Consider the following 57,671-nt stretch of genomic DNA (forward strand, 5'->3'; position numbering starts at 1 on the left):
ATGGTTTACTATAACAACTATCGTTATCAATGGAATTTAAAAAAGATGACTCCTATTCAATTTAGGAATCATCTTTTAGCTGCTTAGTCTCTTTTTTTATAGTGTCCTTGACAAAGGTGCCAGTTTAATCCGCTGCTTCTTTTTTGTTTTAATGAAATACCCAGGTTGCGGGAAGCCCAAACCTTCTTTTTTTATTTTTTGGGCTGGTCTAGTTGACCGGTGGGGGATATTTTTGTTGATGCGGGCAATTAGCGCGCCCCTATCTTACCGACTAACTACTTTTTCCTCTCCTACGGGCACTGCCCCCCCCCAAGCCAAGCAAAATAAAATGCCCCCCTCCCTACAAAACTGTTAAAATATAAATAGAGAAGTTATCACGATAAGGGGTCTTGCGCAATGTTTGAATTATTGCTCACGATGGTTGAACGGTTGGGGATTATTGTTACGATTGCGTTCGTGTTGACACGTTTTCCCTTTTTCCGAGACATGATTTATCAAGAACAGCTAGATCGAAAACAGCAATTTACAGCCATCTTATTTTTTGGCTTCTTTGGCATTATTGGAACGTATTCTGGATTAACATTAAGTACGGAGAGCCTACACTTTAGCTCGTGGACAGCGGGTTTGAATCAAGACGAAGCGATCGCGAACTCCCGTGTCGTAGGCGTGGTGATTGCCGGGTTGCTCGGAGGATATAAAGTAGGAATTGGAGCAGGAATCATTGCTGGTCTACACCGATTTACGCTCGGAGGTTTCACCGGCATCTCTTGTGGACTAGCAGCTATCATTGCTGGAATTCTCGCGGGTCTATTTCACCGTAAAAATAAACATGTTCGATTACAATCGGCATTTTTTATCGGTGCCCTAGCAGAATCCGTTCAAATGCTTATTATCTTACTGATTTCTCGTCCATTTGAAAAAGCCTGGACACTAGTGGAACTTATCGGAGTTCCTATGATTCTTGCAAACGGAATTGGAAGCGCACTCTTTTTACTAATTATCAAAAGTGTGATTAACGAAGAGGAGCGAACGGGTGCCATTCAAGCACAAAAAACGCTTCGCATTGCTGAAAAGACACTTAGCCATTTACGCAATGGACTGTCCCAGGATTCGGCAAAAGCAGTTTGTCATATTCTCCATAACGAAATTCGTACAAGTGCCGTCTCTATGACGAATACGAAGGAAATTCTTGCACATGTGGGGCTTGGTTATGGTCACCATCAAGTTGGGAGTCCTATACAAACACAAATTACTCAGTCTGCTATCCAAAAAGGAGAAACCATTGTTGCTGATAAAAATGCCATCCAATGCCGTGAAAAGAGTTGCCCCCTTGGTGCTGTAGTAGTTGCTCCATTACGACAACGAGGAGAAACGATCGGAACGTTAAAATTTTACTTTCGTTCTGAAAAAGAAATCACCCCTGTAATTATGGAGCTTGTGTCAGGATTAAGCTCATTATTAAGTAACCAGCTTGAAATCGCTGATGTTGACCGTGCTTATCAGCTGGCAAAAGAAGCCGAAATCAAAGCACTGCAGGCACAAATCAGTCCGCATTTCTTATTCAATACATTGAACACGATTTTGTCGCTCATTCGTCTGGATCCTATGAAGGCACGAAAGCTACTCGTTTCACTGTCTCATTTTTTACGCCAAAACTTGTCCGTTACCACTCAAAGCTTAACTACGCTTGAGCAGGAACTGAAGCATGTGAAAGCTTACTTAGCCATTGAGGAGGCAAGATTCGCCAATAAATTATCGGTCATTTATGATATAGACGAAAGCACCCTGTTGCAAAATATCCCTCCGCTTACGCTTCAACCCATTGTTGAAAATGCGATTAAGCATGGATTTAAAGATAAAGAAGAGAATTGTTTCATCCATATATCTACTAAAAAAGAACCAACACATATACTTGTCACCATTGAAGATAATGGCGCAGGAATTCCTCCTGAGAGAATTCAGGAATTATTAGCACAACCCATTTCATCTGAAATAGGAAGCGGAGTCGCGCTATACAATGTAAACCGTCGCCTATCTTTTGTATTTGGTGAAAAAACTACCCTTCAAATCAACAGCATATTACACCAAGGTACGAGCATACAGTTTTCAATACCAATCATGGAGGTGAACGAAGATGGAGCCATTCATTAAAGTAATGGTAGTCGACGATGAACCATATAGTCGAGAAGAATTAAAGCATCTGCTACAGTCCTTTTCAACGATTCAAGTGGTTGGAGAAGCAGAATCTGGCGAGTCGGCCCTTATGAAGATATTACAGCTTCAACCGGATGTCCTCTTTTTAGACGTGGAAATGCCTCGAATGAACGGAATGGAATTAGCAAAAGCACTTAAAGAATTTAAAAAACCTCCTTATATTGTGTTTGCTACCGCGTATCCTGAATTTGCTGCGGAGGCCTTTCGGTATGATGCCTTGGATTATTTGTTGAAGCCTTTTGATGAAGATCAGCTACATGAAACCATTCGAAGATTAGAAAAAAAGCTTGCTCCGATAAAAGAGCAAAGCAAAACCTCAGGAAAGCTTGCGATTGAAGCAGACGGGGAGATTTTATTTATTGATCCAAAGGAAGTTTACTATATTGTGAGAGATGAAAAGAGTACAAAGCTAGTTACGGAGGATCATGAACTCATTACGAAGCTCCCTCTTAAAGAGTTTGAATCAAGGCTCGTTCCCTTTGGCTTTTTCCGTATTCATAAAAGCTTTCTTGTGAATTTAACCTATGTCAAACGTCTGACTCCTTGGTTTAACGGTGCTTATCAGCTAGAGCTTGAAGGAAAAAAGGAGCTTCTCTCCGTGAGTAGAAACTACGTGAAAGCTCTAAGATCAAGACTCGAAATCTAATTAGCTACTAATTTTGCATGTTAATTCAGATTAACGACATGATAACGTTGGAAAACTGCTTTTTAATCCAAAATTCCCCTTCCAAGCTCTCTTGTCTTTTATAATCGTTTATGAAAACGCATTCATAAATATTTAAGGGGGAATTAGTTTGTATACCTTTTTAGCAGGAATTGCCCTACTCATCGTTGGTTACTTTACTTACGGAAAGTTTGTCGAAAAAATCTTTGGGGTGAAGGCGGATCGTGCGACACCTGCATATGTGAATAACGATGGAATAGACTATGTGCCGATGAGCACACCAAAGAACTCCCTTATTCAGCTATTAAATATTGCTGGTACTGGACCTGTCTTCGGTCCGATATTAGGAGCTCTTTACGGGCCGGTTGCCTTCATTTGGATTGTCATTGGCTGTATTTTTGCGGGGGCTGTTCATGACTACTTAACTGGTATGATTTCTATCCGAAACAAAGGAGCTCATCTACCTGAGCTGGCGAGCCGGTTCCTAGGAAAAGTGATGAAGCATGTTGTGAATGGCTTTGCTGTTCTTCTTCTTTTACTTGTTGGAACCGTGTTTGTTACCACTCCAGCTAGCTTACTGCATGTGGTGATGGACGGAAAAATTGCCTTATCTCTTATCATCTTTGCTATTTTTGCTTATTATGTTTTAGCTACTTTGCTTCCAGTAGATAAATTAATTGGTCGCTTATATCCATATTTCGGAGCCCTTTTACTAATAAGTGCGCTAGGCGTTGGAATCATGTTGGTGGTTACAGGAGCACCAATTCCAGAACTATCATTAACAAACTTTCACCCAGATAATCTACCAGTTTTACCATTGTTATTCTTTACGATCTCTTGTGGAGCTCTTTCTGGGTTCCATGCGACACAAACACCAATCATCTCTCGTACCACTCAAAACGAGAAACAAGGCCGTAAAATTTTCTATGGCATGATGATCACAGAAGGTGTCATCGCTATGATTTGGGCGGCGGCGGCCATGAGCGTATTTGATGGTGGTTATGCAGGATTAAAAGAAGTTCTAGCTGCTGGGGGACCTGGAGCCGTTGTCAGCCAAGCGTCTACCGCTCTACTTGGTGCAATCGGTGGAACATTAGCGATCCTTGGTGTAGTCGTTCTTCCCATCACATCGGGTGATACAGCTTTCCGAAGTGCACGTATGATTATCGCTGAATATATCAATGTGGCTCAAAAGAAACTGAGCAACCGTTTGTGGATCGCTGTTCCATTATTTGCTGTATCCGCAGTTTTGACTCAAATGGACTTTAACTTATTATGGAGATACTTCAGCTGGGCTAACCAGTCCACTGCTGTAATTGCACTATTCGTTGCAGCCATGTACCTTTACATTGCGAAAAAGAATTACTATATTGCACTCGTACCAGGAACATTTATGCTCGTAATGGTGATTACCTATATTTTAAATGCCCAAATTGGATTTGGCCTTTCTATGAATACTTCATGGATTGGTGGATTTATCGGAACAGCGGTCTTAGTCGTCATGTTCTTCCGAGCAGCGAAAAAGGCACGTGCAAACAATCTACCGCTTGAAGAAGATATTTCAAATTGGAATCGAGTGGCATAAGCTATACCCAAATTCGTACTCAAAAACAAACCCAAAGGGGCACTCCCTTTGGGTTATTTTTATTTGAAATTTTCATAAATGGAGAACATAGGTAGCATCGCGGCCATTACGATTAAGCCTACAATACTTCCTAACACTGCAATCATAAGAGGCTCTAAGATTGCACTCAAACGAGTGGACATCTCCTCCACATCGTCCTCATAAAACTCGGCAATTTTCTCAAACATCGTATCGAGTTGTCCGGTTTCTTCCCCGATTCGCACCATATGCGTAGTAATCTTAGGAAATACCCAGCTGTTCGCCAAAGGAGTGGATAAGCTTTCTCCACGTCTTAACGAATTCTTTGAATCCTCGAGCACCTTCGCAACAACTGAATTTCCCGCCACTTCTGCGCTCATCGTTAATGTTTGTAGAACGGGAACTGAGCTGGCAAACAATGAGGCCATCGTTCTTGATACACGTGCTAGAATGGTTTTTTGCAACAATGTCCCAAAGATTGGCGTTCTTAATGCGATTAAATCAAGCATATACCGCCCCTTTGGATTCCGCTTCGTTGCAATAAATCCTATTACTAGTAAGACAACAACGGATAGTGCGATATACCATTGGTGAATCAAGAAATCAGACGCTGCCATTACGATTTTCGTTGGAACAGGAATTTCTCCACCTACTGATAGTAAGTTGTTTAATAGACTCGGAAGAACCTTGGTTAAAAGAATGACGACAACGATAACCGCCACAATGGAAACAGCAATCGGGTACACCATCGCTGACTTTACCTTTTCCTTCACCTTCCGATCTTTTTCATAAAAGATCGCTAATCGGTTCATTACATTTTCTAAGTCCCCACTCGTTTCCCCGGCAAGAACCATATTTACAAAAATACGATCAAAGATTTTCGGAAACTGTGAACATGATTTTGACAGAGATGTCCCGGAACGAACATCTTGATAAATCGTCTTTAACGCTTGTTGAAATGGCTTTGATGACACTTGCTCAGAAAGGAGATTGATTGCATCAACAATTGGCGTCCCTGCATTCAGCAAGGTAGCTAACTGACGGCAAAAAATAACGAAGTCCTGATTTTTAACAGGCGCTCCAATAATAATATTAAGATCCTTATTTAAAAACGACTCTTTTATTTCCTTTAGCTCAGCAATATATAAGCCTCTACGTTCAAGCTCCTCTGCTGCCGCTACTTGATTGGCTGCCATGAGCTTTCCTTTTTGCTCTTTGCCAGTAAGGGAGTCAATTCCCTTGTATTTAAATTGCATGTTCTCCCCGCCTTTTGGTCAAGGTTTATTGATGCTCATCCCAGCCCGGGACGAATTCATCCGCTGTTTGTTTGGTTATCAAGCCACTTTGAACGAGTTCTCTTACCGACATATTCATCGTTTGCATGCCGAGAGCTTTATTCGTTTCTAAGATGGATTGAATTTGGTGGATTTTATTGGAGCGAATCAAGTTAGAGACCGCATGATTGTTTACCAGAATTTCCATTGCTGCTCGTCTACCGTTATCCTGCGCCATCGGTAGTAAACGTTGGGAGATGACTCCGATAAGGTTTCCTGCAAGCTGCGTGCGAATTTGCTGTTGCTGGGTGCCAGGGAACACATCGATAATACGGTCTACCGTTTGAGCGGCTCCAGATGTATGAAGAGTCGCCAGCACAAGATGGCCTGTTTCCGCAGCTGTAATGGCCGTTTGAATCGTATCTAAATCACGCATCTCACCAACCAGGATCACGTCAGGATCTTGACGAAGCGCCGCGCGTAACCCAACGGCAAATGAGTTCGAATCCTGACCAATTTCACGCTGGTTAATAATACTGTTTTTATGACGATGCAAATACTCAATCGGATCCTCTAGCGTTAAAATATGTTTGCTCATATTTTCATTAATAAAATCAACAATTGCTGCAAGAGTAGTAGACTTCCCGCTTCCAGTAGGACCTGTTACAATCAGCAAACCTTGTGTTTTCTGTGCAAAGCTTCGAATGATCGGTGGAAGATAAAGGTCATTTATATTTGGTATTGTACTGTTTATTACACGGCAAACTGTAACAACCGAACCACGTTGACGGAACACATTCACACGAAAGCGACATACACCAGGAAGGCCATATGAAAAGTCAATTTCTCCATTTTTCTCAAAAATCTCCAGCTGTGCCTCATTCATCAATTCACGTGCCATTTCCTCGGTATCATTCGGCTTAAGAATGGCTGTTCCAACCTTCTTTAGCTTCCCATTGATACGTACAATGGGCGTCACACCTGTAGTAATGTGTAAATCCGATGCCCCATTTTGAAACGCAAATAATAATAGTTTTTGAATCATCGTGCTCTTCCCCCGTTATTCTACCGTTACGCGATAAACCTCTTCTAATGTCGTTAATCCCTGTGCTGCTTTTTGCAATCCATCCTCAAACATCGATACAAAACCTTTTGTGTTTACGTACTTCCGATAAGCAGAGTCCTGCATCTTTTGTGTAATCATATTTCGTAGCTCATCATCAATGAGGAGCGTCTCATGAATGGCCATCCGTCCGCGATACCCAGAATTATTACATGCGGAACAGCCTGTCCCTTTTCTCAGATAAGTTGTATCCATTCCTCTAGCTTGAAATTGTTCCTTTTCTTCTATTGTTGGCTCATACGGACTCGCACAGTTCTTACATACTTTTCGTACTAAACGTTGCGCAACCACACCCGTCACAGCCGAAGACACTAGGAAGGGCTCAATACCCATATCCATTAGACGACTAACGGCAGAAACCGAGTCATTTGTGTGAAGCGTACTTAACACCAGATGACCTGTAAGTGCCGATCGTAAAGCAATTTCCGCTGTTTCTGTATCACGAATCTCACCAAGCATGATAATATCCGGGTCCTGTCTGAGGATGGAGCGAAGACCAGCCGCAAAAGTCATCCCAATATTCGCCTTAACCTGAACCTGATTAATCCCACGAATCTGATATTCAACTGGATCCTCAACTGTGATGATGTTCACTTCATCGGTATTCAGCTTTTGCAACGCGGTGTAAAGGGTGGTGGATTTTCCTGACCCTGTAGGACCAGTAACGAGAATGATTCCGTAAGCATTGCTTATCATTTTTCTGAAATTCGCTTCATTTCTCTCTGAAAATCCTAGCTTTTCAATTCCGAGCACCACGTTTCCTGTATCCAACAAACGCATAACAACCTTTTCCCCGAAAACGGTTGGAAGGATGGATACACGAAGGTCAATATTTCTCATATCAATGTCCATTTTAAAACGGCCATCTTGTGGAAGACGCTTTTCAGCGATGTTCAGCTTGGACATAATCTTAATTCTTGAAACAAGAACATTATTCATATTCTTCGGAAGAGTACGCTCTGTTCGCAGGACTCCGTCCACACGAAGGCGAATAAGCGTTTCGTGTTCATGCGGGTCAATATGAATATCACTTGCCCCAACTTGAAGCGCCTGGCTTAAAAGTTGATTCACCATTTTTGCGACTGGAGAATCATCTGACTGCTGAGCTTCTAAAAAGCCTTCGTCATCCTCATTTAACGGCATGTCTTCAAGCATTTTATCAATGGATTTCTGCATGCCATAGTATCGGTTTAATGCAACCTGAATTTCATGCCTTTTTGCTATCGCTGGCTCAATCCGAAAGCCCGTACTCAAACGAAGATCGTCAATCGCAAAATAATCGAGGGGATCAACCATCGCCACAAGCAATTTATCATTTGTCTTTTTGAGCGGAAGCAGCTGGTACTTTCTCGCTAATTCTTCATCTATAATATTAATGAGCTTTCGATCAATCTCAAGCTCATATAAATTCACTTTTTTAATGCCGAGCTGGAATTCCAGCACTTGAATAATCGTATCTTCATCCACGATATTCATCGCAACTAATTGATCACCGAGACGCAAACCAGAACTTTTTTGCTGAAGCAGGGCATCCATTAATTGCTCTTCTGTAATTACATTCGTTTCAATAAGCAAATCGCCTATACGCTTTCGCTTAACTGCCATTCTGTTGCTCTCCTTTTTATTGGTTTATCATTATATCAGCGAACTCACTTCTTAGCGATTGTTCTGCATATTCCCATTTAAATTCAATGTATAATCAATTAGTAACCCATCGATTTTCCAGAGCTTTTTCACATCAGGCTCACTTTCGTAACTTGCTAAGATCTCTTCAATATCTTTTAATATCGTTACCGTCTTATCTAGCTGACTTTTTCGATTATCTTCAATGGATTCCATATGCTCAGATACTTCTTGATCGTACGCCTCTAACGCACTATAAACCTGATCCTTTAACTCACTCGTTACTTCTAAAGTATTTTCAGCAATTCCCTTCGTTGTAGCAGACGCAATGCTAGCTAATGCTTGCTGAGCAACAGGCAACAGCCAGTCATTTTCTTCAGTGGTTAAATTAATTTTTAATGGCATGATATACGTTTCAAATCCCAACGAATTAATCGCTTTTGCTTTTTCAGCAGCTGATGCCATGTCATGACTAATCGATGAAAAAATCAAGCTGATTGAGCTGTCCGACACGCGTGGGTCGATTCCCTTCGAAAGGATGTTATCCACTTGTATATATAAGTATTTATCGGCTGTATAAGCCCCTGTCTGAACTAGATAGAAACCCTTCCCCTCGCCTTCCACAGGAGGAGTGTCCATTGTTACTTTGATTGAGGAGCTATCCACCACGATATCCGTATCATAGCGGATTACCTTTTCCTCTGATTTTGGCTCTTCCACCGATTCTTCTGTCTTTTCCTCTGATTTGGCAGCCGCTACCTTCGCAACTGTAGCCTTTTCAATAACCGCTTGGAAAGCTTCACAATAAAACACTCGAGCAGTAACAGTCGCGTCCATACTACCTTTTTCAGAATTCAACGAGTACGTGACATTCTGAATATGGAAAACTCTCGCCATCTTTTCAAGCTTATCGACGAACACATCAATGTTTTCTTCACTGCCGTTCAAGGAGATTTGCACATCGATGTAAGAAACCGTAAATTCCTTCACTTCACTTACTTTTTCTTCAAGAAGCTTGTAGATCGATTCAGGGAATACTTTATTCCATTGATCCTGTTCTACCGTTCCTTCTGTAGAAGTTACTGCTTCACTTTCAGCCTCTTCTTCCGATTCTGTTTCGAAAGAGATAGAAGAAACGGAAGTTCCGGTTTCTCCTTCTGTTTTTTCAATATCTTTAATGACCTGCTCTATATTCGGACGTCCAGGAATTCCTTCGATTAGCTCCTGTTTTTCTGCTTCCGTCAGCGTCTGTGGTTCTAACGATTCTAACACCTTTTCATAGCTGGTAGCATCAGCTTCTATTCTTTGTAGATTCGCTTCTTTTTCCGCCTTTTCTGCAGCAAGCGGTCGTACGAAAGCGAAGTAGAAGATTCCACTAAATACGACCAGTATAGCCGTAGCAATGATTAAAATCTTTTCTTTTAGCAAACTCTCTAATTTCATTGCTGATCACCTTCTAACGTCACAACGGTTGCTTCAAAATACGCTTCGTACAAATTTTTCTCTGTATTTAAACTGATACTTGTCACCTTTGCTTCTGACACATAGTCAGCCTCTAACAACTGCTGAAGATAGGTCGCAGCAGAATCTTTAGATGAAAAGAGTATCGTCATAGACAGCACGCCCGTATTTTCAAAATTATAGTTCGAGACAGAACCACCTTCGGGAAGAAGCTTGTACAAATCTTCTTTTATGGTGATTGGATTTCTATAAATTCCATTTAAAAATCCATGAATTTTATTATATTTATCTACGAAATTATATTCTGTCACACCTGTTCTGCGGCTCGTAATCTCCGCTAACATCGTATCTCTCGTCAGGGTATTCGTTGCAATTTTCTCGTCGAGCTCATGAATTGAGCTTTTTCCCATAATAAATACAATGATGAGTAATGTGGAGATAACAAAAAATAAGCCTGCTGCACCAAGTAAAAAGGGCAATCTATTTAGCCTGTTTCTCCTCTCCTGTGGCAATAAATCAATGCTAATATTCACTACGATCTCCCCTATCTACCACCATTACTTTTTCCACTTCTTCTTAACGGTTTCATTTCCTTTAAGAGCTAGCCCGATCGCAACACTGGTTGAGTTCAATAGCTCTTTTTTATGAAAATCGTTCGAAACGATCTTAGAAAAATCAATATCAGCCACTTCTACTTCGAGCCTCTCTGATAATACAGAAACGAACTGGCAAGCATTTTTCCCCGTGATAATGACACGTTGAAAATCACCATTTCCTTTGCTTAAAGAGTAGCGAAAGAAGTTTTGTGCCTTTTCTATTTCCGTAACCACATCGTTCATATACGTCTCTTCATTAAAGGATGTCTCCTCAATGGACGCTGCTGCTTCCTCTTTACCTTCTACAAATCCGTCAAATGGCAACACATCACTCGTTGAAAACAAGTCTTCCTGTTCGGATTCCGTCGTTCCCACTGTCATTGTTCTCGAGAAGGCAATGGTTTCATTGGCGAAAATATGGATATCAATCGATTCCTTTGATAAATCCACGACCATCTCTGTTTCACGCAGCCAATCCGGGTTGGTGTGTGAAATCAGTCGCTGTAAAGCCGTTCCACGAATTTCCGCACTTAATGGCTTTAAACCTGCTTGAATACTCACTTCTAAGAAGTCCTCAGATAACGGGAGAGACGTGGCAAAAAACAGAATATCCGCTTTATCAGTAGCCTTTTCTCTTGCCGCAGAAGCAAACTCCTCAGCCGTCAGATTTTCAATATCCTTCTGATTCTCTGGTTCTGCCTTAAGAGTCCCAATTTTCACAAAGTCATAAATTGATTTTTCAAAAGGAAGATGGATACTTTCCCCGACTTGATATTGAAGAAGCTTCGCTAGCTCTTCCTCCTTTAAATCAGGAAGAGAGGTAATGCGTCTCACTATAATGTTTTGTGTGGGAAAAGCCAGATGGACCGGCTTGTCCAATACCCTCTCCTTCAACAAGTCAGCTATACCATTTATATCGGCCATTCTTGAATTTTCTATTATAGGAATCTTTGTATCTATCACATCTATATCAAGTAAATTAGGTTTGTTGTTTTGGATTTGTACCTTCGCAGTTGTTATATACTGATCGCGAAAGTCTATGCCAGAGAATGTATCGTTTTTTTTGAAATTGAACATGCTGCACCTTCTTTCTGTTGTTGATTTTTAGCGGTTAGTGGAGAAATTTATAGAAGATGAATCTATTGTTGACTTATAAGTATTTGAAGCAGTAGTACCATTAATGATTGAACATGCACCTTTAATGTCTGAACATTCTATTCCTTCACCTTTACCATCTACTACGAAGTTTGCTGTTCCATTATAGTTTTTTGCTATTATTCCACTATTAACGATTACGACAGAGTTACCATCATGAGTAATAGATTCCGTTATTAATGCACCTTCTATAATTAATTGAGACGTTGCATTACCGCTACCACCAATAGAGATTGATTGTACGTATACAATAGATCCTTTAGGGATTTTAACTATCTCATTTCCACCATTAATAGACATGCTTGAAAGTGTTGTTATACCCGCAGGAAAAATATAAGTATCACCGTTTTTTATCTCATTTGGACCTAGAGAATTAGTATAGTTACTCCAATTAATTCCAAGATCAGTAATGACTTTTTGATAGTCAACAGCATTGATTGAACTCCTCAGACCTGGTTTGAACTGGTTTTTATCATCAAAATGTCCAGGTGCTACATACCCATATGCTGTTTTGGTTTTTGTTAAAGGATCAGCATTAACCTTTACATCAAAGTCCATTTTTCTAGTGATATTGGTTTGATTTGAATCAACATAATTAGCCTGTAAACTTACTTTGATGGTTTTCGTGCTCGAATTAGGCGTAATAGAACTAATACTGACAGGATCTGTTGTTATTTTTACTTGAACATCCTTTTCACCAATTCGATAGGTTTTCGTATTATTTGTTATATCTTTCAAGTAAGCAAAGGGTCCACTATTTCCGGTACTAGTATTTTTGTAGTTAGACATTTCAGATAAGACGATTTCAATCGCGCCTTCCGCTCGATAGAATTCCTCTTGTTCCTTTTTAGTTTTAACTACGTTTTGAAGACCGTAAGTAGTGGTCGATAACATCGCTGTTCCTACAATACTAACTAGGACAACAATAAAGAGAACAATCATTAAAGCTGCCCCTGATTCATTTCCTTTCCATCTTTGAATCATGTTAATCCCCCTCATCGACCACTCAATACCTTACTCTTTTTTGCGCGTCATTAAAGACTTCTGTTGAAACTTTGTACTCATGATCATCTTTTTCCAATACTAGTGTCACTTTGTACCGTTTTTTTGTACCGCCCTCTACAAGCTGCTCAGTAACCGTATAGCTCTTAACATTTTTTGATAACACGGTTCCTGATACGAGTTTGATTTCACCATTGGAATAAACCATTTTACTACTAATCTCTTGTCCATCTCTTACCGTATTCGAGATCGTTTCCATAATAAAACGTGCCTCTCTCTGAAGTTCGTTTTCCTTTGCTACTGCACGTTCCATCTTTGTCCCATAGCTAAACAGTGAAAAAGCAAGTGCTGATATACTTACCATAATTAAAATGACAATGAGTAATTCAATTAGTGTTACTCCCTTTTGATTTCTCACTGTTTTTTCACCACCGTGACAAGTTCTATGCTAGAAGAATCTTTTGAAACTATTTTTGCCGTTATTTCAGTGAAATCAATTGCACTATATCGAACCGTTTTCTCGGTTATTGTAACTTTTGCATCATAGTTAGCTAGGGTAGAAGCGACACAACCTTGATCGTCTTTGCAATAATATTGTGTAGGAGAGATACCACTTTTGTACCCTTTTTCACGGATCGTCTCCATGATCTGTTGACCATAATAGTTCAATTGTGTGTCTTCCCCTTGATCTACCGTTCTAGTAAAAGAACCTGTCATGATTAGCAGCAAAGGGACAATTACCATTCCAGCAATAACGACAGAGATCAATAATTCAATTAAAGTTACTCCCTTTTCGTTGTTCATTTTTATCTGCCCCTTATAGGAGTAATGAGCTGTACCAAGTCCAAATTTCTTCTCCGTACAGGTAAGCCACTAATGTTCCAATCATAATCGAAGGCCCAAAGGCGATCGGTTCTTTACGTTTAACTATTTTTAAAGAGATTAATAAGATTCCAACAACAGCACCTACAAATGAGGCTAAAACAAGACTCATTACAGTAAGCGCTGGACCAAGTACCACTCCAATGGCTGCATAAAGCTTAATATCGCCACCACCCATACCGCCTTTGCTGACAACGGCTAATAGGAGTAGTAAACCAAATCCTACAACTCCACCGATTAAGTAAGTTAGAAATGGCTCCCCACCGATGAAGAACCTTGTGATTATTAACACCACAATACTAGGTAAAGTAATTATGTCTAAAATTAACTTTTCTCGAATGTCAGTTAGTACAGAGAGAATTAATAAAGTTGATAATAGAATTGCAGGTAGTAACTCTGGGGTAATTCCAATTTTCTTATAAACAAGGAAAAAGATAATGGCAGTCATCCCTTCCCCTAATGGATAGAGAGGAGAGATTTTCTCTTTACAATAACGACAACGACCTTTTAAGAATAGATAACTTAATAGTGGAAATAAGTCGAAGAAACCTAGTCTGTGGTTACAGTAGGTACAGTGGGATGGTGGGTAGGAGATGGATTCTTTTTTTAGTAGGCGGATGGCTACTACGTTGAAGAAACTTCCGAACATGAGGGATATTATAAAAATGAATAGGTCAACTATAAGCAAATAATCCAACTCCTTTCTAAGTATCTTATTTTCATTAAAATAAAGCTGCCGCCGTCTTAAGAGACGCGACAGCTTTATTAAATAAATTTATTCTTTTACTTTGTGCATGTTGTAGTCATAGCCGCACTTGTAATTATAACCTTTTCACCTGTAGCATCTAAACCAAAACTTCCTGTACATGAACCAAAAGTCTTTACAGTTGGAACTTCGTCAATATAATCACCTTTTAAAGTAGTAAGTGCAGCAGGATATTCATCTTCTAAAGTATAATAACGGTTTACTGCATCTTGTAGAACAGATAAATTCTGTGCATTTGTATTCTTAGCAGCATCATCCTTATTACTCATAACCATCGGAATCGCCACAGCAGCAATAATCCCCAAAATAACAATTACAACTAACAATTCAATTAGTGTTAGACCAGCTTGGTCTTTCATTTTCTTCTTTAATGATTTTAACATGAAGAAAGGTCCCCCTTAGTAGTTTTTTAGTTTGTATATTTCAAAAGTCGTTCTCGAACTTTTAAAATCTGGAAATAAAAAAACCTATACAGCTCATTCGGTAAGAATGTAGTTGTATAGGTCGGTTGCACCAATCGCTCAATATGACTCAGGTGCCCATGTACAAGTCATATTTCGTCGCGCCCTATTTTGTTAACATAATGCGATAAACAATACTTATGTACTAGTAATTTTACCTTAAAAAAAATGAAAATAAAAGAGGATTTTTGTAAATTAATAGCTGGAAATATTATATTTAAAAATAGCCTTTCCCCTAACCAGACCTAACCTTACAACTGTTTCTAAAAACACATTCTAAAAATCAATTTCAAAATATAATATCGTAAACATTTATTATACCTTTCATATAAATAGTTCCTTTTACCTATAATAAGAACAAAAAAGGGAGTCTAAACTAGACTGTCCTTTACTGTTGATCCATATTCGAAATATTCACAATCTGAATCGCTTCTTCTCGACTCGACACCTGGAGTTTGTTCAGGATATTGGTTACATAGTTTGATACGGTTTTGTTCGAGATGTTGAGGTGCTCGGCGATTTCTTTGTTGGTTGCTCCATCGGCAATTAAATAGAGCACTTCACGCTCCCGACTGGTTAGTTCAGGGAAGAGCTGTTCACTGGCAGCCGGTCTTGTAGAGGAAAAATAATGAACCATTTTAGCCGCAATCTCGGCACTGAAAATTGCTTCACCAGCTGCAATCGTCTTGATCGCTCGGATGATATCTTCCTTCCCTGCATCCTTTAAAATATACCCTTTCGCCCCCATCCTCATGGCAGTAAACACCGATTGGTCATCCTTAAACATCGTAAAAATCAATATATTCGTCTCCGGATTGGATTGCTTGATTTTCTTTGTCGCCTCAATGCCGTTCATGCCTGGCATTCGAATATCCATTAAAATAACATCCGGATTCAGCTGTTTGGCTTGGTTGACTACATCCTCACCCGAGTTAGCCTCGCCAACAATTTCTATTTCCGACACTGTTTTTAAATACGTAGAGACTCCGTATAGAAAGAACGGATGATCATCCGCTAATAGTACTCGTATCGTTTTCATCCCTTTCCCCCTCTTTCTCTTTTATGAGAGGGATCCAAGCCATGATCCTTGTTCCACCCTCAATCCTCTTTTCTATGGTCAGTTCTCCGCCTAGCTCTGCTGCCCGTTCTTTCATAGATGGAACACCAAGGCCCCCTAATGTTCTCGCTTCTTTCTTTTCAAAAAATCCTATTCCATCATCATATATCTCTATAACCAACCGATCCTCCAACTCCTTAAGCGATACACTCGCACGCTTTGCCTGTGCATGCCTTACCACATTGACAACCCCTTCGGAAATAATCCTGAAAACCGCCACTTCCACTGCGGGAGGAATTTCTTCTAACTTTTCAGGAAGTTCATACGAGAAGGAAGTTGAAGCAATCGAAGATACCTCCTCAATCCGCTGTTTAACGGCCGCCACTAAACCTAGCTCATCAATCGCTGCTGGCCTTAAGTCATACACTAGCCTTCGAATATCATCCACTGTTCCTAAAATCATCTTTTGATGTTCAGCCAATAATGTTTTCACGGTTTGTGGATCTTTTTCAACGAGATCCTCTGCTGCGGCTGCAGTATACGCCAGTGCAGCTAGTCTCGGGGCTAGGTCATCGTGTAAATTCCTTCGTAAAAATTGCCTTTCTTCTTCTCTAGCTAATACTAATCTCTCTCTTGACGTCTGCAGCACACGGTTCAGTGCCTTCACATCCTCCGTTGCTTTTAAATCTTGTAAAAGGGGTCCGAGCTGATGAATCAATACTTCCCACAGTTTTTCATCTGCTTTCGTAAATGCTTCTCCAGGGGACCTAGGAGCAACTAGTAAACAACCGATCGTGACCCCTCGATACATAATGGGTAACCGTCGAACCTCTGATTGCTTTTCTCCGTATTGAGCAAGAATTAGTTCCTCGTTGTTCTGTAGCAATTGAATCGAAGCATACGGCAGTCGTAAAATTTCCTTAAGCGTCTGTACGACTTGGTCTAATACTTGCTCTGGTGTTTGAAGCTCTTGAATTTTTTTCCCGAGCAAGGCTAGAACAACGTATGGATTGCCCTGCTCCCCATACATTTTAAAAATCAGCATTTGCTGAACCTTTTCTTTAATAGGAGAAAAGGTAACAGCCACAATACTTGTAGCAATAATTGAAACGGCCAAATTATGGTCATCGGTTTTAAACATATTGCTCAAATACCAAACAACCGCCACATAAATCCCAATTACCACTAGAAGCATGATGGAATATACAAAGGTTCGGTTGAGCAAGGGGTCAATATCCCAAAGCTTTCTTCTCAAAAGGGCAAAGGTTATGGAAACTGGGATTAGAAGCATAAATAAATAGATAAAGCTATTAAAAAACATAAAGTAAAGGACACTGCCATTTTCAAAAATCGAGTGATCAAACAGTAAGGGAATAAAAACTAAACATAAAAAACCAAAGATCGCACCTGAAAATCCGAATACGACCCATTTGGTTTGCTGCCTTTCTACCTGAGAGGAAACCTTTCGATAGCGGTGAATTTGAGCATACAAAAGGAAACAAAAGGTAAGTACCAAGCGCAAATACATCACCCATGGTGGTAGCTCTTCTATAAAATTTAGCAACAATAAAATCCCTATCGCTATGAGGACAAACGGACTCCATTTTGGAACAAAGCGCCCATTGGGAAAAAGCACAAAAAAGAGACACAAGGAGCTCCAGCCAACAAGACTCATCACATCATTAATAAGAAATAAAAATGAATCTTTCTCAACTGCTACAAACACTAATGATGGAAAGGTAATTCCAAACGATACAAGTAAAGTGGCCCCCAATAATCCCATCATTTCATGGCCCTTTTTCCAATAAATCATAAATGCAGCCACAAGAAATCCAAAGATAAATACACAATCTAATACGGTATAAAAAAGGGCATAGATCGATTCATTGATTCCGAGCTGATAAAGTGCATCCACTCCGGGAGGAGGACTAGGAGACGCAAAACATTCCTCTGTCACACATTCCTTTTCGAGACGATCATAATAGGTGGGAATTTGAATCAAAGCAAAACTGATATAACTTAAGCAAATAATGGCTACCATTATACGAAACAATGAAAACCACTTTCGTCTTCCTTCCATCTGATCTCCCACCTCCTTCTTTAAAACCAATTATAGCAAGCGAACCCATAATAAGGATGAACAATTTCCTTTTCCCAAAAGAATTTCCCAGCTTTCAGGAACCGTTCCCTTTTTTCTCAGGAATTCCCGTCTTGCTATGATCTAGTTGTAAAGAAAAACATTTATGGAGAGTGGATAAAATGACAGTTGAAAAAGCAACTAAATGGATTGCCGTAATCGCCATCTTAGCGGGAGTAGTACGAATGATCATGACCCCGATGGCGCTTATATTTGGTGTGGATAGTCCTCAGGAGATGTGGCCAGGATTTATTGCATGTGTGTTAATGACGATAGGTGCCATTGGCTTATACCTTGCTCAAGCAGATAAAATTGGTGTTCTTGGCTTTACGAGCTTCGTGCTGTTAACCATTGGGAATATTCTCGTCACATTAGGTGCCTTTATGACGTTGGCAGGATATGCCCCAAAACCTGAATTTATGATTATTAATATTCTTATGATGCTCTGCTTAACATTAGGAAGTATTTTATTTTCCATTGTTACCTTTAGAGCAAAAATTCTCCCTCGTTCTGGTTCCGTATTCATGATTCTCTTTGTATTACTCATGTTTTCTCCTGCCGGAAGTTATCTAGCACTTGCATGGGGACTAAGCTATATCCTTTTAGGGGTTGGTGTATGGAAGAAACATAGTTTACAAAAAGAAATCACATTACAAGCATGACACTGTTTCAGGGCTCCTTTACTAAAAAGGAGTCTTTTTCCAATATTTATAAATAAAAGTAACCTTTTTCCCTTTTTATCCATTATAATAGGAGAAAAATCACTATATTTGTATAAAAGGGGATTCCATATGTCTCAACCATACCAGCAAAATCCCATTTGGGCATGGGTTGTTCTTATTTTGGGCGGTCTTTTTATGATTTTCTCTTTACCAGGTATGCTCTTAACACTTTTTATGCAAATGAGGCAATTAGAAATCCTATCCTCTATATCGATCATCTTCTTCACGATTGGTGTTTGTATGATCGTCGTTTTGATATGGGGAATGAAGCGTGCTTGGTCAGCCATTAAAAGTTATAACGAATATAAAGCATCCTACACGGTCATTGAGCCAAAACTAGACCCAACTCCTCAAGAGAAAAAACCTATTTGGCCTTGGGTAGTCATTGGGGTCGGTGCCTTATCAGTTCTTGGAATGGGACCTGGTGTCATCATGCTTCCAATCATGCCTCTCTTCTTAGCTGGCATGTCTACCGATTCTGGTACCACTCCCGAATATGTTCCTATGCTTATTCTTCTAATCGGTTATGGAATCATGATTGGGTATACTATCTTACTTGTAAAGGCCATCAAGAGACTGCGCTCTAAGTAAATAATCTGACAAGTAGCTCCTACCTTTTCTAGGTAAGAGCTTTTTTGTTGTTAAAAAATGTTACAACATAAGAGACAGAATATTCAAACATACATATAATACAGAAATAAACCCACCTATTATATGAATCTTCTTTATCCCTCCATCCTAAAAAAACTAACCTTTTTACAAAGGTTAGTTTTTTGCTCAATCATCCATTACATCAGAAAAGGTGATTCTATTGGAAAAAGTACATTTCATGAATGAAGCAATCAAGCTAGCGTGCGAGAATGTGTTAAGCAATCATGGTGGTCCTTTTGGGGCTATCGTGATTAAGGACGGAAAAATTATCGGAAAAGGAAAAAATGAGGTCACAAGCAGTAATGACCCAACCGCCCATGCAGAGGTTCAAGCGATTCGTGAGGCTTGCTCCTATTTAGGCAGCTTTCAATTAACAGATTGTGAGATTTATACAAGCTGTGAACCATGCCCGATGTGCATCGGAGCGATCTATTGGGCGAGGCCAAAGGCAGTCTATTATGCGTGTACGAAAGAGGAAGCGGCTCAAATTGGCTTTGATGACCACTTTATTTATGAAGAAATTAGCTTGCCAATTGAAAATAGAACGATTATGATGAATCAAATTACTGTTGAACAGTACAATCTACCTTTTAAAATGTGGGAAGTATCATCTGACAAAACAGAATACTAGTCTCTTATAGACGATCTAGGAGGAGAGTATGGACAAAAACAGACTTAAACAACGTATTGAAGCAGCCTCAAGGAAAACGGAGGCTGATCTTGTCATTAAGAATGGCAAAATTATTGATGTATTTACTGGTGAAATTTATGAAAGCGACGTTGCTATTACAGATGGAGCCTTTGTAGGAGTAGGGAATTATTCTGGTAAAAAGGAATTTGATGCAAGCGGACGATATGTCTGCCCTGCTTTTCTTGATGGTCATGTTCATATTGAATCATCAATGGTGTCTCCGAAGGAATTTGCGAAGGTTGAGCTACTAAGAGGAGTGACCACTATTGTTGCCGATCCTCATGAAATCGCCAATGTACTAGGTGTGAAAGGAATTCAGCTTTTACTCGATACTTCGGAAAATCTCCCCTTTAATTTTTACTTTATGCTTCCTTCTTGCGTACCTGCCACGAGCTTTGAGTTAGCCGGTGCCACACTTGAGATTGAGGATTTGTCCCCATTGTTTTCCCATCCAAGAGTGCTTGGTTTAGCAGAGGTAATGAATTTTCCAGCTGTGAAAAATGCGGAAGAGTCAATGTTAAATAAGCTATATGAAGCGAAGCGGTTAAACGCAAAAATTGATGGTCATGCCGCTGGACTGAGTGATATGGACATTAATGTCTTTATGACTTCTGGTGTACGTACCGACCATGAGTGTACCTCAGCTGAAGATGCAATGTCTCGTTTGCGCCGCGGAATGTACCTTATGATTCGTGAAGGCACGGTTGCTAGAGATTTAAAGAAACTGCTCCCCGTTGTAAATGAACGAAATGCTAGACGCTGCCTATTTGTCACAGACGATAAACATCTAGATGATATCCTTCATGAAGGAAGCATTGATTACAATGTTCGATTAGCCATTTCGGAAGGACTCGACCCCCTTACAGCCATTCAATTAGCTACGATTAATACAGCTGAATGCTTTGGTTTACAGGAAAAAGGGGCGATTGCACCAGGATATGACGCAGACTTTTTACTTCTAGATGATCTGCAATCTGTGAGTATCTCCCATGTATTTAAAAATGGGAATCTAATGGTTGAACATGGGCAATTAATTAATTTCCCAGAAAATGAGCAAACAGACATTTCTTCTGAATATATAAACACCGTTTGTTTTCATGATTTTTCCGAAGAGGCGTTACATCTTCCCATCACTGAAAACAAAGCTAATATTATAGAAATCAATAAGAACAGCCTCGTAACCAATCATCTCGTTGAAGAAGTGACCGTAAATGAAGCGGGTTGTTTTGAATCTTCGTTTGAAAAAGATCAATGCAAGTTAGTCGTCATTGAAAGGCACCATTACACAAACGAAATTGGCATAGGAATCGTCAAAGGATTAGGATTGAAAAATGGAGCAATCGCTTCAACAGTTGCTCATGACTCACATAATTTAGTGGTCGCTGGAACAAGTGACTCTGATATCTTATTTGCTGCTCAAAAAATAAAAGAAATGCAGGGTGGGCTTGTGGTTGTGAAAGATAGAGAAGTGTTAGCCTCTCTACACCTACCAATTGCTGGGCTTCTTTCAATGGGAACATACGAAGACGTGTATGCTGGCTTGAATAAGTTGACCTTTGCATTAGAAGAAATTGGAGTAGGTGAAGGCTTTAACCCGTTCTTAACGGTATCCTTCTTATCTCTTCCTGTTATTCCAGAGATTAAGCTAACCGCACAAGGACTGTATGATGTAAAAAATCAAAGGCATATTTCATGTTAAAAAAGGTAGAAGGAATTCCTTCTACCTTTTCTTCGTTCTTATAAACTATCACCTGTTGTTGTACTTTGATCAGTCGTGCCTGAATCCGTACCAGGTGCTGTACCTCTATCTGGTCGTTCCATTCCTTCAGGCGGTGTTCCTCCATCGCCTCTCATTCCGCCACCACCATGGCCTCCCATTCCACCCATACCGCTTTGGGCTTCTGTCACACCTGATTCATTTAACCAGGTTACTACATCGGAAATGGTGAACTCGACAACCTTCGTGCCGCCACTATATTCTCCGTCTGTATATAAACCATTCGTTTCCGTCCCTGTTGAAGTTCCTCCAGAATATAATGTGTAACTAGAGTCCTTCACTAAATCAGGCGAGCTGATATATACAGAAGAATATTCTTTTTCTGGTGCAAAGGTTGCTATTGTATTTCCTTCACTATCTTCTAAGTGTATAAGTGTCCCTGCACTTTGAGTTGCTGGGTACGTCATAAGAATTCCATTTTGTTCTGACGTATCTGAGCTTGCTTGGACCATTCCAGAGCTACCAGCTGCAATTAATAATCCTCCAGAGATTTCAAAGGTACCATTATAGTCTAATGAACCATTTCCAGAGTTTGTTGGACCACTTACGACCGCTGTCCCTCCGGTCATAACAAAGTTTCCATTCGAGTCAAGTCCGTCACCTTGTGAATTAACAGATACATACCCACCGCTGATTTGAAGCAGTTGATCCGAGGATGCGCTGCTCTCCATGTCCATTCCTGAACCATCGACGCCTCCACCCACATTGACTCCATCATCACTTGCGGTTACATCGATCGTTCCATCTGCAATCGCAATGACTGAACCCTCAATTCCTTCGTAACTCTTCGTAACCGTAATATTTCCACCTTTTGTTAAGACTGATGAGTCTGCGTGAATACCATCATCTCCCGTTGCAATGGTAAATTCACCCGCTTCAATAAGGACATTCCCATTACTATGAACGGCGTCATCTAGTGAATCAATGTCGAACGTACCACCAGCGATAGCTAGTTCAGCTGTTGCCTTTAACCCTTTTGAACTGCTTGTTTCTGTCGTTGTTGTCGTAGTAGTTGATTCACTTTGGCCTCTTCCACCCATAGCATTTTCATTTGCCGCTACCGTCTCAGGGCTTCCTCCTCCAGTTGTAATGGTATAATCTCCGCCTAAAGTGTACAGAGAGGTTTGGGCTTGAATTCCATCATTTTCTGCTGTAATCGAATACGTTCCCGCTTCAATGACTAGATTTCCTTTTTCTGCATCCTCATCATTTGTCGTTTTCATCCCGTCTCCACCTGCTGTAATCGTGAAGGTTCCTTCTTTAATAGCTAGTAGGTCTCGTCCAACAATTCCATCGTCTTTAGCGGTAACCTCAATATTTCCACCTGTAATTTTCAGATCATCTTTTCCTGTAATTCCGTTATTAAAGTTCGCTTCAACTACAAGATTTCCTTCACCATTAATCGTTAAATTGCCTTTACTAAAAATGGTTGAGTTTGGTTCTTCTGCTTCTGTATCATCGTACACATATTGTGTTCCATCTGTAACGGTATTTTCCGTCCCTTCAGGCATAGATAGGACTGCCTTCTCTGCATTCTTCACATAAATTGGGGCTGAAGAACTACTTGTAATATCTACTCCATTTAAAACCAGTCGAACGGTATTGTTATCCTCAGCATCTACAACAATTTGACCATCGTCTAATGTTCCACTAAGTACATATACACCACCCGTTTTAATCGTAACGGTACTTCCTGATACAACCACGGCACCAGATCCTTCATAGGTTGCTGTTGAACCATTCAACTGAATACTCGTGAAATCTTCATTTTCCCATTCTGTATAAAAATCATCGTCACTATAGCTTACCAGTCCGCTTACAACAGATTGGATATCGCTGTCTGCTAGTGTGCTTAAACTTTCTATATTAACTTCTGTCGCAGTACTTGTACCTGAACTTGACTCCTCCTCTGTATTGCTGCAGGCAAATAATAATGTTGTGCACAGTAAAGGTGCAATTAGCTTCGTAAATTTATATTTTCGTTTCATCAACTTGGCTCCCTTTCGATTTGATAAGCCTATTATGTTTGCCCAACCTTAACAAAACCTTAAAAAAATTTATATCCAATAAATAATTTGCATTTCTCGAATTTGCCCCTATAATCGAACTTAATTCATTCGAGAAAAACAATTCATTAAAGGAGGCGACAAAAAATGAATTTATTAATTATAGAAGATGACAAAGTCCTCTCGGAATCCATCAAAGAAACCACTAAGGAAATGTTCCATATTGAACAGTCGTTTGATGGTGAAGAAGGATTGTACTTGGCAGAACAAAATATTTTTGATGTGATCATATTAGACATAATGATGCCTCATATGAATGGATACGAGGTACTGGAGGAACTCCGAAAGAAGAGTATTACGACGCCTGTAATAATTCTGACGGCAAAAGACGGCATTGATGATAAGATCAAAGGATTTAAGGTGGGTGCAGATGATTATTTAGTCAAGCCATTCCATCGCGAGGAGCTTTTGCTACGATTAGAAGCTATGGTACGACGTTCGGTTGGCTCATTTAAAGAAAATATTCTTTCCTTTAAGGAATTACATTTAAATTTAAAGAACAAAACAGCGTCAATCGGTGAAGAAGTAATTAAACTAAATGGAAAACAGTTCGATTTACTCGAGTATTTAATCAATAATAAAAATACGATCTTAACCAAAGAACAAATTTTTGATCGGATCTGGGGATTTGAGTCAGATACGTCAACGACAGTTGTGGAAGTGTATGCAAGCAACTTACGCAAAAACTTAAAAAAATACGATTATGACCAATATATCAAAACCTTCCGAGGATTAGGCTATATGCTTTCTGAAGGTGAAGGAAATGTTTAAGGAAAAAATCTTTCGTAGCCAACAGCTTAAATTCATGATCTTTAACCTCATTGCCTTCACGATTATTTTCACGATTTTTGGAATTATTATTTTTAGCCAAGTGCAAGGAACGTTATTTAAAAAAACGGACGAAGAACTTTTAATGGTCCAAGAAAAACATAGGAGCGATTTTTCAGACCGAACAATTGAGGACCGGCCAGTAGATGGGATGGATCGCACTCCTCCGATGAACGATCAAAGAGCGATTAAAAATCCACGTATTTTTATCTTAAATTGGAATAAAGATGGCGAAATTATTGAGGGAGATCAAATCGGATCATTATTTTACGAAAGTTATTTACAAGACTTCACCCTAGATAAGACCAATCTTGATACCATAACCAATATAACCATAGACGATCACCACTATCGATATTTGCTATTTGAAGATACAAACGAAGAAGATGATGTGGCATATGTACAATTAATCATTAATACCGACGCAGAAGAAACGATCATCAATAACTTCCAAAAGTTAATCATTATTTTTTCGATCGTCTTTATCGTTCTTTCTATATCAGCAAGTTATATTTTATCGAAAAAGATGATGCAACCGATTATTCTCTCATGGAAAAAGCAAGCCGAGTTTGTCGAGAATGCCTCACATGAATTACGAACACCTTTGACAATCATTCAAAATAAACTTGAACTTTTGTTAACTTCCCCTCAGGAGAAAATAGCAAATAAATTTGAAAATATTGCATTAAGCTTATCTGAAACTAGAAGACTATCGAAACTTACTTCTGATTTATTAACCCTTGCTCGTGCTGATTCTGCTGAAACACAGCTCGTAAAGCAAACCATTCATGTAGATACCTTTGTGAAAAACGTATGTGCCCCTTATATCGAAATTGCGGAGTCACAGGACAAGCATTTATGGCTTCAGTTGAATTGCAACATGAAAATGGAAGCAGACGAAGTCCGGTTACACCAGCTGCTCGTCATATTGCTTGATAATGCGTTAAAATATACCGGTGAAAATGATAGCATTGGCGTAAAAACGTATGAGGAAGACCTCAAAATTGTTTTTGAAGTGAGTGATACAGGAATCGGGATTAAGGAAGAGAATATGAAGTATATCTTTGATCGTTTCTACCGCGAAGATAAAGCCCGTTCTAGAGAAACGGGTGGAGTCGGCCTAGGATTATCTATTGCTCACTGGATTGTAAAGCAGCATGAAGGAACCATTAAGGCAATCCAGAATAAAAACAAAGGAACAACCTTTAAAGTAAAACTGCCTAGATAGAGGGTCACAAATGTGACTCTCCTTTTTACACAAAATAAAGGCATGGATTTTACTTATCCATACCTTTATTAGTAGTATTGATTTTTTATCATTAGCCTGATACCTTTTCTAACTTAATCGTCTCGTATAAGTCTACAAATTCTGTTGCTAAATCCTTCATCGTGATGGCGTTCATGAGATGATCCTGCGCATGAACCATTAATAGAGAAATTTCTACTTTTTCTCCCCTGATTTCACCCTGAATTAATGAAGTTTGAACATGATGTGCCTCGTTTAAGGCATCTGCCGCTTCTTGAAGTTTTGCACGCGCTTCTGTAAAATCTCCTCGCTTTGCAGCCGCGATCGCTTCCATTGAACAACTCTTTCCATTTCCACCATGTAAAATAATCTGAAATATCGTTTCTTCCATAGATGCCATTGTAAACCCTCCGTAAGAAATTAGTCTCACATGTACTCATGTGAGACTAATTGTTTTTATGTCTTGATGTGAATTAGCTCACTTTTGATGAATTTACTCCGCCTTCTTCTTGTTGCTTCATCTTATCCCACATTCTGAAGAACGGGAAGTAGATAGCTAGAGCGATTACAACGTTGACAGCCTGCATAATCGCACCGGAGATTTTACCTCCAGTTGCTAGGTATCCACCGATAATTGGAGGCGTTGTCCAAGGAATCGCGATACCTGCTGGCTTTGCAACTAAACCTAATTTCATTGAGTAGTACGTTACAATGATTAATACAATTGGTGTTAAGAAGAATGGTACGATTAGTAATGGGTTCATTACGATTGGTGTACCGAAAATGATTGGTTCGTTGATCATGAATGTTCCAGGACCAGCCGATAATTTACCAAGCGCTTTCATTTGTTGGCTCTTTGCCCAGAAAAGCATGAGCATCGCTAGACCAAATGTAGCACCAGTACCACCGATATTGATGAACACTTCAAAGAATTGTGATGTAAAGATGTTTGGTAATTCTTCACCTGCACGGAATGCAATTTGGTTTTCCTCTGTAGCCATTAACCATACTGGGCTTAGTACACCAGCAACGATGTTTGTTCCGTGAAGACCTGCTGACCAAAGCATCATAATAAGCATGTAGGCAACAATTGAACCGATTAAGCTTCCGCCTAATAATCCAAGTGGCTTACCAAGCACTAATTGAACTACGTCGTGAATACTGCTAATTCCAAAGTATTCAATCACTAAGCGAATTAAGAAGATAATAGTAATAACAATAAAACCAGGAACAAGTGCAACAAACGATTTACTTACTGCCGGTGGAACGCTATCTGGCATTTTAATAACAATATTTTTCTTAAGAATGAAGTTATACACTTCTGTTGAGAATAAACCGATTAAGATGGCTACGAAAAGTCCTTTACTTCCCATAAATGCAACCGGAATAGCTCCTCCAACTGCGATTGCTTCCGTAGCTCCGTCTGGAGTAAACGGCACATTGAATGGTGTAGCTAGTAAGAACGCACACAGTGAGATAACCCCTGCTGTAATGGCGTCAATGCCATACCGCTCCGCAAGACGATACGCAATACCGAATGCGGCGATTAGACCCATCATGTTAAACGTTGCATCTGTTGGATACATCAGCTTTGCTAACCATTGATCTCCGAACACGCTTGCCATGAAATCAGCATAACCTGGAATCGGTAGGAAACCTAAGATTAGGAATACAGAACCGATAATAATCATTGGCATCGCTAGGATGATTCCATCCTTTAAGGCACCTAAATGTCTTTGTGCGGCCAATTTACCAGCAAAAGGCATAAACTTTGATTCAAGGAAACCTAAAAACTTATTCATCACGTTTCATTCCCTTCTCTACCTAGTGTTTTTTTAAAAATTACTTATTCTTTAGTGCTACTGCTGTTTTTAATACTTCTGCACCATTACACATTCCGTAGTGGATTGGGTTAATAGAATCAACTGGGATATTCTTTTCTTTTCCTAGTTGTTGCATTTGAGGTAATAGGTAACGCACTTGTGGTCCAAGAAGCAACACATCTGCTTGATCGATATTTGCTTTTACTTGGTCTGCACTTACTGCCCAGATCTTTGAATCAAGTCCTTGATCTTTTGCAGCCGCTTCCATTTTTGTTACTAGTAAACTTGTAGACATACCTGCCGCACAGCATAATAGAATGTTCATCATAAATTCCTCCTAAAATGTTTTAATTGCTTATTAGTAATAAATCAGAGATAAGTTCTTTTTATTAAGAAGATGTGTTGTCATCTCCTTGTTGATTTCATATTACAATGAAAGCGATTTCATTAATATCTACCTTTTTTCCGTTTCACAAAGGAAAAAATTATTACTGGTAGATTACTAGTTCATTTCCTTATCTTTTTTTAAAAGTTAAGATTGTAAATTTCTTTTAAGGTTTGTTTAAGGTTGCCCACCGATAATGTGCATCAAGGAGCTAACATAAAGGAGTTGAAACACGGTGAAGGCAATGACCTTAAATGGCGTTCAAGGGAGATATGAACTAAAGCACGAAATTACAAAAATGGATTGCTACTTATTAAGAAGCAAGCTACAACATGTAATGACGGCTGACCCAAACGCGAACAATGATGGAAAATACTTAATCCGAAGTGTATATTTCGATAATTTTGATAATAAAGTTCTTCAACAAAAGAAGGAAGGCTTTTTCGAACGAGATAAGTTCCGTGTCAGGCTGTATGATCACAACACTAGCTACATTAATCTCGAAAAGAAGAGCAAACGAAACAATATGACATACAAACAGAAATGTCGTATGACGGTTGATGAATACGAAAAAGTAAGAATCGGAGACATCGCTTGGATGGAAAATGATTCACGACCATTGATGAGGGATTTATACATGCAGATGAATCTCCTGCAAATCAAACCAGTGGCAATCGTGGATTATGAGAGAGAGGTTTTTATTTACGAGTATGGAAATGTCCGAGTCACATTCGATAGCTCAGTTAAGACAAGCTTCCGAAACAATGATCTTTTAAACCCTGATGTACCAATGGTGGAAACCACTCCTGGTATCGTCATTCTAGAAGTAAAGTACGATGAGTTTTTACCTGATGTTATCAAGCAGTTAGTTCAGCTTCATGACAGACGGAGAGGCACTTATTCAAAATATCAAATAAGCCGTATGTTCGGTTAATATTATTGGAGGACTATACATGGATACAATTAATTTTCAGGATATTTTTAAATCTAAGTTTTTAGAGCAAACCAGCAGCTTTTCAATCGTCGATTCCTTGATTGGATTATTCGCATCATTAGTGATTGGACTCTTTATCTATTGGGTATATAAAAAGACATTCACAGGTGTTATCTATTCACACACCTTTAATATTTCACTAATTGTTATGTCAATGGCCACATCATTAGTGATTATCGGTATCTCATCTAATGTATTATTATCTCTTGGTATGGTTGGTGCCTTATCGATTGTTCGTTTCCGTACACCGATTAAAGATCCCATTGATATCGTCTACTTGTTCTGGGCAATCATTGTAGGTATTCTTAGTGGTGCGGGCTTTGTGCCACTTGCTGTTCTTGGTTCACTACTCATCGGAGCTATTCTTATCTTCTTTGGAAATCGTATTAAAGTGGAAAATCCATATTTATTAGTTGTACGATACAATGGCCATTCGATTGAAAAGTCATTAGAGCATGTGGTATCTGAGAACTCGAAAAAGCATACAATTAAATCAAAATCCGTAATGCCTGGTAATGAATATGAAGTGACTTATGAAGTCCGTGTGAAGGACAATGACATGAGCTTCATCAACAATATTTCCGAAATGGATGGAGTAAGATCTGCCATTATGCTAAGTTACGACGGGAATTTCACAGCGTAACTCGAAAAGCGGAAGCGCTTTTGTCAGCCCCGAGGAGCTAGGCGCTGCAGCTGGACAAAACCTTAATAACAATATCTCTTAACTTTGAAAAAAGGAGATTGCCCTTCCCCCCGGCAATCTCCTTTTATATTTTAGCGGTTGTAATCCATCACATATAAGTATGGAATACGAATATCACCCGCAGCTGAACTTACATTCAAGTAGCCGCTAACGAAGTTTGGTGTACCTGCTTGTCCACCCGAATGAGTACCACGATTCACCACTTCTACCGTAATCTCCTTACTTCCTTTAGCAGGGATCGTTACTTCCATATCAGTCACTTTTACATTTTCATCATCACTAATGGTATAAGCTAACTCCTCATTTGTTGGGTTGGTTAACGTAACATTCATCTTATACTGTTGGTTCCCTACCGGGCGAACTAATCCAAAGCTCAAAGATGATGGGAAGGCAAGCGCTGATGGATTCATTGCTTTGCTAAGGTCAATAAGACCTGCTCCCACTTTTAATGGATCCGATACATCTGTATCAGGTAAAACACTTCCTTCTACATCGTTTGCTGTTCCCATTAAGGTCGCTTTCACTTCAGCTGGCCCCCAGCCTAAATCCTTTTTCTTGCTATAAGCCAATAAGACGGCGGCAGAACCCGCTACATGTGGAGATGCCATGGACGTACCTTGGTAAAGCTCATAACCTCCATCAACGACGGATGAGTAAATATTCACCCCTGGAGCTGCTACATCAGGCTTAAGCGTGTAGTTTGGCGTTGGTCCCCACGAACTAAAGTTGGCTAACAGATTTGGAACGGTACTTACCTTTTGTAAGTCACTATTGATGGTGACCGTACGATCTCCCGTCCAGCTTACTAATTGTTTACCTGCTTCGTTTCCAATCATAACAGCTGGAACTAATGCCCCATCGGATGACATTGGTGTTGGTTCAGCAATTCCATCAAGCTGATAAATAATCACCCCGACTGCACCCGCAGCAGCTGCATGATTAATTTTTTCAGTAAATGTACAAGAACCGCGTTGAATTAACGCAATCTTGCCTTCTAATGGCTTACCGGATACAGCCGTACATGCCAATTTATTTCCTCCAGCCACATCAGCCCATACCGCATACTCACCTGTTAAAGGCTCTTTTACCTCTCCACCCTGTGTACCTGTTGTCGCAATGGTTGGTTCTGCAAATGCAGCTGATCCCAATGTCATCGCAAAAGTTCGACTATTTGTTGTTGCTGCTACTGTGATTACTTTCTCCGCTGTTCCAGGAGATCCAACCGTATAGTTTCCTGGTCCTTCGTTTCCAGCAGAAATGGCTACAACTACTCCAGCATCTACTGCAGAATTCACGGTCATATCTAGCAGGTCTGCCCCTTTATGTGGTGTTCCCCCTAAGCTTAAGTTAAGAACATCCATACCATCCTCAACTGCTTCTTCAACAGCTTTAGCAATAAATAAGCTTTTTGCATTTGCGATATCTCCCGGGAAAACATTATAGTTTCCTAGATACGCCCCTGGTGCCACTCCACTCAATGTTTTATCATCTATCTCCGTTTCTGTACCTGCCTTTCCAGCAACTGTACCTGCTACATGCGTACCATGGCTATCGACTGCATCCGCGCTTAGCTTTGGATTCTGGCTATACACTTTCGCTACAATCACTTTAGGCGTCGTTAAACTTGTATCTCCTTTAGGAAATTCTTCTGGATACGTCATTCCTTCATTCGGCTTAAGGAAATCATGTGTTTGATCGATCCCTGAATCAATGATACCAACCTTCATTCCTTCCCCTGCATTTGCTTGTCCACCAACTGACTCCCAAATCTCTTCTGCACCGATTAAAGCCGTGCTTTCGCTCATTGCTTTTTGATAGGTTGCACTATACCCGCTCTTAAGGAATCCAGGTCCACGGCTAACATCCTTTAAGGAAGCTCCGTTCAACTTTATACCAATTCCATTAAACGTAACATCATACTCTGTTACCACTTCAACTTGAGGGAAATGTCTAGCTAACCATTTAATATAATTTGTACGCTGAGCTTCTAAGCGATTTCCATATTTCTTAGCTGCTTGGGACTGTAAATCTACTTTTTTCCCTTGTGATGGTTTGGTCTTCTCATATCCCGCAATGGTTCCCTCATAGGAAGCAATTGGTGCGTCTCCAAACTGAATAAAAGCATACTCATTGTCTACAGTAACAGAGGATTGTCCATCATCATTTTTTACTATCGCTTGAATCGGGACAGCTGCTGTAAAAATTAACAGAAATATTAAGAGAACTCCAAAAATACTTTTCATACTCCTTGCTATTTTCAACAAGTATTCCTCCCCTAAACTATTTTTCTATGTAACTTTCTAGTAAAACTACTAGAAATTACGCGTACTAGTTTAATTTCTAGGATTGAGGAACTTCTCCTTTGACTAGTTTTGTCCTATTATGAAAATGATTTTGCCGAATAAACCCTTTTCCTGTAGTAAAAATGGGAATACATGTATTTATTGATATATATGCTCGAACATTATAGAATACAAGAAAAGAAAATGTAATTAGTAGGAGGTTCAACATGATACAACGTACTGTATTATTAAAGTTCGCTGACACAACAACACAGGAACAAATGGAAGAAGTAATCAAACGCTTTAAAGCATTGGAAAAAGTAATCACTGGAGTAGTTGAAGTTCAAGCTGCCTTCAATCTTTCTGAAAAAAGCAAGGAATATCAGGTGATTCTCATGGTTCGCTTCGAAAATGTCGCTGCCGTTGAAGCCTATACGATAAATGAACAACACCAAGAAGTTGCTGCCTTCATCCGCGAGGTTGGAAGACTTGATAGCATCGGTGTAGATATTGAGATTTAAGAGTTTATGCCCCACAATAGGAATTGTGGGGTTTTTTATAAGTTAAGAATAGGAGGTGCTTATATGAAAATCGGAATCATTGGTTTAGGAGATATTGCAAAGAAGGCGTATTTACCCGTCCTTTCTGAAAAAGAAGGGATCAAGCTTGTCCTTTGTACAAGAAATGAAGAGACACTTCATCGACTTTCTACCAAATACCGAATTCAAGAAACAGCGAGAAACATCGATGAGTTACTTTCAAAAAATATTGATGCAGCCATCGTAAGCACAGCAACAGAAGGTCATTTTGAGATAGCAGAACAGCTGCTTGAAAATGGAATTCATATATACATTGATAAGCCCATATCCATGAACTTTCATGAAACAGAGAGAATTGTTAGGCTAGCTAAAGACAAAGGTAAAATAGCCATGGTTGGTTTTAACAGACGATTTATCCCTCGTGTGAAAGAGCTAAAGGAACATGGGAAACCAAGCCTTATTATCATGCAGAAGAATCGCTTTGCAGCACCTGATTACGTTCGTAGATTTGTGGTAGAGGATTTTATTCACGTCGTTGATACACTACGTTTCCTCATGGATACTGAGGTTAAAGATGTAAAGGTTGAGTATGTAAAAAACGGTGACACCCTGGATCAGCTCGTTATTCAGCTAATTGGTGATGGTTGTATAGCGATCGGAATCATGAATCGCAACGGCGGTGTAACAGAAGAGATCATTGAATATATGTCTGGGCATCAGAAATTTGTCGTGAACAGCCTAGTGGAAACAACTAGATATCATGATAAAGAAATTAGCCTAACAAAATTCGGTGACTGGGAACCGACGCTATATAAGCGTGGTTTTTACCAGCTTATGGACCATTTCATTGAATGTGTTCAAACCAATGCGACACCAGACCCATCTATCGATGACTCTCTCATCACTCATGAGATATGCGAGAGAATTGTTAAACATATAGATCCTGGAGCGTAACATAAACCAAGCAAGAGAACCTTCTATATTGGCCTCTTGCTTGGTTTTTTTGTTTTCCTAATTATCTATTCTTCTGAAATACTCATATATTTTTTGGAGTTTTTCCTTTTGCTTCCCCTTTTGACTTTCCATATTGCCAAATTCAAAAAACTTCACTTTCTTCATACCTACATACTGAAAAAGTGCTTTTTTCATTAATATCTTATGTGAATTATTCAACCAGAATAACGGGTAGAGCGTAGGACCTTTCATGCTAGAAATACACACCACGCTCTTTCCTTTTAAAAGCCCCTCAGGTAAAAGACCACCGTTATCTTTATAGGCAAATCCAGAGGCAAACATTTGATCAATATATCCAAGCAGCATCGCCGGCGGTCGCCCCCACCAGATTGGATAGATATAAACAATTTTATCCGCCCATAGAATTTGTTCTCTATATTTCTTTAATCTCTCATCACGATGCATATCTCTCCTACGCTTGGTCTCGTTAAAAATAAGAACAGGATCAAACTGTTCCTGATACAAATCCACTACTTGTATGTCCTTGATATGAGCATTCTCTTTAGTACCTCGCAATACCTCCTGTAAAAAGGCATAACTCAAACTCTCATGATTCGGATGTGTAAAAATCACCAGTACATTCATCATCATCACCCAATTAGTTGTATTTTGATAACTAAATACTAACAGCATCGTAGTTAGTTGTCAAATGATAATTGTTTTTTGATAATGTATTTGATATCTTGTTGGTGAGGTGATTTATTGAATGGACAGAAAGTTGTTGTTTAGAAACTTCGTGCACTTCATGGCAAATGTACATCAAATAACCAATGATATGACAAAAGATGCGAAAACGGAAGATATTACCCAAGTTCAATATAAAATTCTTGAATATATTACTGTAAGCCAATCTGTTACCATTACCGAAATCAGCGATTGTCTGCATGTCTCTCTTCCGAACACAAGTCGCGAGCTGCGAAAATTAATTGAAAAGAATCTATGCAAAAAGGTTTCTGATGAAAGTGATCGTCGGAAATACTATATACAATTAACCGAAAAAGGAAATGCACTCATGGAAGAAGCTTTCCGAAAAATACAATTACAGTTTGATGAACGAATTAAACATCTTACAGATGAGGAGCTCCAGGAAATCAATAAGGCCGTTGAGGTGCTTCAACAGAAGATTTTTTCCTAAATAAAACCCCTTCTATAAAATTAGAAAGGGGTCCTTAATCGAGGAACCAGCAAAAGTAAAATAACCGGAGATTTTCCGGTTAAATGCAGAATGGAGCTCGTTTCGGGATAAATAAGGGGAGATTTTCCGCTTATGCAAGGGAAAATCTCCTATTTTCGGATTTTTTGAGCCAATAAGCGGAATCTTTCCGTCTATTTAAGCGTTTTTAATAATAATTACTAATTTAAGCGGAATTTCTCCGTCTATCATCAGCACAGGTGCTTATCCTATCCCCAACCGTTAGTGCGGACTCTCTTGAACCTAGATGTGGGGATCAGCAGCCTTTTATCAACAAGCTTATAAAAATCAGTAAAAGTTAATGACATTTCGTAGAAACGTTAAAAAACAAAGAAAAGACGTATGCTAATTCATACGTCCAGTCATTAGGAAACACCCAAAAACGGAACCCTTCTATAAAACTAGAAGGGTTCATCTTATATATGATTTCTTCTCGCAAAGTCGACAAATCGAAATTTATCTGGTCTGTGTCTGGATTCCGTGTACTGAAACAAACTTGCGTCATCGAGATACACATAATTTTTGATAATAACTATATTGTGATGACCGTCTAAATCTAATAGCTTCCGGTCTTCCTCTGTCGGTTCTTCGACGATAATTTCTTTTTTTGCAAAACTGATACTTAGCTGCAGGTCATTTTCTAGATAATCATAAATCGAGTGCTCACAAATTTCTCTTGTTAAAGCAGGAACAAATTTCTTATTCAAATAATCTTTATCCAGGATAACCTTTTCTCCACCCATTTCCCTCACACGAAACACTTGCCAGACATGGTCCTTACTAGTCAAGTTTAACTGCTTCATGATGAATGGATCAGGTTTCATCAATGAGAGTTCATGAACGATGGTGACCGGTCTCTGACCCATTTTATCAGCTAGTTCCTTGAAACTGACTAGTCCAGAGACAGGAAAATCTACTTTTGTACTTTTGATGACAATCGAGCCCTTTCCTCGCACCTTTTGTATATACCCATTTTGTGACAGAAGGTTTAGTGCTTTTCGGATCGTTTCTCTCGATGTATTATAACGGTCCTTTAACTCATGCTCAGAGGGCAAAAGTGTATTAGGGGCAATTTGCCCTGCTTCTATTTGCTGTACAATATCGTTATGGATCGTTAAATACTTATTTGTCATGTTAAAAACTCCAGTTTACTTTTTTAAATAGTACACAACAGACTCATACGGTCTTAGGTTCATTTGCTTTATATCTTCTGATGAGTCAGCATAGTTGGATAATAAAATCGTGCTCGTAGCACCTTCCGTATCCACTTGCTCAGGTAATTGAAACTCTACTTCTTTGGAATAAAAATTATTCACGACTAGTAATTTCTCATCACCATTATTTCGTATATAAGCAAAAATAGCATCATGATCTGCTAAAAGCAACACATAATTTCCGTCTGTCACGATATCGTACTCTTTTCTTAACTGGATAAGCTTTTGATAATGATAAAACACCGAATCTTCGTCATTCATTGCTGTTTCAGCATTAATTTTTTTATAATTTGCTGCTGGTTGAATCCACGGTGTTCCCGTTGTAAAACCTGCATTTTCTGAAGCATCCCATTGAACAGGTGTACGAGAATTATCACGGGACTTTTGTTTTAATATTTCTAGAACTTGATGTTTGGATAATCCTTTGTCTAACAAGATCTTGTACATATTTAATGATTCTACGTCACGATAGTCGTCAATGCTTTCGAAATTAGGGTTTGTCATTCCGAATTCTTCACCTTGATAGATATAAGGAGTCCCTTGCATCATATGAATAGTGGTGGCGAGCATTTTGGCCGATTCTTTATGGTATTCCTTATCGTTTCCAAAGCGCGAAACCGCTCTAGGCTGGTCATGATTGCACAAGAATAACGCATTCCAACCTCCACCCTGATTCATCTCGACTTGCCAATCCGATAAAATTTTCTTTAGCTTGTAAAAATCAAATTCTGCCTTTGTCCACTTCTCACCATTCGGATAATCTACTTTTAAATGATGGAAGCTAAAGGTCATATCCAGCTCTTTTCGCTCTGGATTTGTATATTTAACACAATTATCAATTGAAGTAGAAGACATTTCCCCAGCTGTCATGATGTCATAATGAGAAAATACCTCTTGGTTCATCTCACGAAGATACTCATGTATTTTCGGACCGTCAGTGTAAAATTTTCGTCCATCACCAAGTCCTTCTGATCCATCATCATTCAAGAATCGTTGATCCTTTGATAGTAAGTTCACGACGTCCAATCGGAATCCATCTACCCCTTTATCTAGCCAAAACTTCATCATTTCGTAAACCTCTCGACGAACAGGTTCATGCTCCCAATTCAGATCTGCTTGAGTGACGTCAAATAAATGCAAATAATACTGGTCTGTCTTTTCATCATACTGCCAAGCATTGCCACCAAATTTTGATTCCCAATTGGTCGGAGCACCACCATTTTTTGCATCTTTCCAAATATAAAAATCCCTATAAGGATTGTCTTTTGAGGATCTTGATTCAACAAACCATTGATGTTCCGTTGATGTATGATTTACAACAATATCCATAATAATTTTAATTTCACGCTTATGCGCTTCTTTTAACAAACGATCGAAGTCTTCCATTGTGCCATAAGGTTCATGAAGAGAATAGTAATCACTAATATCGTACCCATTATCACGTTGAGGTGATTCGTAAATAGGTGTTAACCATACGACATCCACACCTAGAGTTGATAAATAATCTAATTTTTCTATTACTCCGTTAAGATCTCCTACGCCATTTCCCGTCGTATCATTAAAGCTTTTTGGATAAATTTGATATACAACTGCTTTTTTCCACCAAGGTTGAGTCATCTTTGTAGCACCAGCCCTTATTTAATAGTAAAAGAGGAACAAGTAATTGTTCCTCTCGACATTATTTTCTTTTAAAAGATACTTTTCCGATATTCATCTTGGCAAATACAACCGTTAAGATGAACGGTACAACGATCGCAACAACCATGGCAATTGCGAATGTTAGCATATGTTGTGGCTGGATCGAAAGAATTCCAGGAAGACCACCAACACCAATAGAGTTCGCCATTACATTGCTTCCTACTGAGATAACTGCCGCAACCATAGAACCAATCATGGCAGCTAGGAATGGGAAACCGTATTTCAGGTTAATACCAAACATGGCTGGCTCTGTTACACCCAGATAACAAGAAATCGCTGCAGGTATAGATACTTGCTTTTCTTCTTCGTTCTTTCTGTTAATATAAATCATCGCTAAAACAGCAGAACCTTGAGCAATATTTGATAAAGCGATCATTGGCCAAAGGTTTGTTCCACCAAGCTCACTCATTAACTGTAAATCAATAGCATTCGTCATATGGTGTAAACCTGTAATAACAAGTGGTGCATAAGCAAATCCAAATACAGCTGCAAATAACCAGCCCACTGCAGAAGTTAAGCCAGAGTATACAACGTCAGAGATGAAAGATCCAATTGCCCAACCTAATGGTCCAAGTACGGTATGTGCAATTAATACCGTTGGTACAAGGGCAAAGAATGGAACAACAATCATGGAAATTGCATTCGGAACGACCTTACGTAGTTTTAGTTCAAGGAATGAAAGAACTAAACCTGCTAAAATCGCTGGTATTACCTGTGCTTGGTAACCAATCATATCTATTTTTGCAAAACCAAAATCCCAGAATGGTACTTCAGTTGCATTAGCTACACCATAAGCATTCAATAGCTGTGGTGATACAAGTGTAATCCCTAATACAATCCCTAAAATTGGAGTTGCTCCCATCTTTCTAGCAACGGCCCATGTAATCCCTACCGGTAAGAAGTGGAATATTGCTTCCCCAATTAACCATAGAAACGCATGAGTTCCTGCCCAAAATTGAGAAATTTCAATCAATGACTTCGTTCCATCCTCGAACATTTTAATGTCACCGATTACATTTCGGAAACCAAGAATAAGACCCCCAACAACGATTGCTGGAATTAATGGAGTAAAGATATCTGCAAGGTGAGCAATCATACGTTGAAGCCAGTTCATATTCTGCTTCGCTGCTTGTTTGGCGTCTTCCTTAGAGGTATCACTTACACCTGCTATTTTAATAAATTCATTATAAAAGGACGATACTTCATTCCCAATAATAACTTGGAATTGTCCTGCTTGAGTAAAGGTTCCTTTTACAAGCTTAATGGACTCAATCTTATCTATATCTGCCTTTTTTGGATCTTTTAATACAAAGCGCATTCTTGTCACACAGTGGGTAACAACGGAAATATTTTCGCTACCACCGATATGTTCAAGCAAGTCTTTTGCCGGTTGAGTATAATTACTCATTCGTATTCCTCCCTGGTAAAAAGTTACCAAATAATTTTATTATGAAACAAATAAGAAAAATAAATTCGCTTACATTTTGAACAACTTGTATATACATGTTTTGTTTACGTTTTCAATTCTAACTTGTATATACATATCTGTCAATCTACTTTTTTAAAAAACTTCGCAAATAAAAAAACGCCCGTATTCGGACGTTTATAGGAGGGAAGGAAAACGGATGGTAACTGTGGTTCCTTCTCCTTTTACACTTTTAAAGCTAATTTTTCCTTTGTAATTCTCTGCAATATTAAAACAAATCATCATTCCAAGTCCGGTCCCTTTACTTTTTAAAGAATAAAATGGAGTTCCCAGAGACTCAATTTCCTTTTCTGTCATTCCTTGGCCATAATCAATCACGTTAATTTCAATCATATCCTTCATTTTTGAAGCAGTCACTATGACTGAATCTCCAATATGTGATGCTTCGATTGCATTTTTAATGATATTAATGAATAACTGTTTCATTTCAATTGTATTAGCAGCCACATAGGAGTCTTCTACAATTTGTAACTCGATTTGATTATCGTGTAATAACCCGTAGGAATGGAGCAAATCAGTTACACTTTGAAGAACCTGTCTTATATTTACCGGTTCTAACTCCTTTTCCTTCGTTGGCTTTGCAATCGATAAAAATTGCGAAATGACCAGTTCCGCTGTATTCAGCTCATCTACCATTAAATGAAAATGCTTTTTCAATTCCGTATCAACCTCATTGGATTGCTCGTAAAACTGTAAAAATCCTTTAACAACTGTCAAAGGATTTCTGATTTCATGAGCAACTGCAGCTGCAAGTTGTCCAGTCGTCTTCAAACGCTCTGCCTGTTTTATTTGTTGAAAATATAGTTGTTGTTTCTTTAACCGACCATAGGATATATAAAAAATAAAATAAATGATGGCTTGACTACCAAAGAAATTGATGATATTTCCGACCAGATCCTCCTGGATATAAGAATAATGGATCCCTTGATCAACAAGTATGATATATACAAACGTCATTAAGATAGCAAAACTATTAAGTGCGAGTGAAAAGTAAAAGAGTTTTGGATCAAAAAATAAGATAGATATAGCTGGTATAAAGCATAAAAAGATAAAGTTGGACCATGTATCAGGGTATATAAAGAATAGCGAGTAAAAATACATAAATGATGTAATCATGATGAGCAATCGAAAATAACGAGATGTATATCTCGGGTACACTAATAAACAAATTGCAAAAAACACCAGGAATAACGCATGGAGAGAAAAAGTTACTCCATTCTGATGATAATGTGGATTGTCGACTAACAAACCCATTAACATAATGGTAATAACTGCAGTTATTGTAATATAATATATTTTCTTATTCATTTCCGTATAGTATTCCTTCATACTTACTCCTCTTAAGTCAGGATTGTATTTCGGTTAAAACACTCTTCCTATATACTACCATAATTACCCTTTTGTTTTGATGAAAATTTTAATCAAAAAAAGAGTAGCCGAGATTCTGGCTACTCTTTTTTTAACGTCCTTATTCTCTTATTTGTCCCGTTCCACGAACAATGTACTTGGTAGAAGTAAGAGCTGGTAAGCCCATTGGACCTCGAGCATGAAGCTTTTGCGTACTAATCCCTATCTCTGCTCCAAATCCAAATTCAAAGCCGTCGGTAAATCTTGTAGAAGCATTGTGATAGAGGGCTGCTGCATCTACTCTATTAAAGAATGCCTCTACACTCTCAGCAGATTCTGAAATAATCGCTTCTGAATGCTTTGATCCATAGCTAGCAATATGACTGATTGCTTCATCAACATGAGAAACCACACGCAGGGCTACTGTTAGGTTTAAGAATTCTGTTTCCCAATCTTCCTCACTAGCAGGAAGTAAATCTTTATCGATTTTTCTTGCCTTTTCATCTGCTCGTATTTCTACCTTTTTCTCTTGTAACGCTTTAATTAAATCCTCTAAATGCTGATCTGCCCATTTTTGATGAACAAGGATCGTTTCTGCCGAATTACACACAGATGGACGCTGAGTTTTCGCATTAACGGCAATATCAATGGCCATTTTATGATTAGCACTTTCATCAATATAAATATGGCAATTTCCCACCCCTGTTTCAAGAACAGGAACGGAAGCATTATTTACAACAGATTGAATAAGGTTTGCTCCTCCTCTAGGGATAAGTACATCTAGGTACTCTGTTAACTTAAACATTTGTGAGGCCGTTTCCCTACTTGTATCTTCGAGTAACTGAACCGCTTGCCCTGGACACTCGCTTTTTTCAAGTGCACGGTGAATAACTGCCACAATCGCTTTATTTGAATGAATCGCAGATGAACTTCCACGTAACAACACCGCATTACCTGTTTTTAGGCAAAGACTTGCTGCATCTACCGTCACATTTGGTCTTGCTTCATAGATCATTCCGACTACTCCAAGAGGAACTCGGACTTTCTCAATATGAAGTCCATTCGGGCGATCCCACCCCTCCAAAATCTCCCCAACAGGATCGGGTAAGGTAGCTACTTGTCTGACTCCTTCTGCCATGTCTTGAATACGTTCTTCTGTTAATTTTAGACGATCAAGGAGATTATCCTCCATCCCAATTTGCCTTCCAGCCTCAATATCCTTCTTATTCTCTTGTAAAATAAAAGGGATGTCCTCTAATAATTGATTAGCTATAAGAAGCAATGCATCGTTTTTCTGCTTGGTGGTACAAAGAGCTAAGCTAGTTGCTAGAGTACTTGCGAGACGTGCCTTTTCTAATAATTCTGTCATCTTTGTTTCCTCTCCTTTGTAAAAGTAACCCAGTTATCTCTATGAATGACTTCAATTCGATTATGCATATTTACTATATTGGCTTCTTTGCTTGAAAGTCCTTTAATTTTGGATAGCTCTTCAACTGTATAATTGATTTGCCCTTTGCCAATTAACTCTCCTTTTTCATTCCATACCTCTACCACTTCACCACGTGTAAAGGAACCCTCAACATGTTTTACCCCTGCTGGCAACAGGCTTTTACCTTGATGAATGACGGCATGCTCTGCCCCCGAATCAATATCAATTCGTCCAGCAATATGTGAATGAATCCCTATCCACTGTTTTTTACTTTTTAAAGACGCCCCAAGGTTATAGCCAATATAGGTGCCATCACCCTTACCAGTAACAATATCTAATAGCTTATCCGTTCCTTCTCCCTTGCCGATAAACACCTTCACACCGACAGACAATGCCGTTTTTGCTGCCTCAAGTTTCGAACGCATCCCACCAGTACCGACCTTTGAACCAGAGCCTCCCGCTACCTCTAACACATCCTCTGTTACCTCAGGGAGGAAATTATACTTTTTAGCATTTGGGTCCTTGCGTGGATTTCCATCATATAAACCATTAATATCTGTAAGAATTATGAGCGTATCAGCATGAATGAACCCACTAACCAAAGCAGAAAGCATATCATTATCTCCAAATGTTAGTTCATCTACCGCAACCGAATCATTTTCATTAATAATTGGTATGACCCCACGTTTCAAAAGCTCGGATAATGTGGAATAGGCATTATTGTATTGTTCTTGTTGGGAAAAATCATTTCTTGTTAGAAGAAGCTGTGCTGACACGATTCCTTCTTTTTGAAACTCTTCAAAATAGCTTTGCATGAGTAATCCCTGACCCACAGCGGCAGCTGCTTGCTTACCAGCAATGGTCACAGGTCTTGTCTGATAACCTAAAACCGAAAACCCTGCAGCTACTGCTCCTGAAGAAATAAGAATCACTTCGTTTCCTTCCTTCTTCAGCTTAGAAAGTGCAGCCACATGCTCTGCAATCTTATTCTTTGATAGTCCACCTTGCGAATTCGTTAACGAACTACTCCCAATTTTTACAACAATGCGCTGTTTGGCCACTTCTATCCCTCATTCTTTTAATTTCTCCGTCTAAATAAAAAAACTCCTCCATCCTTAAAAGGACGGAAGAGTTTATCCGCGGTACCACCTTTTTAGCAGCCCTAAATGGGTTGCCTCTCAAAACCCCGTAACGAGGGGAAACGGTTAGTTTTTGCTAACTGCTCAAGGACAGGTTCTATCTGCCAGCGGTGGCAGGGACTCTCAGCCTAGGCCCCCACTCTCTTTACACATGTACAAGATATACTAATTCCTCTCATCGCTTCTTCGTTCATTTCTTTGCAGAATATTATAAATTCTTCTGACCAACTCGTCAAGAGAATCCTTCATTATTATACTTCCCCTATATTGGCAACAAATTTGTTATCTATAATAACCTACTATGACAAAATATGGTTGTTTTCTCCTCAAAAGGTCTTTTATTCCTATCTCTTCCTTTTGTTACCGATACATTGGTATGATTTTTACACCTTTTTAGCGGTTCTAAACTCTTCTTCTATTTTCATCTATTAATAAACCACACATACCATTTTGTACCATTTTTAAAAAACTAATCATATAGACCCACCTGATTATTTTATTAAAAGGTAGTTGTATCTAAGAGAAATTTGTCGAATATTTTATAAATTAGGACTATATAATCAACTTTATAAACCTAACAATTTTTTAACACCACCTTAACAATAACCATGCTATATTACACCTTAGAGACCCTAAATATCTCAATAATAGAATAAGGATGGGTGGATCGAATGAAACTGCAAAGCAAAAAAAAGGGTAAAAAGATTTTATCTAGCACACTCGCTCTCAGCATGATCGCAGCACCGTTAATACCAACCAATGTACTTGCAGCAAAGCCTTCCGTTGACAAAGTTCAATCAGAAGTTGAACTTCGTATCATGGAGACAACTGATATTCATACGAATCTATTAGACTTTGATTATTACAAAAATGCAGCCGCTCCAAAGTTAGGTTTGGCAAAAACTGCGACACTTGTAAAAGAAGCACGAGCACAGGTAGATAACTCTGTACTAGTAGACAATGGTGATCTTATTCAAGGGACTCCTCTTGGAACTTACAAAGCCAAGATTGACCCGTTAGAGGATGGAGAAGTTCACCCAGCTATTAAAGCAATGAACTTAATGGGTTATGATATGGCAACCCTTGGAAACCACGAGTTCAACTACGGGTTAGAATATCTTGATGAAGTATATGATGATGCGGACTTCTCGTTCGTTAATGCGAACGTTTTTGTAGATGATCATGATAACGACCCAACAAATGATGTCAATAAATATACTCCTTATAAAATTGTTGAGAAAAAAGTAACGGATGAAAACGGCAAAACAGCTGTTATTAAAATTGGTTATATCGGATTTGTCCCTCCTCAAATTAATGAGTGGGATAAAGCAAACTTAGATGGCAAGGTTATTACAAAGAATGTCGTAGAATCTGCCGAACGTTTTGTTCCAATGATGAAGGAAGAAGGAGCTGATGTAATTGTTGCAATGGCTCACTCTGGCTTCAGCAGCAATGAAACAAACACAGAAGATACGGTTTATGCATTAAGTAAGGTAGCAGGCATTGATGCCATAACTTTCTCACACACACACAAGGTATTCCCAGCTGCAAATGAAGCAAGCTTAGATGCTCTATTTAAGGGAGCTGACGGTAAGCCATTGCCTGGAGTTAACAATGCAAAAGGAACTATTAATGGCGTTGCAGCTGTACAAGCTGGTTACGGTGGTGGAGCTTTAGGTATTATCGACCTTACCCTACAAAAGGTAAAAGGAAAATGGTCTGTTGCAGACTCTCAATCTTCAACAAGAGCCATCGATTCAGTAAAGCCAGATGAAAAAATTGTGAAAGCAGTAAAAGCTGACCACGATGCAACCATTGAATATGTAAACACTCCTATCGGAACAACTACCGATGATATTTATAGCTATTTTGCTCTTGTGCAAGATGATCCATCTATTCAAGTGGTGACAAATGCACAAAAATGGTATGTAGAAAAATATATTGGTCTAAACAAACCAGAATTAAAAGATCTTCCTATTCTATCCGTTGGTGCGCCATTTAAAGCTGGACGTAACGGTGTGGATGAATATACAGAAATTAAAAAAGGTGACTTAACGATTCGTAGCGCAGGTGACTTATACCTTTACGACAACACATTAAAAGCTGTGAAGGTCAAAGGTTCTGTTGTTAAGGAATGGATTGAAATGACTGCAGGGAAATATAATCAAATTGATCCTAGTGTAACAACTGCCCAAGAACTATTAAACCCAGCTTTCCCAGTGTATAACTTTGACGTAATTGATGGTGTTTCTTATCAAATTGACGTTACACAACCTGCTAAGTATGGAACAAATGGTGCTCTATTAAACCCTGAATCTAGTCGTGTCGTAAACCTAGAGTACAACGGAGAACCTGTTGACCCCGAGCAAGATTTTATAGTGGTGACTAACAACTACCGTGCTGGTGGCGGCGGTAACTTCCCAGGGCTAAAGGGCAGTGAACTTGTTGTTGATTCAGCAGATGAAAACCGTCAAATTTTAATGGATTATATTTCTGAAGTAAAAGAAATTACACCTACTGCTGATAACAATTGGTCAATCGCACCTATTTCAGGTGATGTGAATGTGACTTTTACAACTTCACCAAAGGCTGAGCAATACATTGGTGAAAATAGCCCATTCTCTTATACTGGCAAAACAGATGGAAAAGGATTTGGTATTTTCAATATTGACCTAAACCGCGGAGTGAAGGTACAGCTTTTAGGTGTAAATGACTTACACGGTCAATTAGATACGGTGACAACCGTTTCTGGTTCCAAAGCTGGACAAATTGAATATACAGCTGGTGCTCTAAAACAAGAAGAAGCAACTAATCCTAATACGTTAATTTTACATGCTGGAGATATGATCGGTGGAAGCCCACTAATTTCGGCCCTTTTCCAAGATGAACCAACGATTGAAGTTCTAGAGGCAATCGGATTTGATGCTGGTACTCTAGGAAACCATGAGTTTGATGAAGGAATTGATGAATTAAAACGTATCATCAATGGTGGAGACCATCCAAACGGTAACCCTGGTTATGACGGGATCAACTTCCCTCTTGTGGCAGCAAATGCTTATGATACGAGAGACGGTGAGTTAATTACTGAACCATATACCGTGCTTAAGACGGGTGGACAAAAGATTGGTGTGATCGGGGTTGTTACTCAAGAAACTCCTTCTATGATTGTTAGAAAAGGCAATGAGACTCTTCAAATTACAGATGAAGTAGAAGCCATTAACAAGTACACAGCTGAATTAAAAGCTCAAGATGTAGAAGCGATTGTTGTTCTTGCACATAATCCAGCTACACAAACAGGCTATACAGATTCCTATGATGCTAGTAAAATCGCAGAACAAGTGAATGATGAAGTAGATGTCATTTTTGCTGCCCACAACCATGTGAAAGTAAACCGTGTTGTTGATAATAAGCTGATTGTACAAGCCTATTCCTACGGTTCTGCATTCTCTGATGTAGACTTAGAAATTGATCCTTTCACAGGAGATATTTTCAAGAAATCAGCAGAAATTAAAACGGTTTTCCAAGATAAATACACTCCAGATCCAAAAGTTGCTGACATTATGAAAAAGTATGCCGCTAAGGTAGAACCTATTAAAGCACAGGTGATAGGACAATCTCTTACGACTCTTGAAAAAGGATACCCAACTGTTGCTAGCCAAAATAGTGATCTACCTCTAGGTAACTTAATCGCTGATGGCATGAAAAAGGCAATGGATTCTGACTTTGCGTTAATGAACGGCGGTGGAGTTCGCTCTCCTCTTGAAGCAGGTGAAGTCACATACGGTGATCTTTTCGCTATTCAGCCTTTTGGTAATGTTCTGAACAAAGTGAATCTAAGTGGTGCCGATTTACGTGTCATCCTGGATGAACAAATTACAGCAAGAGGGCTTGACTACCATATCTCTGGATTCAAGTACACATACACATATGACAATACGTCAAAAACTGGAAAAGTCGTGGATATCACCTTACCAGATGGAACTCCAATTGACCCAGCTAAAGAATATAGTGTGGTTGTAAACAACTATATGTACGGCAATATCAGCACAAGCATCGGAAAGCTTTCTACTGATATGGAAGTAGGAGATGTAGATTTAGATGCGACGGTAAAGTATGTTAAATCATTAACTTCTGCAATCGACTATAAGTCTGAAGGAAGAATTAAAAGAGTAAACTAATACCCTTGCTCTCAGGAGACCATGTTCTCTTGAGAGCTTTTTCACTTTGCTATACGATAGCCCCCTTTAATAGGGGGCATTTATTTTAGCTATTCCAGAACATAAATACGGCAAAGGCAATCACCCATACCATCGGAACTAGATTAAGAATAACGGCAAGCTTCTTTCTTTTTTGATGAAATACCCAAGAAAGGATAGAGCTAACAATAATTGCAACCGGATATAAGGTAATAATTAAGACAAATAAAGAATTATAGAAACCAATCCCTGCATCAAAGCTCATAAAAGACATACCCCAAATAACAAACCAAGGCAGTAAAGATAAAACATATAGGATTTGAGTAATCATTAAAAATAGCTTCACTTGTTTCTCCTCCATAAAAGCTTTTGTCCCTTACTTATTATCAAAATCTTAATATATAAAGAAGTATATTACATGTTTTACCTATGTTATTAATACTTCCTGGGAAATTTTTTAGGAAAATAAATGATCCCTTTATCTAGAAATAGACAAAGGGATCAGGTATGGCTATTTATTCATTTTGGAAAGAAAATCACCTAAAAGACTATCAAGGTCATTCTCATGATCTTGCTCGTCGTCCGTTTCTTCAAGTTCTTCATGGCTGATACTTTCCCAGCTAAAGGCATCTAGATCGTCTTCTGATGCCTCTAGCTCTTTTGAAACGGCTATTTCAGGGATAGGCTCGATGAAATGCGCATCAAGATTAGAATCCTCTTCCTGTAAATATAGTGCTTCAGAGATATCTAGAGCATTACTATTTAAGGACGCGAGCAAGGCAGTGGCTCGAACAGGATCCGTTAACAGCTGGTACATGATACTTCCAAGCAAAGCCTCTGAATGCTCATGCTTTAACCAGTTTCGTTGGGATTTGCTTAATTTATGAGGAATGGGAATCGTGATTGTTTCCTGCTCCCTGGATGAAGACTGGCTTACTCCCTGCATGACAAATTCAGCTATTTTACTAGAAAAATTTCTTCTTTCGGTTTCCTTCAACTTTTGTAAATACTTTAATAAATGGTCTGGTGTATCAGATGGAATTCGAAAGGAGATTGCTTGGCCTCTCTTCACTTCATTGGAAGCTGATCTTTTCATATCATCACCTATGAATTCTTAACTGGTTCTTGGGCTTTCTTAGGCTTTTCAACTTTTCTCACATAATCCGTAATAAGCTTGTAGTAGGCATTAGCCATCATCCAAATACTCTCTTTTTCATCTTCAAAAAATTCAATATTGTAACCATCTAAATTATTATTTAGTGTTTTAATATAATCCTTTAATACATGTGCGCCGCCACCAACAAAATAACATATTTCCGTTTGAGAGTTCTTTTGCCAAATATTCCTTAACAAACGGTATTGTTTCTTGGCCAGCTCCAGTAAGATACGATCCGTTATATCATGAACACTCGTACGACTGCCTTTCACCATAATATGATTACGATCATTTTTTCTGGTGATAATTTCTACAACATCACGACGGCTATCTAACTCGACCCCATGTTTTGTTCTTATTTCTTCTCTTATGGCTTCTAGAGATTCAGAAACGCCTAAATTAAACCCTTGTGCCTTATCATCATCGACATTACGATTTTTAATCACTGCAATATCTGTGGAAAGTCCTCCAATGTCCTGAATAAGAATTCTTTTATCAATTAAATCCTTGTTAATAATCTTCAGCTGGGTATCCATCACAAGATTAATATAAGCCGCAAAACCTTCTGGATATATTTTCACTTCGTTAAATTTAATATTTACTTTTAACCCTTGATACTTAGGTGTCACAAGAAATTCCACTTGGTGGACTGAACCGACTAATTTCGAACGATATCCCGCATCCTTCCCTTCCTTTACTTCTCGTAGTGGAAGGCCCGTCCCAAGCGTGTAATTTGCGTCAATCACTTGTTTTGATCTCGGAAAAACACCTGTATTCTCTTCTTTCACCGCATCCAATGCCAAGGTAGCAAAAAGCATAACCAATGTTTGATCCTCTTCTGATTTGCTGCTTCCCGGGTCCAATTCAGTTGCATTGCTGCTCTTCGTTGCAAGATTTCCTACTCGATAAATGGCATTATTGTCTTTTAAGGCAGGAGAATGAACCTTAATATGAATGCCATCAAAGGGATTTTTACTATCCAATTCCTCTATTCCAATGACTGGCCGATCTTCTGTATCCCGGGCAACAATATTCGGAATATTAATTTCATATTCCATCTCCCCAAAGATGGCTTTAATCGAGTCATTTCCAACATCTACTGCTGCAATTCTAGAGTTTGACATAATAGATCATCCCTTCTCATTTAATAGATTTATAGCTTCTAGTTGCTGAATATTTGTATGTATCTTTCTATTAAAGCGTATAGGAGATTACTAGATTATTCAATGAACCTTACTAAAAAGAAATGAAATTGTAAACCTGTAAACAGCTTGTAAACAAAGGGATTTATGTAAACGCATTTGTAAACAACCACCACAAACACGTACACATATGATTAGACCGGGATGTATACATATTTGTATACATGTAAACACAAATGTATACGAGTTGTTTACATTTAGTAAACATGTATACGACTTTTGTAAACAAAGATTTTATGTTAGATGAACACCCAAAACATTCAAAAAGGTCCTACTATATGTAAGACCTAATTGCATTTTTTTATTTATGATTTGTAATAAGGAGGAACACGTAGCCATTCCTTCTGCTCTAAGTATTGTTTTACTTGTAGCCCTGAAAGTGTCTTTTTCATAATAATCTTTGAAAACAGTAACCCAACATCTGCTCGTATGGACTCCGTAAGCCCTCTAGCAGCATATGTAACTCCAGCAGCTAAATTATAAGACAGCAAATTTGCCAGTTCCTCATCATTTAATTTTGCCCCCTCCGGAATATCACGAAAATCACCTACTGGCTTTTCAGGTGTACATTGTGGGAGTGGAACTCCTTCCTTTTTCAAAAATTCTCTTAACTCGTCTCTGATGGGAATATGTAAATTCTCCTTTGAATCCAAGATGATTCTTTTTAGTTCCTCATCCTGAGCTAGATTGTACCCAAGTTCCTGGTTGCGCAAAGTAGTTTCCGTACCTAATAAGAAAAACCATAAATTCGAGACTTCCATTACATTTAATGGCTTTTTTTCTCCATCTAAAAATGGTTCAAATGTGTCATGAATCACCTCAAAAAGATTCATCTGATAACCCCTCCAGGCAGTCAATTCCTATAGTAGTATCATGACCATTCATTTAGTAATCATACTAATTGAAGTATTTTTCAAATAGTTTTTCTCCTGTACGTGTCGCTAATGCCTGTGTCGTAAGAGTCGGGTTTACTCCACCTAACCCGTTAAAATGAACACTATTATCAGCAATAAATAACTGTTTCACCTGGTAAGCTTCACCATTAGAATCAACTACAAACCCCATTCTCATGGTGCTTTCCAAATGAATCATGATTCCTGCTGGCCAGTTAGATGAGATTATTTCTTTCGCCCCTGCTTTATGCAAAACATAAGTAGCCATTTTCATCAGTTCTTTTCTTTTTTTTATAGATTTTTTCGTAGGAGTATAGCTCAAGATAGGTACTGGGCCATGTTCATCACTAACCGTAGGGTGGAGGTTCACTCCATTTCTCTGATCAACCTCATCGTCTGTAATGATTAGGATATTCAACGTTTTTCTGTAATTTACCATTAGATCCTTTAATTTGCTTCCAACAAGTTGATGATGAAATTCCCATTTGGACTGTTCTTTTTGATAAATACTCCACCCAAATTGACTAATTCCATAGGAAAGAGAAGCTGTTAGTCCTGGGCTCATTCCAGCCGTTTGCAACGAACCAAAGCCAGGAAAATCAAATCTTGCACCACATGTATGTCCAATAAAAGGATTGATGTCAGTCTCCCCTAAGATAGACATAAGGTCTTTTTCATTAAAAATACCCGTTACCCAGTCCATATAGTGGTTTGTTAACCCCTTACCGACCCATGGATTTTCCGGGAGATTAGAATTTAACCAAAGTCGTGGGCTCTCTATACTACCTCCAGCAAGAACAACCACCTTTGCTCTTAGTTCTTCCTCTTCTCCTGTCCAAGTATCTCTAATACGAACTCCGGCCGCATGTAATTCTCGTGAATAACTGGTATCTGTTAAGATTTTTATGGTAAACGAATTAGGTCTAATCGTGACATTTCCAGTACTCAAAGCCAAAGGGATATAACTAACGTTGGTTGATCTCTTTGCAACCTTTTCTACGGAAGGTCCATGTGGGCATCCATTTATACAATGACCACAAAGGGTGCACCCTTCCATCCACGATAATTGTTCAAGTGAAACATTTATATTGTTAAGATCTTTATTTACAGGTAAAATTGCGTTGGGCTGTGGACGATAGCCCGGACTGGTAACGTTTAAGGTTGCATTAAGGTTCCACCCCGCTCTTTTTGCTCCGAAATAAAATAATTCTTCCTTTGCCGTTGTTGGGGCAAAGTGAACTGGCAATGTGGCTTCTACCTTTTCATAATAAGGAATGAGCTCTCGATAAGAAAGTGGCCAAAATTGGTCGATGGCTGATGGAAACGCACGAGGAGAATTTGCTGTATAATGCTGTGTGGATCCTCCCACCCCTGCACTTTGCCAAATAATTTGCTTATGTGGCGCTAAGCGAATCCATGGTGCTCGATCTCTATTTGCTGGGCCCCATCGAAATCTACCTGTAACCAAATTGTTCATATTGTCCTCATACTTGTTCATTTGTTGCCTATATAGAGTAATATCTAAATCACTTTTTTCGGAACTTTCTTTATCCCCAGATGGAAGATTGGGATTGGGCCATTTTTGATTTCCGTACCACGGGCCTGCTTCTACAATTAGTACTTTTAACCCCTTTTCCCCAAGTTCCTTCGCTATCACTGCACCACCACCTCCAGCACCAATAACTATAACATCTGGATTAGACATGATGATTTCCCCCTTTGTTCGGAACACCTAATAATAAACCACGGAGTTTTCGATATCCAAAAGCTGGTCCTGGGTATTTTGTTTGAATCCACCCCATTGGAAAATACTCGATTCGTTTATATTCAGGTCGATTGAATCGAGTTGAGCCATATCCAGTCCATTCCGAGTAATAGCCCAAAAACGTAAGCTGGGTTATCGTATTCTTCATACTTTGGGTCAAACCTGGATTATTGGTAAAAGGTTCTGGCAAACTTTCCAAAGGGACTTCTAGTCTTTCTAGCAAGTTGATAGCCCTTAGTCTCTCACTACGTGACAGAGTAGAGAACACCCCTTCCCTAGGAAACGCTGACATACGGTAAGAATACCTTCCTTTTTCTAAGTACATTAGTTGGATAGCAGCCATGTCTAATAAACTAGCTGTCTGCTTTGAAAAAGGGATCGTTTCTCCTTGATTTATAGTAGATGGCAAAGTCTGATCCAAAACCGCTATAACATACCCATAAATCACTTCATCCATTGGAGGAGCCTGAAGAATGGCGTCCACTGCAGCTTTGATGGTGATCACGGTATGAGAATCATGAATTTCACTGTTTAAAGGTTTGATCATGTCCTTCCCCCCTACAACCAAAATCCCCATCCTCTAATTTTATTTGGAAATTTGAAAGGATAGACTACATAATTTGAGGAAGCAAAAAAACCTGCACCTTCTAGGTACAGGTTTTACTTTTGGAATTTACTCAAATGTCCCTTTTATTAAAGGAGAACCTTGTGCCACCATTATTTGACCCTTTGCAATGACTGATTGAATGGTTAATGTTTCTTTATCTAAAATGACAAGGTCTGCATCCTTCCCCTTTTGAATATTCCCTTTTTGAGATAGTTTGAGAACTTGGGCTGGATTTGATGTGATCACTTGGAGTGCTTGCTCTAGAGGGACTTTTTCCTGTATTACCGCATCCCTTACTTCCCGGAATAAAGAATCTGTTTTCCCCACTTTTAGTCCTTTAAATTCACCCATTTCATCAAAATAAGGAAGACTTGCCTGCCCATCTGATGAAAAAGTAATACTGCTAATGGGGATGTCTTTTTCGAGCATTAATCTTAATCCAGTCGAACACTTCACTTCCCCCTCTTCTAAAAATTGAGGAATGGTGCTAGTGGTAAAGTCAACATACCCGCCCTTCTTTGCATACGTAATACCCGCAGCAAATAACTCCTTATTACGATTAATATGAGTAGGGTGGAAATGTCTTGCAGGAATTTCAGTTTTCTCGATAATTTCTTCTAGCAATGACAGTTTTTCCACTCCGTCGCCCACATGGATTTCTACAAGTCCAGCTTTCCCAGATAAAATCCCACCATTTCTAGCTGCTGTGGCAATTTTCACTATTTCTTCAAACGTAGGCTGAGAGGAACGATGATCAGAAATGGCAATTTCTCCAACACCAATAATTTTGTCAATTAAGATTAGATCGTCTTCAATTCTTGTGGTTAATGTCTTGACTGGTACTTGATAAGAACCCGTATGGATATAACAGGTCACACCTTCTTCATCTAGTGCCCGTGCCTTTGCTAAAAGGCTTTCCATTCTCCGGGTTGTTCCATCCGTTCCCAGTACACCCACTAGGGTTGTTACACCAGACATCGTTATATCGGTTAACATAATTTCGGGGGTTCTTGTTTTGAAACCACCTTCTCCTCCACCACCAATAATATGAACATGAGAATCAATAAATCCAGGAACGATAAATTGACCAGATGCGTCAATCACTTCAATAGGAACAAAAGAAGTAGGAATGTTTATGTGCTCTTCTATAAAAGCAATTTTATCGTCTGCAATGAGGATATCCCTTACACCGAGATAGTTTGGTGCATAAACCTCACCGTTTTTTATTAACTTTAACAAAGTTTTTCACTCCTAACTGTCAGTCCATACGAGCTAAAATGGCCCATAACCAATAAAATGGGCAATTACCACAGCTACTAAACCAATCAAGTATTGAATAAATACTAATGGCAACACCCATTTAGCCCATTTTGTCCATGGAATACCTGCGATAGCTAGACCAGCCATTAATGTACCTGCTGTTGGAAAAATAATATTTCCAATTCCATCTGCAAATGAAAAAGATAACACGGCGGTTTGTCTAGTGATGTCTAATAAATCAGCAAGCGGTGTCATAATAGGCATAGTTAACATCGCATGGCCACTTCCAGATGCTAAAACGAAATGAATGATAGCTTGAAAATTATACATCCCAATTACACTTAAATAAGCCGGTACATCTTTAATGGCTTCAGATATTCCATACAACATGGGGTCAACAATAGAACCCTCATTTAAAACAACAAGCGTAGCACGAGATAACCCAATAACAAGTGCTCCTCCAATTAATGCCGCAGAACCACTTGTAAAAGAGCTTACTAGCTTATCAACGGATAATCTCCCTATTAACCCAATAATAACCGTTAAAGCTACGAATAATGCAGCGATTTCTGTAATATACCATTGGTATTTAATAACCCCAAATGCCAAAACCACATAGTTTAAAAGAAAGGCTGAAACAATTAATTTATGCTTCGCTGTAAACTTAACAGACGTAGACACTAAATCCGATGCACTTTCCTTTGAGTAATTCCCATAGAACCCAATCTCAGGATTTTTCTTTACCTTCATTGCGTACCGATACACAAATATTACAGAAACAAGATAGACAATCACAAACAGAATTAGTCGATACCCCATTCCTGAAAACATAGGTAACTCTGCAATTCCTTGAGCAATTCCAACAGTAAATGGATTCATAACAGCTGTTGTAAATCCTGCTGAAGCCCCTAATATCACCATTGCTGTACCAGTAATGGTATCAAAACCTAGTGCTAAAGCTAAGGGGATAAGTAGCGGAATATAAGCGAGTGTTTCCTCTGCCATGCCCATTAATGACCCACCTATAGCAAAGAATAACATCATGACCGGAATCAGTAGCTTTTCCCTTTTTGTCAGTTTATTGGCCATTGTTTGGATTAATACATCAACGGTTCCAGTTGCACTTAATACGCCAAAAAAACCTCCGATAATTAGAACAAAGAAAATAATATTAGCTGCTTCTACCATTCCAGTATGAATAGACTGAATCATATCAAACGGGCCCACAGGAGTTGCATCCTTCCACTGAAAGGTATCAGGGTCTACAACAGTACGTCCATCTACTTCTACGCGAGTATATTCACCCGCTGGGACGATATAGGTTAGAATCGTAGATACCAATAATATTCCTAATAATAAAGCAAAAACATTAATCTTTCTTTGTTTCTTAGTGCTTTGTTTCCCCGGTGAAACGATTACAGAATTCTTTAACTGTTGACTCATCCATTTATCCCCCTTTTTAATTTAAACACTTACCATTCAATTCTAAAAATTTCAGAATTAGTCTGGTCATATACTTTAATGCAAGTAATGTGCCAGAAATGAAAGCCCTTTCTTACTGCCGTTTTATTATTTTAATCCTTTATTATTTGGTTGTTTTTGACCTTAATTGGGTTTACTATTAAACCAATTAAGTGTATAAGGAGTGTTTTTATGAGAAAACCTTGTATTACTTTAATCGCAGGAGGTGCAACAACAAAAAAAGTGTTGCAAGGCCAACTTCAACAATTACTTGGTGATTATATTGATGTAAAAAGCTATGCAATGGATGAAGAAATCCCCTCTCTTTTAAGGGAGCCGTTACTTCTCTTTTCATCAGAAGTAGTGAAACAGGAAGCTTTTGAGAAGTTAGAAATACAATGTGAGCATTTCTTTGTTGGAAAACGTATGATTCACCATGAATATATTGACCAGCTGTTGAAGATCCCTGAAAATAAAAAAGTTCTTTTAGTCAACGATAATTTTTCAGAAACCACAGAATTTATTGAGTCTTTATATCAGCTTGGTATCAACCATATTCAATTTGTCCCTTTTCAAATAGGACAATTGTATTATGAAGATATTGACACAGCAGTCACACCTGGAGAACCTCATCTTTGCCCACCCTTTATTCCAAATCTTATTGATGTTCACGTTCGACTTTTTGATATGACTACCATTCTAAAACTTGTAGATTACTGTCACCTACATACTGATATTTCGTCTCGGATATCAGAAAGATACATCCGTAATATCGTAGAATTACATAAGAAATTATTAAGTGCTGATCAAAAAACAAAACTGTTGAACGATCATTTACAAAAGGTCGTTGATTCCGTTGATGACGGTGTATTGGCGGTTAATTCACAGCAAGAGCTTACCGTTTTTAACCACCATTTAGAAGCATTATTTCAACTTTCTTCACAAAATATCTTGCATAAACCAATAGGAAGCCTTCTTCCCTCTGAGATTGTTGATTTTATCCTACAAGGGACTGAGAGTAGTAAATTTTTCACCATCAAAGGGGTAGAAATGGTGATTTTCCGCTCTCAAATGAGTATAGAAAATACCATTGTTGCTACCTTTAAAAGTGTAAATCAAGCATTTGAGATTGAAAAAACAGCTCAACGACAGTTAAAAAAGAAGGGTTTATATGCAAAATATGATTTACAAGACATTATTGGAAATGATAATCAAATTTTACAGTGTAAAGCCATAGCTAGAAAACTAGCTAAGTCAGAACACCCCGTTTTTATACAAGGAGAAACTGGAACTGGAAAAGAGCTATTTGCCAATGCGATACATCTCCAATCACCGAGAAAATACGGACCATTTTTGGCTGTTAATTGTAGTGCATTAACCGAGAGCTTGTTAGAAAGTGAATTATTTGGATATGAAGATGGCGCTTTTACAGGGGCAAAAAAAGGAGGAAAAAAGGGATTATTTGAGTTAGCGGATAATGGAACCCTCTTTTTAGACGAGATTGGAGATATTAGCCTTACCGTTCAAGCCCATTTATTAAGGGTTCTACAAGAAAATGAGATTCGTAGAATAGGCGGAGATACAATTATTCCCATTAATGTTCGAATCATTGCTGCTACTAATAAGAATTTACACGATAAAATACAAGCAGGTACGTTTCGTTCTGATTTATATTATCGTCTTCATGTTCTAACCTTTTCAATCCCTCCTTTAAGAGAGAGAAAAACGGATATCCCCTTACTTGTTGATTCTTTTATCAAAAAACATCGGTTAAATATAAAAATCGAGAATCAGGTAATGAATCTCCTTTTACAGCATGATTGGCCGGGGAATATCCGTGAATTAAAGAGTGTGGTTGATTATATGCTTACGGTATGTGAAAATCAT

At 38.8% G+C, this 57,671-nt stretch carries 50 protein-coding genes, 1 riboswitch and 1 other annotated feature (1 of these 52 running past the window's edge); of the genes, 17 read left to right on the top strand and 33 right to left on the bottom strand.

Translation table 11 applies throughout. The features are described from left to right. From M3175_RS19930 to M3175_RS19945, 4 genes are all read left to right on the top strand, one after another. Positions 1-87 (top strand): IS3 family transposase (locus tag M3175_RS19930; protein ID WP_251522826.1); only part of this gene is annotated, 87 nt, incomplete at its 5' end. Positions 88-396: 309 nt separating this feature from the next. After that, complete coding sequence (locus M3175_RS19935; protein ID WP_251522832.1) at positions 397-2,151, top strand: sensor histidine kinase; 1,755 nt, start codon at positions 397-399, stop codon at positions 2,149-2,151. Further along, positions 2,135-2,860, top strand: coding sequence for a LytR/AlgR family response regulator transcription factor (locus M3175_RS19940; protein ID WP_251522834.1), 726 nt, complete (start codon positions 2,135-2,137; stop codon positions 2,858-2,860). Before M3175_RS19935 ends, M3175_RS19940 begins: the two co-directional genes overlap by 17 nt. Before the next feature lie 148 nt (positions 2,861-3,008). Continuing rightward, entirely contained in the window at positions 3,009-4,463 is a 1,455-nt protein-coding gene (locus tag M3175_RS19945; RefSeq protein WP_251522836.1) for a carbon starvation CstA family protein, read from the top strand. Positions 4,464-4,522: 59 nt separating this feature from the next. Here M3175_RS19945 and M3175_RS19950 read toward each other — a convergent pair whose 3' ends face one another. The 13 genes from M3175_RS19950 to M3175_RS20010 all read right to left on the bottom strand — a co-directional run bounded on the left by M3175_RS19950 (position 4,523) and on the right by M3175_RS20010 (position 17,961). Then, on the bottom strand, positions 4,523-5,737 hold the full coding sequence (locus M3175_RS19950) for a type II secretion system F family protein (RefSeq protein WP_251522839.1): 1,215 nt from the start codon (positions 5,735-5,737) through the stop codon (positions 4,523-4,525). A 25-nt stretch (positions 5,738-5,762) separates the two neighbouring features. Beyond that, complete coding sequence (locus M3175_RS19955; RefSeq protein WP_251522841.1) at positions 5,763-6,800, bottom strand: type IV pilus twitching motility protein PilT; 1,038 nt, start codon at positions 6,798-6,800, stop codon at positions 5,763-5,765. A gap of 15 nt (positions 6,801-6,815) precedes the next feature. Beyond that, on the bottom strand, positions 6,816-8,483 hold the full coding sequence (gene gspE / locus M3175_RS19960; protein WP_251522843.1) for a type II secretion system ATPase GspE: 1,668 nt from the start codon (positions 8,481-8,483) through the stop codon (positions 6,816-6,818). 51 nt (positions 8,484-8,534) lie between these two features. Continuing rightward, positions 8,535-9,944, bottom strand: a complete 1,410-nt coding sequence (locus M3175_RS19965) for a hypothetical protein (RefSeq protein WP_251522846.1) — start codon at positions 9,942-9,944, stop codon at positions 8,535-8,537. After that, positions 9,941-10,495 carry a PilN family protein gene (locus M3175_RS19970; protein ID WP_251522848.1) on the bottom strand — a complete coding sequence of 185 codons (555 nt, stop codon included), beginning with the start codon at positions 10,493-10,495 and terminating at the stop codon, positions 9,941-9,943. The genes M3175_RS19965 and M3175_RS19970 overlap by 4 nt, the downstream gene beginning before the upstream one ends. Before the next feature lie 24 nt (positions 10,496-10,519). Next, positions 10,520-11,635: a type IV pilus biogenesis protein PilM gene (gene pilM, locus M3175_RS19975; protein ID WP_251522851.1), complete on the bottom strand. Its 1,116-nt coding sequence runs from the start codon at positions 11,633-11,635 to the stop codon at positions 10,520-10,522. Positions 11,636-11,662: 27 nt separating this feature from the next. Beyond that, complete coding sequence (locus tag M3175_RS19980) at positions 11,663-12,697, bottom strand: hypothetical protein (protein ID WP_251522854.1); 1,035 nt, start codon at positions 12,695-12,697, stop codon at positions 11,663-11,665. 22 nt (positions 12,698-12,719) lie between these two features. Continuing rightward, positions 12,720-13,133 carry a prepilin-type N-terminal cleavage/methylation domain-containing protein gene (locus M3175_RS19985; protein ID WP_251522856.1) on the bottom strand — a complete coding sequence of 138 codons (414 nt, stop codon included), beginning with the start codon at positions 13,131-13,133 and terminating at the stop codon, positions 12,720-12,722. Beyond that, a complete protein-coding gene (locus tag M3175_RS19990; RefSeq protein ID WP_251522859.1) occupies positions 13,130-13,519 on the bottom strand; it encodes a prepilin-type N-terminal cleavage/methylation domain-containing protein in 390 nt (129 codons plus the stop codon). The genes M3175_RS19985 and M3175_RS19990 overlap by 4 nt, the downstream gene beginning before the upstream one ends. Positions 13,520-13,532: 13 nt before the next feature. Beyond that, positions 13,533-14,285 (bottom strand): prepilin peptidase, encoded by a 753-nt coding sequence (locus tag M3175_RS19995; RefSeq protein ID WP_251522862.1) that lies wholly within the window; start codon positions 14,283-14,285, stop codon positions 13,533-13,535. Between the two features lie 95 nt (positions 14,286-14,380). After that, positions 14,381-14,746, bottom strand: a complete 366-nt coding sequence (locus M3175_RS20000) for a type II secretion system protein (RefSeq protein WP_251522865.1) — start codon at positions 14,744-14,746, stop codon at positions 14,381-14,383. Between the two features lie 110 nt (positions 14,747-14,856). Continuing rightward, positions 14,857-14,940, bottom strand: a riboswitch (cyclic di-GMP riboswitch). A gap of 272 nt (positions 14,941-15,212) precedes the next feature. Then, positions 15,213-15,863 carry a response regulator gene (locus tag M3175_RS20005; protein ID WP_251522868.1) on the bottom strand — a complete coding sequence of 217 codons (651 nt, stop codon included), beginning with the start codon at positions 15,861-15,863 and terminating at the stop codon, positions 15,213-15,215. After that, positions 15,832-17,961 carry a sensor histidine kinase gene (locus M3175_RS20010; RefSeq protein ID WP_251522870.1) on the bottom strand — a complete coding sequence of 710 codons (2,130 nt, stop codon included), beginning with the start codon at positions 17,959-17,961 and terminating at the stop codon, positions 15,832-15,834. The genes M3175_RS20005 and M3175_RS20010 overlap by 32 nt, the downstream gene beginning before the upstream one ends. A gap of 179 nt (positions 17,962-18,140) precedes the next feature. Between M3175_RS20010 and M3175_RS20015 the strand changes: the two genes are divergently transcribed. The 4 genes from M3175_RS20015 to ade all read left to right on the top strand — a co-directional run bounded on the left by M3175_RS20015 (position 18,141) and on the right by ade (position 21,781). Further along, complete coding sequence (locus M3175_RS20015; protein WP_251522873.1) at positions 18,141-18,680, top strand: hypothetical protein; 540 nt, start codon at positions 18,141-18,143, stop codon at positions 18,678-18,680. Positions 18,681-18,809: 129 nt separating this feature from the next. After that, the gene (locus tag M3175_RS20020) at positions 18,810-19,331 is read left to right on the top strand and encodes a hypothetical protein (RefSeq protein WP_251522875.1); all 522 of its coding nucleotides are present in this window, start codon (positions 18,810-18,812) and stop codon (positions 19,329-19,331) included. 220 nt (positions 19,332-19,551) lie between these two features. Next, entirely contained in the window at positions 19,552-20,022 is a 471-nt protein-coding gene (locus M3175_RS20025; RefSeq protein ID WP_371321713.1) for a nucleoside deaminase, read from the top strand. A 28-nt stretch (positions 20,023-20,050) separates the two neighbouring features. Continuing rightward, positions 20,051-21,781, top strand: a complete 1,731-nt coding sequence (gene ade, locus M3175_RS20030; protein ID WP_251522881.1) for an adenine deaminase — start codon at positions 20,051-20,053, stop codon at positions 21,779-21,781. Between the two features lie 38 nt (positions 21,782-21,819). Here ade and M3175_RS20035 read toward each other — a convergent pair whose 3' ends face one another. Next, a complete protein-coding gene (locus M3175_RS20035; protein WP_251522883.1) occupies positions 21,820-23,847 on the bottom strand; it encodes a carbohydrate-binding domain-containing protein in 2,028 nt (675 codons plus the stop codon). Positions 23,848-24,012: 165 nt separating this feature from the next. On the opposite strand from M3175_RS20035, the gene M3175_RS20040 reads away from it, so the two are divergent. Beyond that, a complete protein-coding gene (locus M3175_RS20040; protein ID WP_251522885.1) occupies positions 24,013-24,696 on the top strand; it encodes a response regulator transcription factor in 684 nt (227 codons plus the stop codon). Next, positions 24,689-25,981 carry a sensor histidine kinase gene (locus tag M3175_RS20045; RefSeq protein ID WP_251522888.1) on the top strand — a complete coding sequence of 431 codons (1,293 nt, stop codon included), beginning with the start codon at positions 24,689-24,691 and terminating at the stop codon, positions 25,979-25,981. Before M3175_RS20040 ends, M3175_RS20045 begins: the two co-directional genes overlap by 8 nt. A gap of 91 nt (positions 25,982-26,072) precedes the next feature. Here the strand turns inward: M3175_RS20045 and M3175_RS20050 are convergent, their stop codons facing one another. The 3 genes from M3175_RS20050 to M3175_RS20060 form a co-directional block, all read right to left on the bottom strand. Next, the gene (locus M3175_RS20050; protein WP_251522890.1) at positions 26,073-26,399 is read right to left on the bottom strand and encodes a PTS lactose/cellobiose transporter subunit IIA; all 327 of its coding nucleotides are present in this window, start codon (positions 26,397-26,399) and stop codon (positions 26,073-26,075) included. 73 nt (positions 26,400-26,472) lie between these two features. Beyond that, entirely contained in the window at positions 26,473-27,801 is a 1,329-nt protein-coding gene (celB, locus tag M3175_RS20055; RefSeq protein WP_251522893.1) for a PTS cellobiose transporter subunit IIC, read from the bottom strand. A gap of 40 nt (positions 27,802-27,841) precedes the next feature. Continuing rightward, positions 27,842-28,147: a PTS sugar transporter subunit IIB gene (locus M3175_RS20060; protein WP_251522896.1), complete on the bottom strand. Its 306-nt coding sequence runs from the start codon at positions 28,145-28,147 to the stop codon at positions 27,842-27,844. Between the two features lie 295 nt (positions 28,148-28,442). Here M3175_RS20060 and M3175_RS20065 point away from each other — a divergent pair, with 295 nt between their 5' ends. Together M3175_RS20065 and M3175_RS20070 are read left to right on the top strand one after the other, a co-directional pair. Next, entirely contained in the window at positions 28,443-29,141 is a 699-nt protein-coding gene (locus M3175_RS20065; protein ID WP_251522899.1) for a polyphosphate polymerase domain-containing protein, read from the top strand. Between the two features lie 19 nt (positions 29,142-29,160). Continuing rightward, a complete protein-coding gene (locus M3175_RS20070; RefSeq protein WP_251522901.1) occupies positions 29,161-29,844 on the top strand; it encodes a DUF4956 domain-containing protein in 684 nt (227 codons plus the stop codon). Between the two features lie 131 nt (positions 29,845-29,975). On the opposite strand, the gene M3175_RS20075 is transcribed toward M3175_RS20070, so the two are convergent. Next, positions 29,976-32,165, bottom strand: a complete 2,190-nt coding sequence (locus M3175_RS20075; protein ID WP_251522904.1) for a S8 family serine peptidase — start codon at positions 32,163-32,165, stop codon at positions 29,976-29,978. A 248-nt stretch (positions 32,166-32,413) separates the two neighbouring features. Here M3175_RS20075 and M3175_RS20080 point away from each other — a divergent pair, with 248 nt between their 5' ends. Then, a complete protein-coding gene (locus tag M3175_RS20080) occupies positions 32,414-32,707 on the top strand; it encodes a Dabb family protein (RefSeq protein WP_251522907.1) in 294 nt (97 codons plus the stop codon). A 63-nt stretch (positions 32,708-32,770) separates the two neighbouring features. Next, a complete protein-coding gene (locus M3175_RS20085) occupies positions 32,771-33,679 on the top strand; it encodes a Gfo/Idh/MocA family protein (protein ID WP_251522910.1) in 909 nt (302 codons plus the stop codon). Positions 33,680-33,736: 57 nt separating this feature from the next. Here M3175_RS20085 and M3175_RS20090 read toward each other — a convergent pair whose 3' ends face one another. Next, positions 33,737-34,324, bottom strand: a complete 588-nt coding sequence (locus M3175_RS20090) for an NAD(P)H-dependent oxidoreductase (protein WP_251523026.1) — start codon at positions 34,322-34,324, stop codon at positions 33,737-33,739. 160 nt (positions 34,325-34,484) lie between these two features. Between M3175_RS20090 and M3175_RS20095 the strand changes: the two genes are divergently transcribed. Next, entirely contained in the window at positions 34,485-34,874 is a 390-nt protein-coding gene (locus M3175_RS20095) for a MarR family winged helix-turn-helix transcriptional regulator (protein WP_306663971.1), read from the top strand. A gap of 473 nt (positions 34,875-35,347) precedes the next feature. Here M3175_RS20095 and treR read toward each other — a convergent pair whose 3' ends face one another. From treR to proB, 6 genes are all read right to left on the bottom strand, one after another. Continuing rightward, on the bottom strand, positions 35,348-36,064 hold the full coding sequence (gene treR, locus M3175_RS20100; RefSeq protein WP_251522915.1) for a trehalose operon repressor: 717 nt from the start codon (positions 36,062-36,064) through the stop codon (positions 35,348-35,350). Between the two features lie 15 nt (positions 36,065-36,079). Then, positions 36,080-37,762: an alpha,alpha-phosphotrehalase gene (treC, locus tag M3175_RS20105; protein ID WP_251522918.1), complete on the bottom strand. Its 1,683-nt coding sequence runs from the start codon at positions 37,760-37,762 to the stop codon at positions 36,080-36,082. Between the two features lie 61 nt (positions 37,763-37,823). Next, a complete protein-coding gene (gene treP / locus M3175_RS20110) occupies positions 37,824-39,251 on the bottom strand; it encodes a PTS system trehalose-specific EIIBC component (protein WP_251522921.1) in 1,428 nt (475 codons plus the stop codon). Positions 39,252-39,446: 195 nt separating this feature from the next. Beyond that, on the bottom strand, positions 39,447-40,658 hold the full coding sequence (locus M3175_RS20115) for an ATP-binding protein (RefSeq protein WP_251522924.1): 1,212 nt from the start codon (positions 40,656-40,658) through the stop codon (positions 39,447-39,449). A gap of 139 nt (positions 40,659-40,797) precedes the next feature. Beyond that, on the bottom strand, positions 40,798-42,045 hold the full coding sequence (locus M3175_RS20120; protein WP_251522927.1) for a glutamate-5-semialdehyde dehydrogenase: 1,248 nt from the start codon (positions 42,043-42,045) through the stop codon (positions 40,798-40,800). Further along, positions 42,042-43,166: a glutamate 5-kinase gene (proB, locus tag M3175_RS20125; protein WP_251522930.1), complete on the bottom strand. Its 1,125-nt coding sequence runs from the start codon at positions 43,164-43,166 to the stop codon at positions 42,042-42,044. Before proB ends, M3175_RS20120 begins: the two co-directional genes overlap by 4 nt. A 55-nt stretch (positions 43,167-43,221) precedes the next feature. Next, positions 43,222-43,432 (bottom strand) — a binding site (T-box leader). Positions 43,433-43,915: 483 nt separating this feature from the next. Between proB and M3175_RS20130 the strand changes: the two genes are divergently transcribed. Next, a complete protein-coding gene (locus M3175_RS20130; protein ID WP_251522933.1) occupies positions 43,916-47,422 on the top strand; it encodes a bifunctional 2',3'-cyclic-nucleotide 2'-phosphodiesterase/3'-nucleotidase in 3,507 nt (1,168 codons plus the stop codon). An 85-nt stretch (positions 47,423-47,507) separates the two neighbouring features. Here the strand turns inward: M3175_RS20130 and M3175_RS20135 are convergent, their stop codons facing one another. The 8 genes from M3175_RS20135 to M3175_RS20170 all read right to left on the bottom strand — a co-directional run bounded on the left by M3175_RS20135 (position 47,508) and on the right by M3175_RS20170 (position 55,766). Further along, positions 47,508-47,786, bottom strand: coding sequence for a hypothetical protein (locus M3175_RS20135; protein WP_251522936.1), 279 nt, complete (start codon positions 47,784-47,786; stop codon positions 47,508-47,510). 165 nt (positions 47,787-47,951) lie between these two features. After that, a complete protein-coding gene (locus M3175_RS20140) occupies positions 47,952-48,536 on the bottom strand; it encodes a hypothetical protein (protein WP_251522939.1) in 585 nt (194 codons plus the stop codon). Between the two features lie 8 nt (positions 48,537-48,544). After that, positions 48,545-49,720, bottom strand: coding sequence for a ParM/StbA family protein (locus M3175_RS20145; protein ID WP_251522942.1), 1,176 nt, complete (start codon positions 49,718-49,720; stop codon positions 48,545-48,547). Positions 49,721-50,103: 383 nt separating this feature from the next. Beyond that, positions 50,104-50,631 (bottom strand): DUF3231 family protein, encoded by a 528-nt coding sequence (locus M3175_RS20150; RefSeq protein WP_251522944.1) that lies wholly within the window; start codon positions 50,629-50,631, stop codon positions 50,104-50,106. Positions 50,632-50,695: 64 nt separating this feature from the next. After that, positions 50,696-52,396, bottom strand: coding sequence for a GMC family oxidoreductase N-terminal domain-containing protein (locus M3175_RS20155; protein ID WP_251522947.1), 1,701 nt, complete (start codon positions 52,394-52,396; stop codon positions 50,696-50,698). Then, positions 52,389-53,003: a hypothetical protein gene (locus M3175_RS20160; RefSeq protein ID WP_251522950.1), complete on the bottom strand. Its 615-nt coding sequence runs from the start codon at positions 53,001-53,003 to the stop codon at positions 52,389-52,391. The genes M3175_RS20155 and M3175_RS20160 overlap by 8 nt, the downstream gene beginning before the upstream one ends. Before the next feature lie 126 nt (positions 53,004-53,129). Beyond that, complete coding sequence (iadA, locus tag M3175_RS20165; protein WP_251522953.1) at positions 53,130-54,302, bottom strand: beta-aspartyl-peptidase; 1,173 nt, start codon at positions 54,300-54,302, stop codon at positions 53,130-53,132. Between the two features lie 33 nt (positions 54,303-54,335). After that, positions 54,336-55,766: a YfcC family protein gene (locus M3175_RS20170; RefSeq protein WP_251522955.1), complete on the bottom strand. Its 1,431-nt coding sequence runs from the start codon at positions 55,764-55,766 to the stop codon at positions 54,336-54,338. Between the two features lie 210 nt (positions 55,767-55,976). Here M3175_RS20170 and M3175_RS20175 point away from each other — a divergent pair, with 210 nt between their 5' ends. Beyond that, positions 55,977-57,671: the 5' portion of a sigma-54 interaction domain-containing protein gene (locus tag M3175_RS20175; RefSeq protein ID WP_251522957.1), read on the top strand. The gene runs 336 nt beyond the window's last position; 1,695 of the gene's 2,031 nt are visible here — the first part of the coding sequence; the start codon lies at positions 55,977-55,979; its stop codon lies beyond the right edge, outside the window.

The sequence above is a fragment of the Robertmurraya korlensis genome (genome assembly GCF_023715225.1).
GTDB lineage: Bacteria > Bacillota > Bacilli > Bacillales > Cytobacillaceae > Robertmurraya_A.

Bases quoted from the DNA above. Each gene is read 5' to 3' on its own strand.
- M3175_RS20140 (WP_251522939.1), bottom strand. From the start codon at position 48,536: ATGAAAAGATCAGCTTCCAATGAAGTGAAGAGAGGCCAAGCAATCTCC.
- M3175_RS20050 (WP_251522890.1), bottom strand. From the start codon at position 26,399: ATGGCATCTATGGAAGAAACGATATTTCAGATTATTTTACATGGTGGA.
- M3175_RS20120 (WP_251522927.1), bottom strand. From the start codon at position 42,045: ATGACAGAATTATTAGAAAAGGCACGTCTCGCAAGTACTCTAGCAACT.
- M3175_RS20060 (WP_251522896.1), bottom strand. From the start codon at position 28,147: ATGAACATTCTATTATGCTGTGCGGCAGGTATGTCTACAAGTTTACTA.
- M3175_RS20020 (WP_251522875.1), top strand. From the start codon at position 18,810: ATGTCTCAACCATACCAGCAAAATCCCATTTGGGCATGGGTTGTTCTT.
- M3175_RS20095 (WP_306663971.1), top strand. From the start codon at position 34,485: ATGGCAAATGTACATCAAATAACCAATGATATGACAAAAGATGCGAAA.
- M3175_RS20155 (WP_251522947.1), bottom strand. From the start codon at position 52,396: ATGTCTAATCCAGATGTTATAGTTATTGGTGCTGGAGGTGGTGGTGCA.
- treR (WP_251522915.1), bottom strand. From the start codon at position 36,064: ATGACAAATAAGTATTTAACGATCCATAACGATATTGTACAGCAAATA.
- celB (WP_251522893.1), bottom strand. From the start codon at position 27,801: ATGAATAAGTTTTTAGGTTTCCTTGAATCAAAGTTTATGCCTTTTGCT.
- M3175_RS20145 (WP_251522942.1), bottom strand. From the start codon at position 49,720: ATGTCAAACTCTAGAATTGCAGCAGTAGATGTTGGAAATGACTCGATT.
- pilM (WP_251522851.1), bottom strand. From the start codon at position 11,635: ATGTTCAATTTCAAAAAAAACGATACATTCTCTGGCATAGACTTTCGC.
- M3175_RS20090 (WP_251523026.1), bottom strand. From the start codon at position 34,324: ATGAATGTACTGGTGATTTTTACACATCCGAATCATGAGAGTTTGAGT.
- treC (WP_251522918.1), bottom strand. From the start codon at position 37,762: ATGACTCAACCTTGGTGGAAAAAAGCAGTTGTATATCAAATTTATCCA.
- M3175_RS19990 (WP_251522859.1), bottom strand. From the start codon at position 13,519: ATGAACAACGAAAAGGGAGTAACTTTAATTGAATTATTGATCTCTGTC.
- M3175_RS19965 (WP_251522846.1), bottom strand. From the start codon at position 9,944: ATGAAATTAGAGAGTTTGCTAAAAGAAAAGATTTTAATCATTGCTACG.
- M3175_RS19940 (WP_251522834.1), top strand. From the start codon at position 2,135: ATGGAGCCATTCATTAAAGTAATGGTAGTCGACGATGAACCATATAGT.
- M3175_RS20040 (WP_251522885.1), top strand. From the start codon at position 24,013: ATGAATTTATTAATTATAGAAGATGACAAAGTCCTCTCGGAATCCATC.
- M3175_RS19955 (WP_251522841.1), bottom strand. From the start codon at position 6,800: ATGATTCAAAAACTATTATTATTTGCGTTTCAAAATGGGGCATCGGAT.
- M3175_RS20045 (WP_251522888.1), top strand. From the start codon at position 24,689: ATGTTTAAGGAAAAAATCTTTCGTAGCCAACAGCTTAAATTCATGATC.
- ade (WP_251522881.1), top strand. From the start codon at position 20,051: ATGGACAAAAACAGACTTAAACAACGTATTGAAGCAGCCTCAAGGAAA.
- M3175_RS20015 (WP_251522873.1), top strand. From the start codon at position 18,141: ATGACAGTTGAAAAAGCAACTAAATGGATTGCCGTAATCGCCATCTTA.
- M3175_RS19950 (WP_251522839.1), bottom strand. From the start codon at position 5,737: ATGCAATTTAAATACAAGGGAATTGACTCCCTTACTGGCAAAGAGCAA.
- M3175_RS20150 (WP_251522944.1), bottom strand. From the start codon at position 50,631: ATGAATCTTTTTGAGGTGATTCATGACACATTTGAACCATTTTTAGAT.
- M3175_RS20010 (WP_251522870.1), bottom strand. From the start codon at position 17,961: ATGGAAGGAAGACGAAAGTGGTTTTCATTGTTTCGTATAATGGTAGCC.
- M3175_RS19935 (WP_251522832.1), top strand. From the start codon at position 397: ATGTTTGAATTATTGCTCACGATGGTTGAACGGTTGGGGATTATTGTT.
- M3175_RS19980 (WP_251522854.1), bottom strand. From the start codon at position 12,697: ATGATTCAAAGATGGAAAGGAAATGAATCAGGGGCAGCTTTAATGATT.
- M3175_RS20080 (WP_251522907.1), top strand. From the start codon at position 32,414: ATGATACAACGTACTGTATTATTAAAGTTCGCTGACACAACAACACAG.
- M3175_RS20130 (WP_251522933.1), top strand. From the start codon at position 43,916: ATGAAACTGCAAAGCAAAAAAAAGGGTAAAAAGATTTTATCTAGCACA.
- M3175_RS20000 (WP_251522865.1), bottom strand. From the start codon at position 14,746: ATGTTAAAATCATTAAAGAAGAAAATGAAAGACCAAGCTGGTCTAACA.
- treP (WP_251522921.1), bottom strand. From the start codon at position 39,251: ATGAGTAATTATACTCAACCGGCAAAAGACTTGCTTGAACATATCGGT.
- M3175_RS20070 (WP_251522901.1), top strand. From the start codon at position 29,161: ATGGATACAATTAATTTTCAGGATATTTTTAAATCTAAGTTTTTAGAG.
- M3175_RS20005 (WP_251522868.1), bottom strand. From the start codon at position 15,863: ATGAAAACGATACGAGTACTATTAGCGGATGATCATCCGTTCTTTCTA.
- M3175_RS20160 (WP_251522950.1), bottom strand. From the start codon at position 53,003: ATGATCAAACCTTTAAACAGTGAAATTCATGATTCTCATACCGTGATC.
- M3175_RS20085 (WP_251522910.1), top strand. From the start codon at position 32,771: ATGAAAATCGGAATCATTGGTTTAGGAGATATTGCAAAGAAGGCGTAT.
- M3175_RS20115 (WP_251522924.1), bottom strand. From the start codon at position 40,658: ATGAAGGAATACTATACGGAAATGAATAAGAAAATATATTATATTACA.
- gspE (WP_251522843.1), bottom strand. From the start codon at position 8,483: ATGGCAGTTAAGCGAAAGCGTATAGGCGATTTGCTTATTGAAACGAAT.
- M3175_RS20170 (WP_251522955.1), bottom strand. From the start codon at position 55,766: ATGAGTCAACAGTTAAAGAATTCTGTAATCGTTTCACCGGGGAAACAA.
- M3175_RS20035 (WP_251522883.1), bottom strand. From the start codon at position 23,847: ATGAAACGAAAATATAAATTTACGAAGCTAATTGCACCTTTACTGTGC.